48 protein-coding genes and 2 riboswitches are annotated in these 53,292 nt (G+C 69.1%); of the genes, 16 read left to right on the forward strand and 32 right to left on the reverse strand.

All coding sequences use genetic code 11. The features are described from left to right. Positions 1 to 264 precede the first annotated feature (264 nt). From Msi02_RS38475 to Msi02_RS38485, 3 genes are all read right to left on the reverse strand, one after another. Positions 265 to 609, reverse strand: a complete 345-nt coding sequence (locus Msi02_RS38475; protein WP_079319595.1) for a histone-like nucleoid-structuring protein Lsr2 — start codon at positions 607 to 609, stop codon at positions 265 to 267. Between the two features lie 1,289 nt (positions 610 to 1,898). Further along, positions 1,899 to 3,254 (reverse strand): RDD family protein, encoded by a 1,356-nt coding sequence (locus Msi02_RS38480; protein WP_204052692.1) that lies wholly within the window; start codon positions 3,252 to 3,254, stop codon positions 1,899 to 1,901. 147 nt (positions 3,255 to 3,401) lie between these two features. Further along, entirely contained in the window at positions 3,402 to 3,953 is a 552-nt protein-coding gene (locus Msi02_RS38485) for an amino-acid N-acetyltransferase (RefSeq protein WP_204052719.1), read from the reverse strand. Positions 3,954 to 4,346: 393 nt separating this feature from the next. Then, positions 4,347 to 4,500: riboswitch (cyclic di-AMP (ydaO/yuaA leader) on the forward strand. Positions 4,501 to 4,649: 149 nt separating this feature from the next. On the opposite strand from Msi02_RS38485, the gene Msi02_RS38490 reads away from it, so the two are divergent. Then, positions 4,650 to 5,609, forward strand: a complete 960-nt coding sequence (locus tag Msi02_RS38490; RefSeq protein WP_239109153.1) for a C40 family peptidase — start codon at positions 4,650 to 4,652, stop codon at positions 5,607 to 5,609. A gap of 32 nt (positions 5,610 to 5,641) precedes the next feature. On the opposite strand, the gene Msi02_RS38495 is transcribed toward Msi02_RS38490, so the two are convergent. Beyond that, positions 5,642 to 5,890, reverse strand: coding sequence for a helix-turn-helix domain-containing protein (locus Msi02_RS38495; RefSeq protein ID WP_179155467.1), 249 nt, complete (start codon positions 5,888 to 5,890; stop codon positions 5,642 to 5,644). Between the two features lie 249 nt (positions 5,891 to 6,139). Here Msi02_RS38495 and Msi02_RS38500 point away from each other — a divergent pair, with 249 nt between their 5' ends. Then, positions 6,140 to 7,063, forward strand: a complete 924-nt coding sequence (locus tag Msi02_RS38500; RefSeq protein WP_204052693.1) for a zinc-binding dehydrogenase — start codon at positions 6,140 to 6,142, stop codon at positions 7,061 to 7,063. A 91-nt stretch (positions 7,064 to 7,154) separates the two neighbouring features. On the opposite strand, the gene lysS is transcribed toward Msi02_RS38500, so the two are convergent. The 4 genes from lysS to Msi02_RS38520 all read right to left on the reverse strand — a co-directional run bounded on the left by lysS (position 7,155) and on the right by Msi02_RS38520 (position 12,947). Further along, positions 7,155 to 8,840, reverse strand: a complete 1,686-nt coding sequence (gene lysS, locus Msi02_RS38505) for a lysine--tRNA ligase (RefSeq protein WP_239109155.1) — start codon at positions 8,838 to 8,840, stop codon at positions 7,155 to 7,157. Between the two features lie 59 nt (positions 8,841 to 8,899). Further along, the gene (locus Msi02_RS38510) at positions 8,900 to 9,682 is read right to left on the reverse strand and encodes a type III pantothenate kinase (RefSeq protein WP_079319601.1); all 783 of its coding nucleotides are present in this window, start codon (positions 9,680 to 9,682) and stop codon (positions 8,900 to 8,902) included. A 7-nt stretch (positions 9,683 to 9,689) separates the two neighbouring features. Continuing rightward, entirely contained in the window at positions 9,690 to 12,194 is a 2,505-nt protein-coding gene (locus Msi02_RS38515; protein ID WP_204052694.1) for an L-aspartate oxidase, read from the reverse strand. Positions 12,195 to 12,260: 66 nt separating this feature from the next. Beyond that, positions 12,261 to 12,947, reverse strand: coding sequence for a TetR/AcrR family transcriptional regulator (locus tag Msi02_RS38520; RefSeq protein WP_204052695.1), 687 nt, complete (start codon positions 12,945 to 12,947; stop codon positions 12,261 to 12,263). 62 nt (positions 12,948 to 13,009) lie between these two features. Here Msi02_RS38520 and Msi02_RS38525 point away from each other — a divergent pair, with 62 nt between their 5' ends. Continuing rightward, on the forward strand, positions 13,010 to 13,639 hold the full coding sequence (locus tag Msi02_RS38525) for a class I SAM-dependent methyltransferase (RefSeq protein ID WP_204052696.1): 630 nt from the start codon (positions 13,010 to 13,012) through the stop codon (positions 13,637 to 13,639). 5 nt (positions 13,640 to 13,644) lie between these two features. On the opposite strand, the gene panC is transcribed toward Msi02_RS38525, so the two are convergent. Both panC and Msi02_RS38535 read right to left on the reverse strand, forming a co-directional pair. After that, positions 13,645 to 14,499: a pantoate--beta-alanine ligase gene (gene panC / locus Msi02_RS38530; RefSeq protein ID WP_079319605.1), complete on the reverse strand. Its 855-nt coding sequence runs from the start codon at positions 14,497 to 14,499 to the stop codon at positions 13,645 to 13,647. Further along, positions 14,490 to 15,380, reverse strand: a complete 891-nt coding sequence (locus tag Msi02_RS38535; protein WP_193208953.1) for a Rossmann-like and DUF2520 domain-containing protein — start codon at positions 15,378 to 15,380, stop codon at positions 14,490 to 14,492. Before Msi02_RS38535 ends, panC begins: the two co-directional genes overlap by 10 nt. Before the next feature lie 161 nt (positions 15,381 to 15,541). Between Msi02_RS38535 and Msi02_RS38540 the strand changes: the two genes are divergently transcribed. Next, positions 15,542 to 16,510: an SAM-dependent methyltransferase gene (locus Msi02_RS38540; protein WP_239109157.1), complete on the forward strand. Its 969-nt coding sequence runs from the start codon at positions 15,542 to 15,544 to the stop codon at positions 16,508 to 16,510. Here Msi02_RS38540 and Msi02_RS38545 read toward each other — a convergent pair. Further along, positions 16,500 to 17,699: a cytochrome P450 gene (locus tag Msi02_RS38545; RefSeq protein WP_204052697.1), complete on the reverse strand. Its 1,200-nt coding sequence runs from the start codon at positions 17,697 to 17,699 to the stop codon at positions 16,500 to 16,502. The genes Msi02_RS38540 and Msi02_RS38545 overlap by 11 nt on opposite strands. A gap of 76 nt (positions 17,700 to 17,775) precedes the next feature. On the opposite strand from Msi02_RS38545, the gene Msi02_RS38550 reads away from it, so the two are divergent. Next, entirely contained in the window at positions 17,776 to 18,453 is a 678-nt protein-coding gene (locus tag Msi02_RS38550) for a pentapeptide repeat-containing protein (protein WP_204052698.1), read from the forward strand. 60 nt (positions 18,454 to 18,513) lie between these two features. Beyond that, positions 18,514 to 18,629: riboswitch (SAM riboswitch) on the forward strand. Between the two features lie 51 nt (positions 18,630 to 18,680). Continuing rightward, complete coding sequence (locus Msi02_RS38555; protein WP_204052699.1) at positions 18,681 to 19,952, forward strand: aminotransferase class V-fold PLP-dependent enzyme; 1,272 nt, start codon at positions 18,681 to 18,683, stop codon at positions 19,950 to 19,952. A gap of 43 nt (positions 19,953 to 19,995) precedes the next feature. Here Msi02_RS38555 and Msi02_RS38560 read toward each other — a convergent pair whose 3' ends face one another. Both Msi02_RS38560 and Msi02_RS38565 read right to left on the reverse strand, forming a co-directional pair. Next, on the reverse strand, positions 19,996 to 20,343 hold the full coding sequence (locus Msi02_RS38560) for a helix-turn-helix domain-containing protein (protein WP_079319608.1): 348 nt from the start codon (positions 20,341 to 20,343) through the stop codon (positions 19,996 to 19,998). 2 nt (positions 20,344 to 20,345) lie between these two features. Continuing rightward, complete coding sequence (locus tag Msi02_RS38565) at positions 20,346 to 20,621, reverse strand: hypothetical protein (RefSeq protein WP_204052727.1); 276 nt, start codon at positions 20,619 to 20,621, stop codon at positions 20,346 to 20,348. Between Msi02_RS38565 and Msi02_RS38570 the strand changes: the two genes are divergently transcribed. After that, positions 20,620 to 21,813: an NADH-quinone oxidoreductase subunit D gene (locus Msi02_RS38570; protein WP_373308350.1), complete on the forward strand. Its 1,194-nt coding sequence runs from the start codon at positions 20,620 to 20,622 to the stop codon at positions 21,811 to 21,813. The two genes, Msi02_RS38565 and Msi02_RS38570, sit on opposite strands and share 2 nt — an antisense overlap. Positions 21,814 to 21,828: 15 nt before the next feature. Here Msi02_RS38570 and Msi02_RS38575 read toward each other — a convergent pair whose 3' ends face one another. The 7 genes from Msi02_RS38575 to ftsH form a co-directional block, all read right to left on the reverse strand. Then, entirely contained in the window at positions 21,829 to 22,278 is a 450-nt protein-coding gene (locus tag Msi02_RS38575; RefSeq protein WP_204052700.1) for a DUF3180 domain-containing protein, read from the reverse strand. A gap of 18 nt (positions 22,279 to 22,296) precedes the next feature. Beyond that, a complete protein-coding gene (gene folK, locus Msi02_RS38580; RefSeq protein ID WP_079319611.1) occupies positions 22,297 to 22,797 on the reverse strand; it encodes a 2-amino-4-hydroxy-6-hydroxymethyldihydropteridine diphosphokinase in 501 nt (166 codons plus the stop codon). Then, positions 22,794 to 23,177 (reverse strand): dihydroneopterin aldolase, encoded by a 384-nt coding sequence (gene folB, locus Msi02_RS38585; RefSeq protein ID WP_204052701.1) that lies wholly within the window; start codon positions 23,175 to 23,177, stop codon positions 22,794 to 22,796. The genes folK and folB overlap by 4 nt, the downstream gene beginning before the upstream one ends. Then, positions 23,174 to 23,599 carry a nuclear transport factor 2 family protein gene (locus Msi02_RS38590; protein ID WP_193208960.1) on the reverse strand — a complete coding sequence of 142 codons (426 nt, stop codon included), beginning with the start codon at positions 23,597 to 23,599 and terminating at the stop codon, positions 23,174 to 23,176. Before Msi02_RS38590 ends, folB begins: the two co-directional genes overlap by 4 nt. 22 nt (positions 23,600 to 23,621) lie before the next feature. Continuing rightward, entirely contained in the window at positions 23,622 to 24,494 is an 873-nt protein-coding gene (gene folP, locus Msi02_RS38595) for a dihydropteroate synthase (RefSeq protein ID WP_239109158.1), read from the reverse strand. A gap of 74 nt (positions 24,495 to 24,568) precedes the next feature. Further along, positions 24,569 to 25,165, reverse strand: a complete 597-nt coding sequence (gene folE / locus Msi02_RS38600) for a GTP cyclohydrolase I FolE (protein ID WP_079319614.1) — start codon at positions 25,163 to 25,165, stop codon at positions 24,569 to 24,571. 2 nt (positions 25,166 to 25,167) lie between these two features. Beyond that, positions 25,168 to 27,177, reverse strand: coding sequence for an ATP-dependent zinc metalloprotease FtsH (gene ftsH / locus Msi02_RS38605; RefSeq protein ID WP_079319615.1), 2,010 nt, complete (start codon positions 27,175 to 27,177; stop codon positions 25,168 to 25,170). A 405-nt stretch (positions 27,178 to 27,582) separates the two neighbouring features. Between ftsH and Msi02_RS38610 the strand changes: the two genes are divergently transcribed. Then, a complete protein-coding gene (locus tag Msi02_RS38610; RefSeq protein WP_204052702.1) occupies positions 27,583 to 28,452 on the forward strand; it encodes an RNA-guided endonuclease InsQ/TnpB family protein in 870 nt (289 codons plus the stop codon). 13 nt (positions 28,453 to 28,465) lie between these two features. Here Msi02_RS38610 and hpt read toward each other — a convergent pair whose 3' ends face one another. From hpt to dacB, 4 genes are all read right to left on the reverse strand, one after another. Next, a complete protein-coding gene (hpt, locus tag Msi02_RS38615; RefSeq protein ID WP_239109159.1) occupies positions 28,466 to 29,023 on the reverse strand; it encodes a hypoxanthine phosphoribosyltransferase in 558 nt (185 codons plus the stop codon). Between the two features lie 12 nt (positions 29,024 to 29,035). Further along, entirely contained in the window at positions 29,036 to 30,055 is a 1,020-nt protein-coding gene (gene tilS, locus Msi02_RS38620) for a tRNA lysidine(34) synthetase TilS (RefSeq protein ID WP_204052703.1), read from the reverse strand. 72 nt (positions 30,056 to 30,127) lie between these two features. Next, positions 30,128 to 31,177 (reverse strand): Rv3626c family coenzyme F420 biosynthesis-associated protein, encoded by a 1,050-nt coding sequence (locus tag Msi02_RS38625; protein ID WP_204052704.1) that lies wholly within the window; start codon positions 31,175 to 31,177, stop codon positions 30,128 to 30,130. 56 nt (positions 31,178 to 31,233) lie between these two features. After that, positions 31,234 to 32,619 (reverse strand): D-alanyl-D-alanine carboxypeptidase/D-alanyl-D-alanine endopeptidase, encoded by a 1,386-nt coding sequence (gene dacB / locus Msi02_RS38630; RefSeq protein ID WP_239109161.1) that lies wholly within the window; start codon positions 32,617 to 32,619, stop codon positions 31,234 to 31,236. Between the two features lie 86 nt (positions 32,620 to 32,705). Here dacB and Msi02_RS38635 point away from each other — a divergent pair, with 86 nt between their 5' ends. After that, positions 32,706 to 33,209, forward strand: a complete 504-nt coding sequence (locus tag Msi02_RS38635; RefSeq protein WP_204052705.1) for an inorganic diphosphatase — start codon at positions 32,706 to 32,708, stop codon at positions 33,207 to 33,209. Position 33,210: 1 nt separating this feature from the next. On the opposite strand, the gene Msi02_RS38640 is transcribed toward Msi02_RS38635, so the two are convergent. The 5 genes from Msi02_RS38640 to Msi02_RS38660 form a co-directional block, all read right to left on the reverse strand. Further along, on the reverse strand, positions 33,211 to 34,365 hold the full coding sequence (locus tag Msi02_RS38640) for a C40 family peptidase (protein ID WP_204052706.1): 1,155 nt from the start codon (positions 34,363 to 34,365) through the stop codon (positions 33,211 to 33,213). 103 nt (positions 34,366 to 34,468) lie between these two features. Beyond that, entirely contained in the window at positions 34,469 to 36,397 is a 1,929-nt protein-coding gene (locus tag Msi02_RS38645; RefSeq protein ID WP_204052707.1) for a sigma-70 family RNA polymerase sigma factor, read from the reverse strand. A 176-nt stretch (positions 36,398 to 36,573) separates the two neighbouring features. After that, positions 36,574 to 37,671, reverse strand: a complete 1,098-nt coding sequence (locus tag Msi02_RS38650; protein ID WP_204052708.1) for a saccharopine dehydrogenase family protein — start codon at positions 37,669 to 37,671, stop codon at positions 36,574 to 36,576. Positions 37,672 to 37,718: 47 nt separating this feature from the next. Beyond that, positions 37,719 to 38,492 carry an FxLYD domain-containing protein gene (locus Msi02_RS38655; protein ID WP_204052709.1) on the reverse strand — a complete coding sequence of 258 codons (774 nt, stop codon included), beginning with the start codon at positions 38,490 to 38,492 and terminating at the stop codon, positions 37,719 to 37,721. Positions 38,493 to 38,584: 92 nt separating this feature from the next. Next, positions 38,585 to 40,144 (reverse strand): ABC-F family ATP-binding cassette domain-containing protein, encoded by a 1,560-nt coding sequence (locus Msi02_RS38660; protein WP_373308352.1) that lies wholly within the window; start codon positions 40,142 to 40,144, stop codon positions 38,585 to 38,587. A 101-nt stretch (positions 40,145 to 40,245) separates the two neighbouring features. On the opposite strand from Msi02_RS38660, the gene Msi02_RS38665 reads away from it, so the two are divergent. Beyond that, a complete protein-coding gene (locus Msi02_RS38665) occupies positions 40,246 to 41,727 on the forward strand; it encodes a recombinase family protein (RefSeq protein ID WP_204052711.1) in 1,482 nt (493 codons plus the stop codon). Positions 41,728 to 42,197: 470 nt separating this feature from the next. Here Msi02_RS38665 and Msi02_RS38670 read toward each other — a convergent pair whose 3' ends face one another. The 3 genes from Msi02_RS38670 to Msi02_RS38680 all read right to left on the reverse strand — a co-directional run bounded on the left by Msi02_RS38670 (position 42,198) and on the right by Msi02_RS38680 (position 45,955). Next, positions 42,198 to 43,832, reverse strand: a complete 1,635-nt coding sequence (locus Msi02_RS38670) for a replication initiator (RefSeq protein WP_204052725.1) — start codon at positions 43,830 to 43,832, stop codon at positions 42,198 to 42,200. Between the two features lie 181 nt (positions 43,833 to 44,013). Beyond that, the gene (locus Msi02_RS38675; protein WP_204052712.1) at positions 44,014 to 45,441 is read right to left on the reverse strand and encodes an FtsK/SpoIIIE domain-containing protein; all 1,428 of its coding nucleotides are present in this window, start codon (positions 45,439 to 45,441) and stop codon (positions 44,014 to 44,016) included. Between the two features lie 85 nt (positions 45,442 to 45,526). Then, entirely contained in the window at positions 45,527 to 45,955 is a 429-nt protein-coding gene (locus Msi02_RS38680) for a plasmid replication, integration and excision activator (protein ID WP_239109162.1), read from the reverse strand. Between the two features lie 127 nt (positions 45,956 to 46,082). On the opposite strand from Msi02_RS38680, the gene Msi02_RS38685 reads away from it, so the two are divergent. The 6 genes from Msi02_RS38685 to Msi02_RS38710 form a co-directional block, all read left to right on the forward strand. Beyond that, positions 46,083 to 46,826 carry a GntR family transcriptional regulator gene (locus Msi02_RS38685; protein WP_204052713.1) on the forward strand — a complete coding sequence of 248 codons (744 nt, stop codon included), beginning with the start codon at positions 46,083 to 46,085 and terminating at the stop codon, positions 46,824 to 46,826. Further along, complete coding sequence (locus tag Msi02_RS38690; protein ID WP_204052714.1) at positions 46,823 to 47,671, forward strand: SAM-dependent methyltransferase; 849 nt, start codon at positions 46,823 to 46,825, stop codon at positions 47,669 to 47,671. Before Msi02_RS38685 ends, Msi02_RS38690 begins: the two co-directional genes overlap by 4 nt. Positions 47,672 to 48,077: 406 nt before the next feature. Next, positions 48,078 to 48,461, forward strand: a complete 384-nt coding sequence (locus tag Msi02_RS38695) for a hypothetical protein (RefSeq protein WP_204052715.1) — start codon at positions 48,078 to 48,080, stop codon at positions 48,459 to 48,461. Between the two features lie 364 nt (positions 48,462 to 48,825). After that, positions 48,826 to 49,110 (forward strand): hypothetical protein, encoded by a 285-nt coding sequence (locus tag Msi02_RS38700; RefSeq protein ID WP_204052716.1) that lies wholly within the window; start codon positions 48,826 to 48,828, stop codon positions 49,108 to 49,110. A 99-nt stretch (positions 49,111 to 49,209) separates the two neighbouring features. Continuing rightward, positions 49,210 to 51,216, forward strand: coding sequence for a TOPRIM nucleotidyl transferase/hydrolase domain-containing protein (locus tag Msi02_RS38705; RefSeq protein ID WP_239109164.1), 2,007 nt, complete (start codon positions 49,210 to 49,212; stop codon positions 51,214 to 51,216). A 444-nt stretch (positions 51,217 to 51,660) separates the two neighbouring features. Further along, on the forward strand, positions 51,661 to 53,292 hold a 1,632-nt coding region (locus Msi02_RS38710; protein ID WP_204052718.1), incomplete at its 3' end, for a hypothetical protein.

Raw genomic sequence — 53,292 nt, forward strand, 5'->3', positions numbered from 1 at the left:
CGTCGCTCCTCACAGAGCGGTCAGGCGAGCACGGGAGATCCGGCCCGTCGTTCCGCATGGTAGCCCCGACCCAGCGACCCGCTCCTTGGCAGAAGGGTTCCCCAAGCGCAGGGCGTTCATGCTCTATCCAACCCCCTGCTGGGGGTGACATGTTCCCGATACGCCGCAAGCGAACGAGGTTTTAAGGGAGCGCAAACACAATCGCGCGGTTATGCGATCGTCAGGTCCTCCGACGACCACCATAACCGCGCGATCAAGGTTGAGTTAGTGCGCGTCCTCGTACGCTTGGACGATCGAGGCGGCAATGCGACCGCGCTCGCTCACGGGGTGTCCGTGTGCCTTCGCCCAGGCGCGGATCTCCGCGCTCTTCTCGCGGGTCATGGCTCGCTGGCCCCCGCCGCCCGCACCACGACGGCGCCCACGGGCCTGCCCGCTGTCCGCGCGCCGCGCGCTGCTGACGAAAGGCGACAGGGCCTCGCGAAGCCGCTTCGCGTTGCCGTCGCTCAGGTCAATCTCATATGACGTGCCGTCAATCGCGAAGGTGACCGTCTCATTGGCCTCGCCGCCATCGAGATCGTCGATGAGAATCACCTGCGTGTGCTTGGCCATCCGGCAATCCTTTCGCAGCCCATAGTTTGATTCGTCAGCCAAACATATACCCGGTTTCCCCTGGCTGACAATTCATGATTGCGGATTCTCAGGAACCTCTGAGTCCGGTGACTTCTCGCGTGGCTCCCGTGCCGTGCGGAGGCCCGCCGCGTCGGAACGTACCAACTTTACGATGCCGTAGACGGCCGCGCCGGCGACGACCGCGGAAGGTATCAAGGCGGACAATACCTCTGTCATTCTGCCTCGCTCGTGCCGGGGGTGTCATTAGGTGCACCCGAGGAAATTCCGAGGACGTGGCAAGGCCGCCGGCCTCTTGCCGGGCCGGGCGCCCTGATACGACCATAGCGCCGGGAGGGACCAGGCGTGCCTTCCGGGGTGCCCCTGGAGGGCCGGGGTAATCCCTCGTCTCTCCAGCGGCCTTACCGGATGCACTCGAAATCGTACCCAGAATGCCGACCCCACCGGTCACCGATCCTGGGCCGTCCCGCCGTTTCAGCCGCTTGCGCACTTCCCGGGCGGCGGGGCCGCACGCCCCCGGGTTCCCCCTAGTCCAGGCCGTAGCCGCTGGTGAGCGGCTTGCCGACCAGGACGAACAGGCACGGACGGACAAGTGCGAAGGGGCAAACACGTCCCGCGGAAAAGGCCGGACCGAGGACGTACGCCGTTGAAGAGCCCGGGTGAAACGAGGAGCCCGCGTCACGGCGGCCGGATCTTCACAAGGGGGCCCGGCACCCTTCTCGTACGGCGCGCACGGCTCGCGGGATATACGCGCAAGCAGATCGGCACAGCCCGGAAGCCTCGTAAAAAGAGAGGACCGGCCGGTTCCATCAAGATCGACGGGCGGGAGGTCTGAAGATCGAAAAAAGGAGCGAGGGCACAATCACGTGGACGGCCCGGACGGTCGTGGCGTCAGAGTTTCCCACGGCCAAACGATCCCCGCATTCCGCGGACGTCGCCTGCGGCCGGGTAGAGCGGGTGGGGATCCGGGAGCGCCATAAGGGCCTGTGCGGCTCCATGCGGCCCCATAAGCGCCCCTGACGGTTCCTTAAGCCGCCCGTGGGCGGATATGGCCCGGGCGGGACGGCGGGGGCGACTCTTAAGGATTGACGCCGGGGGCGGCCTCGCGGTCATTGGGCACCTCTCGGGACGGTGAACCCAAGCATGGCATGCCCGGGAGGCTCCGCAAGGTTTTTCCGTCACAGCGGGGTGAACGGGCTGTGCGGACGGACCATAGCCACTCATAGAAAAACGGGGCCGATGGTCCGTTCCATCGGCCCCGTCTGTCGTCGTTACTTGACCTTGACCACCACGGTGTTGGCGACCTTGTCATGCAGCGCCTGATGCAGCGGCTTGTCCCACAACAGCCACAGCACGTTCAGAAGGGAGGCGAGGCTCGCGAGGTAGCTGATAACGGGAATCCACTGCAGGAACTCGAAAACGTAGAGCACGCCGGCGCGCTTGAGCGCCGCATCCTGGGGAAGCCCGCCCGCGTCGAGAGTGCCTCCGACCGGAACGACCTTGATTCCCATGACTTTCTTGCCGAGCGTCTGCCCCTGCGCCCGCAGCATGAGGAATTCGTAGGCGACCATGACGAGGCCGCCCAGGATCGCCGTGAGCAGTGACGCGAGGAAGTAACCGCTTCCGGTGGTGAACACCCCCGTCGTCGGGTCGATGCTCGCGTTGGTGACGACGATCCCCGTGATCACGAGCGTGATGATCCCGAAGGGGATGCCGACGATCACGCCGTCGATGATGCGGGCGACGAGGCGCTGCCACCACTCCGCGAGCGGGGCCGGGGCACCAGGGGGAATCGGCCCCGAGGCCGCGTACGGCTGGCCGAAGCCGGGCTGCCCATAGCCCTGCTGGCCGTACTGCTGCTGCCCGTAACCGGGCTGCTGGCCGTAGCCCTGCTGGGGGGACGACTGGGCGTACTGCTGCTGGCCGTACTGCTCCTGGCCGTACTGCTGCTGCCCATAGCCCTGCTGGCCGTACTGCTGCTGCCCGTAACCGGGCTGCTGGCCGTAGCCCTGCTGAGCGCCGTAGCCCTGCTGCTGGCTCTGCTGGGCGCCGTACCCCTGCTGCTGGCCGTAGTCCTGGGAGGCGGCCTGCTGGCCGTAGCCGCCCTGGGACGGCTGGCCGTACTGCTGCTGGCCCTGCTGGGCGCCGTAGCCCTGCTGGCCGTACTGCTGGCCGTAGCCCTGCTGCGGGCCGGTCTGGCCATACCCCTGCTGGCCGTAACCCTGCTGCGGGCCGGTCTGGCCGTACCCCTGCTGGCCGTACTGCTGCTGCCCATAACCGGGCTGCTGGCCGTAGCCCTGCTGCTGGGCGGCCTCCTGGCCGTAGCCCTGCTGCGGGCCGGTCTGGCCATACCCCTGCTGGCCGTACTGCTGCTGCCCGTAACCGGGCTGCTGGCCCTGCTGGGCGCCGTAGCCCTGCTGCTGCCCCTGCTGCTGGCCGTAGCCGCCCTGGGCGGGGTCGTAGCCGGGCGGCTGCTGCGGGCCCGTGTGTTGCCCGCGATAGCTGACGACCGTGACGTCGGGGTCGTAGTCCTGGGGTTGTCTGTCCGTGTTGTACCCGGGGTTCGATGACGGCGGTGGCGTTCCGTCCGACTCGTCCTGGGGGTACGGCGGCTGTCCGGTGCTCACCGTGTCACCTCGTTTCGAAGACGCATGCGCCGCACGTCTGTAGCACACGCTGATATTGCCAAAAGTAGCGACAGGTGTATCAACAGTCACCTTTGCAGCCGCCGACAACCCCCGTCAAGATCGGTGATCAATGCCCATCAATGGCGATCAATGACGGTCGAGGTGCAGCAACATCCGGGTGTTCCCCAGCGTGTTCGGCTTGACGTGCTCCAGGTCGAGGAACTCGGCGACGCCCTCGTCGTACGACGCGAGCAGTTCCGCGTACACCTCCTGGGAGACCGGGGTGCCCTGGATGGGTGTGAAGCCGTGCCTGGCGAAGAACTCCACCGCGAAGGTGAGACAGAAGACCCTCCGCACACCGAGGTCCCTGGCGGTCTCGATGAGCGCGGCGACGATCCGGTGGCCGATGCCCCCGCCGCGTGCCGCGGGGTCCACCGCGACGGTCCTGATCTCGGCCAGGTCCTCCCACAGCACGTGCAGCGCGCCACAGCCGACGACCTGCCCGCCCGTCTCGGCCACCCAGAACTCCTGGACGTCCTCGTACAGCGTGACCGTGCTCTTCTTGAGCAGGCGGGGACCGACGCCCGAATACGCGTCGACGAGGCGCCGGATCGCCCGGACGTCCGGCGTCCTGGCCCGGCGCACCGTCACGGCCGTGGCACCCGACTCACTGGATGTCTGCGCGGCGACCTGCTCCATGACCGGCCAGCCTAGCCGGACCGCGGCCGATCCCACGCGGTCGGTACGGATCGCGCCGCTACGGATAACGGTCATGTCCAAACACGACACCCGACACGATGCTTGACCCTGCGTAGCCATCAGGATACGGACGGATGCACGGCCCCGCCCTGAGGTGACTGTTCCGGTTCGTCCCACTTTTTTCATCCGCCCGAGCTGCACGGCCAATGCCTCAGATCGCTCTAAACCCAGGTGAACGCGGACGCATCACTACCGTTCCCGTGACCCGACCGTGATCGTTTGGTTGTCAAACGTAGACGGGTTTCGGAGTTCTGGTTGAGCAAGAACTCGCCGTGCACTATCGTCCAGCGACGATGCCGGTCATCGTGAGCGCTCACGGCGACCGGGCGCCGAATCTTCGAAGCACCGAGTGCGAAGGGGAACCGGGGACCCAACTGCAGGATCAGGATCGGTTCGATCTCGGATCGTCAAGGGGTGAATCCGCAAAGGTAGGGCTACTCCGGCCCGAACCCGTCAGCTAACCCGGTAGGCGCTCAGAGGTGCCCCGCCGTACGGCCCCGTCTCGACGACGGGCCCGCCGCGGGCACATGTGGGAGAGGAGCTCGGTTGCGCATGCGTGGAGGACGGCCGGCGGGCAGGCACGCCCGCGGCCGAGGGTCCGGATCCGGCACGGCCGGTCCGGGTGCCGTCCGCCGCTTGGCGTTCGTCGGCGTCGCGATCACCGCGATCACGTTCGGCGCCCCGGTGGTCCGCGCCACCGCCGACCCCAAGCCGAGCCTCAAGGAGCTCACCGCGCAGGTCGAGAGCCTCTACACCGAGATCGAGACCCTCACCGAGCAGTACAACGGCGAGCGCGTGCGCCTGAAGGCGGCCGAGCGGTCCGCCGACCTCGCCAAGAAGAACCTCGCCAAGAGCGAGGCCGAACTCGAGGTCCGTCGGCAGAAGGCGAGCGCCCTCGCGCAGCACTCCTACATGACCAACGGGCTCGGCAACGCGCTCGTGCTCATCGACAGCGACGCCGACCCGCGGCGATACCTGGACCAGGCCTCCACGACGTACGCGCTGGAGCTGCAGGAGAGCCAGGAGGTCGCCGAGGTTACCAAGGCCATGGACGCCGCCGCGCGGGCCAGGGAGAGCGCCTCCGCCCGGCAGGCCGAGGTCAAGAAGCTCCTCAGCGGCCTCGACTCACGGCGCGACAAGATCACCAAGCTGATCAAGAAGACCGAGAGCAACCTCTACCGGCAGGTCTCCCGGACGGTCGGCGCCGAGACGCGCAGCAGGATGTCGTTCCCCATCGTGGGCGACGGCAAGGCCGCCCAGGCGGCGCGCTGGGCCCTCAAGCAGCAGCTCAAGCCGTACGTGTGGGGCGCCGAGGGGCCCGGCTCCTTCGACTGCTCGGGCCTGGTCATGGCGGCCTACCAGTCCGTCGGCATCAGCCTGCCTCACTACACGGGCGACCAGTGGACGGCCGGCACGCACATCTCCCGCGACCAGCTCCGCCCCGGCGACCTGGTGTTCTTCTACCCCGACCTGCACCACGTGGGCATCTACATCGGCGGCGGCTACATGATCCACGCGCCGCGCACGGGAGACGTCATCCACATCGCGAAGATCGCCGGGCGGCCGTTCGCGGGAGCGGTGCGCGTCGCCGACTGAGCCCTTCTCGCCGGAGGGCGTCGCGGACGCGGTCAGATGAGGCGGCGGCGCGCCGCCCAGGCGACGGCCTCGATCGCGGTGGCGACGCCGATCCGGTCGCAGATGCACCGCAGCCGGCGCCGCACGGTGCGCCCGCTGACGTCGAGACTGCGGCCCACCCGGTCGGCGGTCACGCCCTTGGCCAGCTCCGCGAGGAGAAGCAGATCCTCTTCGGTGAGACCGGCACGCTCAAGGTCCGAGGCGAGATTGTCACCTCGGTAGACGACCTCGGGAACACCCATCGTCCGCCCTCCCCCACGACGATGCTTCGTCGGCCCACCCTTCAGGGACGGTAAACGCCTGCCATGAAGGTCGTCAAGGTTCGGAGTCGAGCCTCCGGCCGTACGCAGCCTCTGTAGCGGAGCGGGCCGTGGGCCATCGCCTTTCCTCCGCCTCCCTTACGCACTTCCAGGTGCCTTCTTACCGAAAGAGAGCAGCTCTCCTTACGCTCCTTGCCACGCCGGAAGGACACGCCGGAAGGAGAGGAACTCATGAGAGCACTGGTGGCACGGGATGGGGCCGTACGGGTCGTCGAGGTGGCAGAGCCCGAGCCGGGGCCTGGGCAGGTGCGGATCAGGGTCGAGGCGGCGGCCGTGAACCCCGTCGACCTGTTCACGGCCGCGGGCGCCCTCGCCGACAGCGGGCTCATGGCGCACCTGGAGACGTACGCACTCGGCTGGGACGTGGCGGGCGTGGTCGATGGGACCGGACCGGGAGTGACGGGCGTACGCCCGGGCGAGCGGGTCATCGGGCTGTCGGACCGGCTGACGGAGCCGCTCAAGACCCAGGCGGACCTGGTCGTGCTGGACGAGACGGCCGTCGCGCCCGCGCCCGCCGGGGTGGCCGCGCCCGAGGCGTCGACGCTGCCGCTGAACGCGCTCACCGCCGTCCAGGCGCTCGATCTCGCCGGGCTCGCCGAGGGTGAGACCCTGCTCGTCACGGGAGCGGCCGGTGGCGTCGGCGGCTATCTCGTGGAGCTGGCCGCAGCACGGGGGCTCAGGGTCGCCGCGGTCGCCGCGCCCGGCGACGAGGCACTCGTCCGGGGCTTCGGCGCGGAATGGTTCGTCCCGAGGGGCGCCGACCTGGCCGCGGCCGTCAGAGCCGTCGTCCCCGGCGGCGTGCACGGCCTGGTGGACGCGGCGGTCGTCGGCCTGCCCGCGCTGGACGCCGTGCGCAACGGGGGCGCGTTCGTCGCCGTCGTCGCGGGGCAGGCCCCCGTCCCGCTGCGCGGCATCCGGGTCTCGACGGTGTTCGTCCGCGCCGACGCGGCCCAGCTCCGGGACGTCGCGAAGCTCGCCGAGGCGGGACGGCTGAGCATGCGGGTCGCCGGCACCTATCCGCTTGAGCGGGCGGCCGAGGCGCACGAACGCCTGCGGAGAGGCGGCCTGCGCGGCCGGCTGGTCCTGCTGCCCTGATTCGCCTACGCCGCTACGCCTGTCTCGGCGCACGGCTGCGGGCCGGACGGTCATACCGTCCGGCCCACCCCCAGGAGATTAGGCGCCGGGATCAGGCGCGGCCGAGCAGCTCGCGCACCCGGTCGCGGCCCACGGCCAGCAGCAGCGTGGGCAGCCGCGGGCCGGTGTCGCGGCCGACGAGCAGCCGGTAGAGCAGGGCGAAGAAGGCGCGCTGGGCGGCCTTCAGCTCGGGCGTGGCCGCCTTGGCGTCCATGTCGAGCCCGGCCTGCACCTTCGGCACGCCGTACACGAGCGTGGTCAGCCCGTCGAGCGACCAGTGCTCGTCGAGGCCCTCCACCAGCAGGCGCAGCGACTCCCGGTCCTGCTCGCCGAGCGTGTCGAGCAGCTCCTTGTCGGGCGTCTCGCGCACCTGCGTGCGCTCCTCCGCGGGCACGTACGTGTTCACCCAGTGCTGGGCCCGGTCGAGCCGCGGCCGCAGCTCGTCCAGCCCGGTGATCTCCGGGTCGAACGCGCGCAGGATGCGCAGCGTCTGCTCCTCGTGCCCGGTGGTGATGTCCACGACCGAGGCGAGGGTCCGGTAGGGCAGCCGCCGCGGCGTCTCCGGCAGGACCCGGGATGCGGTGCTCGACGCGCGGCGGTAGGCCGCCTGGTCGGCCGGCAGCGCCGTGCCGTCCTGCACCTTCCTGGTCAGCGTGTCCCACTCGTCGTACATGCGCTGGATCTCCTGGTCGAAGGAGACCTTGAACGACTGGTTGGGACGGCGGCGGGCGTACAGCCAGCGCAGCAGCGCGGGCTCCATGATCGACAGAGCGTCGGCCGGGGTCGGCACGCCACCCTTGGAGCTGCTCATCTTGGCCATGCCGCTGATGCCGACGAAGGCGTACATCGGCCCGATCGGCTGCGGGGCGTCGAACACCTCGCGGACGATCTGGCCGCCGACGACGAACGAAGAGCCCGGCGAGCTGTGGTCCACACCCGACGGCTCGAAGACCACGCCCTCGTAGGCCCAGCGCATCGGCCAGTCGACCTTCCACACCAGCTTGCCGCGGGTGTGCTCGGACAGCAGGACGGTCTCACCGTGGCCGCACACGCAGGTGTAGGACATCGCGGTGGTCTCGTCGTCGTACGACGTGACCGTGGTCAGGTCGCGGTCGCAGACCGAGCAGTAGGGCTTGTAGGGGTAGTAGCCCCCGGCGCCGGAGCCGTCGTCCTCGCTCGCGGCCCCCGAGCCCTCCAGGGCGGCGGCCTCGTCGGCGTCCGTGACCTCCTTGGCCTTGGCCTTCTTGGTGCGGTACTGGTCGAGGATCGCGTCGATCCTCCGCCGCTCGCGCATGGCGAGCAGCACCTGCTCCCGGTACGCGCCGGAGGTGTACATCTGCGTCTGACTGATGCCGTGGAACTCCACGCCGAGCTCGTTCAACGCGGCGATCATCGGCGCCTTGAAGTGCTCGGCCCAGTTCGGGTACTCGCTGCCGGGCGGGGCCGGGACGGTGGTCAGCGGCTTGCCGATGTGCTCGTTCCAGGCGGGGTCGATTCCCACCGGAACCTTGCGGAAGCGGTCGAAGTCGTCCCACGAGATGATGTGCACGCACTCGTGGCCGCGACGCCTGATCTCGTCGGCCACCAGGTGCGGGGTCATGACCTCGCGCAGGTTGCCCAGGTGGATCGGGCCGGACGGGCTGAGGCCGGACGCGCAGACGACGGGTTTGCCCGGTGCGCGCCGTTCAGCCTCGGCGATGACCTCATCGGCGAAACGCGCCACCCAGTCGGCGTCCATCACGTCAGTCCTCTCTGAACGGGATCCTGCCTTCTATGGTCCCGTACGCGAGGGAGTCGTCAGGACGCGTTACGGGCGTAGACCAGCCGCAGGCCGATCAGCGTGAGCCAGGGCTCGTGCACGTCGATCGTACGGGCCTCGCCGATGACGAGCGGCGCACCGGTGCCCGTGGCGACCACGGTGACGTCGTCGGGGTCGGAGGCCAGCTCGGCCGTCATGCGGTCCACGATCCCGTCGACCAGGCCGGCGAAACCGTAGATGATGCCCGACTGGAGCGCCTCCACCGTGTTCTTGGCGATCACCGACCGCGGCCGGACCAGCTCGACCTTGTGGAGCTGGGCCCCGGCCGTGGCCAGCGCGTCCACCGAGATCTCCAGGCCGGGCGCGGTCACCGCGCCGACGTACTCGCCCCGGGCCGAGACGGCGTCGAACGAGGTGGCCGTGCCGAAGTCCACGATCACGCACGGCCCGCCGTACAGGGTGGTGGCGGCGAGCGCGTTCACGATGCGGTCGCTGCCGACCTCCTTGGGGTTGTCCATCCGGACCGGGACGCCGGTGCGCACGCCGGGCTCGACGACCACCGCAGTGACGTCGCCGTAGTAGCGCCGGGACATCTCCCGCATCTCGTTGAGCACCGACGGGACCGTGGAGCAGATCGCGATGCCGCTGATGTCGGCGTCCTTGAGCAGCGGCGACTGCCCGAGCAGACCCTGGAGCACCACCGCGATCTCGTCCGCCGTACGGCGGGGGTCGGTGGCGATCCGCCAGTGCTCGATCACCTCTTCACCCTCGAACAGGCCCAGCACCGTGTGGGTATTGCTGACGTCGATGGTGAGCAGCATTCCCTGATTATGCCTCACGAAGATCCAGGCCCAGATCGAGTGCCGGGGCCGAGTGGGTGAGCGCGCCGACGGCCAGGTAGTCGACCCCGGTCTCGGCCACCGCGCGCGCCGCGTCCAGGGTCAGGCCGCCGCTCGACTCCAGCCGCGCCCGCCCGGCCACGAGCCGTACGGCCTCGGCGAGCTGGTCCACGGTGAAGTTGTCGAGCAGGATCTCGTCGGCGCCCTCGGCCAGGACCGGCTCGATCTGGTCGATGCGGTCCACCTCGACCTCGATCGGCAGGCCGGGGAAGGCCTGCCGTACGGCCCGGAACGCCTCGGCGACGCCTCCGGCGGCGACGACGTGGTTGTCCTTGATCAGGGCGGCGTCGTGCAGGCCCATCCGGTGGTTGACCCCGCCGCCGGCCCGTACGGCGTACTTCTCCAGGGCGCGCAGCCCTGGCAGGGTCTTGCGGCTGTCGCGGATGCGGGCGCCGGTGCCCTCGACGGCGTCCACCCAGCGGCGGGTCTGGGTCGCGATGCCGGACAGGTGGGTGAGGAAGTTGAGCGCGGTGCGCTCCATCGTGAGCAGGTCCCTGGTCGCGCCCCGCACGGTCATCACCACGTCGCCGGGGCGCACCCGGTCGCCGTCGGCGGCGTGCCGCTCGACCTCGACCTGCCCGGTGGCCTGCCGGAAGACGGTCTCGGCCACGGCCAGACCCGCGACCACGCCCTCCTTGCGGGCCACCACGTCGGCGACGGCCCGCTGGTCGGCGGGGATGGTCGCGACCGAGGTCACGTCCTGTCCCCCGGCCAGGTCCTCCTCCAGCGCGGCGCGGACGAGACCGAGCACGGCGTCCGGGTCGAGTCCGGCCTTGTCCAGCTCGGTCCGCAGTTCCTCGTGAGGCGTGTACGTCAAGGTCAGTCCCTCCGCCGTCAGGGCGATGTCGATGTGCGCCCGCCAGTGGGCGTCGTCGCGGTCGGGGTGGTCCTCCCGCCAGTGCGAGCCGCGGGTCTCCTCGCGCACGGCCGCCGCGGCGACCAGTGCGGAGGCCACCGTGAGGAGGTTGGTGGCCTCCCACGACTCGGTGCAGGGCTCGACCGCGACCGGCGTCCAGCGGGCGTCGGACAGCGCGCGGGCGACCTGCGCGAGACTCCGGTCGCTGCGCAGCACCCCGGCGCCCCGGCTCATGTGGCTCTGGATCCTCGGCCGCGTACGCGGGTCCACCAGGCCCTCGGGGCGTTCGTCGGCCGGGGCGGGCTCGCGCGGGGTGAGCTTCTTCGCGGCCAGGTCGGCGGCGATGCGCTCGCCGTAGACGAGCCCCTCCAGCAGGGAGTTGGAGGCCAGCCGGTTGGCGCCGTGCACGCCCGTGCAGGCCACCTCTCCGCAGGCGTACAGGCCGGGCACGCTGGTCCTGCCGTACAGGTCGGTGCGCACGCCGCCGCTCGCGTAGTGGGCGGCCGGGGCGACGGGGATGGGCTCGGTGACGGGGTCGATGCCGTGCTCCCGGCAGACGGCGAGGATCGTGGGGAACCTGGAGCGCCACTTCTCCTCGCCGAAGTGGGTGGCGTCGAGGTAGACGTGGTCGGCGCCGGTCCGCGCCATCTGGCGCATGATCGCCTTGGCGACCACGTCGCGGGGCGCGAGGTCGGCCAGCTCGTGGACACCCTGCATGAAGCGCTCGCCGGTCGCGTCGATCAGCACGGCGCCCTCGCCGCGCACGGCCTCGGAGACGAGGGGCTGCTGGCCGGTCGAGCCCTCCCCCAGCCACAGGACCGTGGGGTGGAACTGCACGAACTCGATGTCCCTTACCACCGCGCCGGCCCGCAAAGCGAGCGCCACGCCGTCCCCGGTGGACACGACGGGGTTGGTGGTGGCCGCGTAGACCTGGCCCATGCCGCCGCTGGCCAGCACCACGGCCCCGGCCCGTACGGCGCCGACGCCGTCGCGCGCGCCCTCCCCCATCACGTGGAGCGTGACCCCGCAGGCGTGGCCCTCGGCGTCGAGGAGGAGGTCGAGGGCGAGGGCGTGCTCGATGACCTCGATGCGGGGCTCGGCCAGCACCGCCTCGGCCAGGGCCCGCTGCACCTCGGCGCCCGTGGCGTCGCCGCCCGCGTGGACGATCCGGTTGCGGTGGTGGCCGCCCTCGCGGGTGAGCTGGAGCTCGCCGTCGGTGTCGCGGTCGAACTCCGCGCCGTGGCTCATCAGCCGCTTCAGCGCGTCGGGGCCCTCGGTGACCAGGACGCGTACGGCCTCCTCGTCGCACAGGCCGACCCCGGCGACGAGCGTGTCCCTCAGGTGCTCGTCGGGGGTGTCCTCGGGGTCGAGGACGGCGGCGATGCCGCCCTGGGCCCACCGGGTCGACCCGGCCGACAAGACGTCCTTGGTGACCACGAGCACCCGCGCCACGGGGTCGAGTTCGACGTGGCGCAGCGCCACGGTGAGGCCGGCGATGCCGGACCCGATCACGACCACGTCGGCCTCGACGGTCCAGCCGGGTGCGGGGGCGGTGAGTCTGCGTGCGAGCGCCACCATGAGGGGATCCCCTTTCGTCATAATGACGATAACGCCCCCCTGGCGATGGTGACGCCCCGCCCCCTCCTACAGCCCCGGCCCCACCTCGGGCCCCGGCCCCTCCTGCGAGGGGCCCGCTGCGGCGTCGGTGCAGAGCTGGGCGGTCAGAGTGGCGTAGGCCCATTCCTCCCACCTGTCCTGCGACCAGCCACGGTCCTGCACGAAGAGCAGATACAGCTGCGGGCTGAGCAGGCAGAACAGCAGGTCCGCCGCCATCGCGACGGAGACGTCCGGGCGGGCGCCGGGTTTGCCGGCCAGCGCTTGCGCCGCGGCGTGCTGCACGACGTAGCGCGGATCGGGGCCGTCGGGCCATTGCGCGGCGATCTGCGGGTCGGTGGCCCCGGCGGACGCGATCATCGGCATGAGCGGGGCGACCCGGCCGAGGATCTCACTCGTGCCGCGCACGTGCGCGCGCAACTGGCCGGCCGCCGTGGGCTCCGCGCACGCGGCGCGGAACCATTCACGGTCCATGACGGCCACCGGCTCGGTGTCGCCGGCGATGGACGTGTCGACGACGTCCTTGAACAGCGTGCGCTTGTTGCCGAAGACGAAGTAGACCGTCTGGACGGCCACGCCCGCCCGGTCGGCGACCTCCTGCAGGCTCGTCGCCCCATAGCCCTGCGCGACGAAAAGCTCCCGCGCCGCCTGGATGACCTTCTCCCGGGTGCGGCGTGAGCGCTCGGCCCGTTTGTCCGGCCGCTTGACGGTGTCCATGGCGCGAGTATATCTCTAGAGTTGGTCACTAGAGTTTGACTCTAAAGAGATGGAGCGGAGCCATGGACAAGCCGAACGAGACCGAACGGGACCAGGAGGAGGCCGTACGCCGGGCACTGGAGAGGTACTACCGCGCCGGGAAGCCGCCCTGGGACACCGGTGTGACGCCGCCCGAGCTGGTCGCACTGATCGAGGGGCACGGGGAGAGGCGAGACGCGCTGCCGCCAGGCCGCGCCCTGGAGCTCGGCTGCGGCACCGGAACCAACGCCGTATACCTGGCCCGGCACGGGTGGGAGGTCGTGGCCGTCGACCTCGTCGACCGCGCGATCGAGCAGGCCCGGGAGAAGGCCGCCGCCGCGGGAGCGGCCGTACGGCTGCTGCACGGGGACGCCACCCGGCTCGACGAACTGGACGCCCCCGGCCCCTACGACCTGTTCTTCGACCTGAGCTGCTACTGCGGCATCCCGCCGCACCGCCGTGACGCCTACGCCGCCGGGCTCACCCGCCGCGCCGCTCCCGGTGCACGGCTGCTGATGTTCGGGTACGGCCCGGGAACGCTCGACGACAAGTTCTCCGGCGTCACCGCCGACGAGCTGCGGGCCAGGTTCGCCGGCTGGGAGCTGGTCGACGTCACCCCCGGGACGAACCCGTTCCCCACCTTCTGGTTCACACTGCGCGCCGGGGCGGCCTGAGCCCCCTACAGGGTCAGGACCACGTTGTCGATGAGGCGGGTGGTGCCCACCTTGGCGGCCACGGCCAGGATCGCCTCGCCGCGGTGGTCGTCGCCGACCGGCGCGAACGTCGCGGGGTCGGCCAGGATCAGGTAGTCGAGCAGCAGCGGCGGGTCGAAGCGGGCGGCCTCCTCCAGCACGGCCCGCGCGGCGTCGAGGATCCCGGCCGGTCCGGCGGTCCGGGCCCGCGCCTCGCCCGCCCGCAGCGCCCGCGACAGCGCGAGCGCGGTGCGGCGGTCGGCCTCGGACAGATACCTGTTGCGGCTCGACAGCGCGAGGCCGTCCGGCTCCCGCACGGTCGGGGCGCCGACGATCGACACCGGGACGTCGAGGTCGGCCACCATCCGCCGGATCAGCGCGAGCTGCTGGGCGTCCTTCTGCCCGAAGACCGCGACGTCCGGCCGCACCAGGTTGAACAGCTTGAGCACCACGGTCAGCACGCCGTCGAAGTGGCCGGGCCGGAAGGCGCCCTCGACCACCCCGCCCATGCCGCCGGCCGAGACCTCCACCTGGCGGTCCGGCAGGTACATGTCCTCTGCCGAGGGCGCGAAGACCACGCCCACGCCCTCCTCCTCGCACACCCGGAGGTCGGCGTCGAACGTACGGGGATAGCGGGAGAAGTCCTCGTTGGGGCCGAACTGCAGGGGATTGACGAACACGCTCACCACCACGTGGTCGGCGTGCTCGCGCGCCAGCCGCATCAGCGACCGGTGACCCTCGTGGAGCGCCCCCATCGTGGGGACCAGGGCGATCCTTCCGGGGCCGAGTGCGTCCCTCGCCTTGTCGAGGGCGGCGCGGTCCGCGGCGACGGTCAGGTCCATATGTTCCCTCCCAGGGCATCCAGCAGGCGTTCGGCCGCCTCGGGCTTGAGCAGGCCCGCCGCGAGCGCCCGGTCGGCGGTGAGCCTCGCGAGGGCGACGTACGCGTCCGCGGCCTCGGGGGCGGCCAGGATGAGCGCGTCGACGTGCTTGCGCACCGTGCCCGCGTCGCCGCGGACCACGGGCCCGGTGAGCCCGCTGATGCCGAGGCGCAGCACGTTGTCGAGCGCCGCGCTCAGCAGGGGGCCGAGCATCCGGCCGGGATGCTCCACGCCGATCTTGGCGAGCAGTTCCTGCGACTCGGCGACGAGCGTCACCATGTGGTTCGCGGCGCCGGCCAGGGCGGCGTGGTAGAGCGGCCGGTCCTGGTCGGCGATCCACACGGGCTCGCCGCCCATCTCGATCACCAGCGCCTCTGCCACCGGCCGCAGCAGGTCGGGCGCGGTGACGCCGAAGGAGCAGCCGTTGAGCCGGGTCAGGTCGTCGCTCCTGCCGGTGAACGTCATCACGGGGTGCAGCGCGAGCGGCAGCGCCCCGGCCTCGGCCGCGGGGTCGAGCACGCCCAGGCCGTACGCGCCGCTGGCGTGCACGAGCAGCTTGCCGCGGAGGTCGGCCCCGGTGGCGGCGAGGCCGGAGACGAGGCCGGGCAGCACGTCGTCCGGCACGGTCAGCAGCACGAGCTCGGACCGCGCGATCACCTCGTCGGGCCTGCTGAGCTTCAGGCCGAGGCGGTCGGCGGCCCGCCGCGCCGACGCGTCGGACACGCCGCTGGCCGCCACCACCCGATGACCCGCGAGCATGAGCGCGGCTCCGAGCACGGAACCGACCCGTCCCGCGCCGAGCACTCCCACGGCGAGCCGCGCCGGGCGGTCACTTGTGTCCATGACGCCTCCCCTCGGTTCAGCGTAGCGGCGGCGCTCCCGCCGGCCCGGGCGTGGCCCAACGGTCGGATTTTGTCCCGTTTCTCACGGGCCTATGTTGAGCCATAAGTACGAAAGTGACTACTTTTCGTTACGCCCTCGGCGTGTCGGTAACCTAAAGCGCCGTGGAGGTCACCTGGCGGGAGGCCATGCGGCGGGCGCTCTACGGCGCGGAGGGCTTCTACCTGCGGGAGCGCCCCGACCGGCATTTCCGCACGTCGGTGCATGTCTCTCCGGTCTTCGCCGAGGCCGTGCTGCGCCTGCTCCTGCGGGTCGACGCCGCCCTCGGCCGACCCGATCCGGTCGATCTCGTGGACATGGGCAGCGGCAACGGCCTGCTGGCCGCCCGGGTGCGGGCCGCCGCGCCGCCGGACCTCGCGGAGCGGTTGCGGGTCACCGCCGTCGACCTGTCCCCCCGGCCCGGCGATCTCGACCCCCGCGTCGCCTGGGAGGCGGAGGCGCCGTACGGGGTCACCGGCCTGGTGATCGCCAACGAGTGGCTGGACAACGTGCCGCTCGACATCGCCGAGATGACGCCGGACGGTCCTCGCCTGGTGCTCGTGGACACCTCGACCGGCGAAGAACGGCTGGGGCCCGCTCCCGGCCCCGAGGACCTGGCCTGGCTGGAGCGGTGGTGGCCGCTGCGCGCACCGGGGGAACGCGCCGAGATCGGCCACCCCCGCGACGAGGCGTGGGCATCGCTGATCACCCGGCTTGCGCGGGGCACGGCGGTCGCCGTGGACTACGCCCATCCGGCCGGGCGGCGGCCCCCGCTCGGCACGGTCGCCGGATATCGCGAGGGCTCGGTGGTGCCGCCCATACCGGACGGGTCGTGCGACATCACCGCACACGTGGCGCTGGACGCCTGCGCGGCGGCCGGCGAGCGGGCGGGGGCGCGGGCGACCACGCTCACCACGCAGCGGGAGGCGCTGCGCGACCTGGGGCTCACCGGCGCCCGGCCGCCGCTCGCGCTGGCGTCGGCCGATCCCGCCGGATACGTGCGCGCGCTCGGCCGGGCCTCCCAGGAGGCCGAGCTGATCGACCCGGCCGGTCTCGGCGGCTTCGGCTGGCTCAGCCAGGTGGTCAGACGGTGACCTTGAGGGACTCCAGGCCGCGCATGATGTAGCTGGGCTTCCAGGTGGGCTCCTCGGCGAGCTCGAGCCTGGGCGCCAGCCGCAGCAGGGCGCCGAACGACTCCGCCATCTCGACCCGGGCGAGCGGCGCGCCGAGGCAGAAGTGGATGCCGGCGCCGAACGAGATGTGCGGGTTGTCCGCCCGGCCGAGGTCGAGACGGTCCGGGTCGGCGAAGACCTCGGGATCCCGGTTGGCGGAGCCGAACAGCAGCGCGATCTCCACACCCCGGGGGATCGTCACCCCGCCGACCTCGATGTCCTCCAGCACCCACCGCTCGAACATCTGCGCCGGGGTGTCGTAGCGCAGCAGTTCCTCGACCGCCGTCGGCATCAGGCCGGGGTCGGCGCGCAGCCGCTCCAGCTCACCGGGGTTGCGGAACAGCGCCCACCACCCGCTGCCGGTGGCGTTGACCGTGGCCTCGTGCCCGGCGTTGAGGAGCAGCACGCAGGTGCCGATCAGCTCGTCCTCGGTCAGCCGGTCCCCGTCGTCCACCACCTGGGCCAGCGCCGAGATCATGTCGTCGCCCGGCCGCTCCCTGCGCGCCCTGGCCAGCTCGCGCAGATAGCCGGCGAACTCCGTCGCCGCGCGTACGGCGGTGTGTTGCACCTCCAGGGAGGGGTTCAGCTCGTACATTCCGCAGATGTCGGCCGACCAGGGGCGCAGCAGGTGGCGGTCGGCCTCGGGCACGCCCAGCATCTCGGCGATCACGGTGACCGGCAGCGGCTCGGCCACCTCGGCCAGCAGGTCGCCGCCGCCGCGCTCGACCAGTCCCTCGGTCAGCTCGGTCGCGATCTTCCGTACGCGGGGGCGCAGCGACTCGACCATGCGGGGCGTGAACGCCTTGGACACCAGGCGGCGCAGCCGCGTGTGGACCGGCGGCTCGACGTCGAGCATGCCGGCCCGGATCACCCGCCAGAACGGTTCCTGGAACTCCGGCTCGGGCTCACGGCCGAACGCCTCGTGCGTCGCCACATGCAGGTAGGACCGGCCGAGGCGCCGGTCGCGCAGCAGAGCGTTCACATCCGCGTGGCGGGCGATCAGCCACTGCCCCGTCGGCTCGAAGAAGCTGACCGGCTCGTTGTCGCGCAGGTCACGGTAGGCGTCGTAGGGGTACGCGATGAACTCGGCATTCCAGGGATCAAACTTCACAATGGACAACAATACGGATGAAAGACCTCGCCTGGGAGTACGGGCGTGCGGGTCCGTCATGGCGTAGGTTGGGGCGATGCCGAAGCGCCGCGAACAGCACCGCAGAGAACCCCGCGAGCTCGGCGAGTTGCCCTACGCCGACCACCTCGAACCGTTCGAGGGCCGGCTCGCTCAGGGCGGCGACTACGACACGGTCCTGTTCGACGGTCAGGAGTTCGAGGACGCCGACGCGTCCAACGCCCGGTTCATGGAGTCGGCGTTCACCTCGGTGACGTTCCTCGGCGGCCGGTATCGGCGCGCCCGGTTCTCGGACGTGTGGCTGAACAGCGTGCGCTGGGTGGGCGGCGACCTCACCGAGTCCACCTGGGCGGACGCCGAGATCATCATGAGCGCCCCGGCCGGCACGGCGCTGCCCGGCGCCGAGATGAACCATGTGACCTTCCACCGCTGCAAGCTCGACTCGGTCAACCTCCGCGCGGCCGACCTGCGGGAGGTCTCGTTCGTCGAGTGCACACTGCGCGACGTGGACTTCGCCGGCGCCATGCTGACCGGCGTCGCCTTCCCCGGCTCCACGCTCGAACGGGTGCGTTTCGACAAGGCGCGCATGTCCCGGGTCGACCTGCGCGGCGCCGTGTCCCTGGGCATCTCCGACGGCTACGACGCGCTGCGCGGCGCGACCATCAGCGGCGTCCAGTTGATGGAACTCGCGCCGATGTTCGCCCACATCCTGGGTGTCACGGTCGACAACGGCTGAAGTCGCTCGCACCCACGGCACTTGCGGCCGGGGGGCCGTATCGGGTTATAGTGCCGTCCAGGTCATGAGTGCCAGCGTCAAGCCCCGGCTTGCTGGCCGGCAACCCTCGCGCTCGCGGCGGGGTGCCCCGGGTGAGGACCGGGTCCGGCACGAGGTGTGCCGGGCAAGCGCGGGCTCCGCCGTTCCAACGCCATGGCCGGGGTCCCCGACCCCGAGGAGGCTTGGCGTTGTCCGCACTCACCTTCGTCCAGCAGGCCGTCAACCGCATCTCCGAGCCCGTGCGCCTGCCGGCTGTCGTGGGCGCCGACCTTGAGGTGCCCGTCAGGGGCGGCAGGCTCGTGCCGTACGCGAACCTCGACTACGCGGCGAGCGCGCCCTGTCTCGAGCCGGTGAACGCCGCCGTCGCGGCGGCGCTGCCGGCCTACTCCAGCGTGCACCGGGGCGCGGGCTACGCCTCGCAGCTCACGACGGCCAGGTACGAGCAGGCCAGGCACACCGTGCGGGCCTTCGTCGGCGCCCGCCCCGGCGACGCGCTGGTCTTCGTGCGCAACACGACCGACGCCATGAACCTGCTGGCCCGCAGCCTCCCCGAGGGCACCACCGTCGTCGTGTTCGAGACCGAGCACCACGCCTCGCTGCTGCCCTGGCCGAACGCCGTACGGCTCGCGCCCCCCGCCTTCCCCGGCGAGGCGATCCGGGCGGCCGACGAGGCGCTGGCCGCGATCGAGGGCCCGGCCCTGCTCGTCGTGACCGCCGCCTCCAACGTGACGGGCGAGCTGTGGCCGATCGCCGGGCTGGCCCACATCGCCCACCGGCACGGCGCGCGGATCGCCGTGGACGCCGCCCAGTTCGTCCCCCACCGCGGGCTCAACCTCTCCGCGCTCGACCTCGACTACGTGGCCTTCTCGGGGCACAAGCTCTACGCCCCGTTCGGCGCCGGGGTGCTCGTGGGCCGCCCCGACTGGCTCGCCGACGCCGATCCGTACCTGCGCGGCGGCGGAGCCGTACAGGCGGTGGGCGAGACCACCGAGTGGAGCGACGACCCCGAGACGCGGCACGAGGCGGGCACCCCCAACGTGCTGGGCGCGATCGCGCTCGCCGCCGCCTGCGACGCGCTGACCGCGACCGGCTGGACCGCGCTGGTGCGGGAGGAGGAGCGGCTGCTCGCCCGTCTGCGCGCCGGGCTCGCCACGATCCCCGGCGTACGCGAGTTGTCGCTGTGGGGTCAGGACCACCCGCGTGTCGGCATCGTGTCGTTCACCGTCGCCGGCCGTACGTCCCGCGAGGTCGCCGAGGCACTGTCGGCCGACTGGGGCATCGGCGTCAGGGACGGCAAGTTCTGCGCCCACCCGTTCGTCCGCCACCTCCTCGGCGGCGGTGAGGACGGCGGCTGCGCGGACGGCACGTTCAGCGCCGTACGCGCCTCGGTCGGCATCGGCACGACCACCGAGCACGTCGACCGCCTCATCGAAGCGCTACGCGAGATCGCCGCCGCCTGACGACGGAAGGTCAGGTTGGGGGTCTCGCCTGAGAGGCCCCCAATCAAGCGGCATCCGTCGACTTCTCGCTGACAGGCAAGCGCAGCGTCCGATCACCGAAGTCGACGACCAGATCCAAGCGGGCCCCGAGCGCCTCCACATAGCGAGCGATGACCTCGAGGGATGTGACCTCTCCATGCTCGATCTGTGAGACCCGGGCAACACTCAGACCCATGACAGCCGCGACGTCCTTTTGGCCGAGCCCAAGTTGCTTTCGCGCCTCGGCGAGCTGATGACCGCGCACCTCGGCGAGAAGCTTTCTGGCGCCCTGCTCGATCACGGAAGGGGAGACGCCGGCCTCGTGCAGTTCCCGCTCGAGGTCGGCCCAGTCCCCCGGCACTCTCTGCGGCATGTTCACTCCTCTTCGTCGCTGGTGTAGTCGAGGTAAAGCTGTATGGCCAGGGGGATGTTCTCCTTGTACCACCGGTTCCGGTCAAGATCCTCCTTGAGGAGCGTCCTGAACCAGGCGGCATACTCATCTGTGACCTTCATCGTCCATGCCAAGAGCGCCTCCGGAATCAAGGCTAGCCTTAAGTCGGACAGCAGGCTACTGCCGTCGACAGGAGACGGTGGTCGAGTTCGTCTGATGCCTTCGCCGTCTTCGCTCCTCCATGGCGAGCGTGAAAGCATGGACGGCATGACGACCGAGCAGGAGGGCGCGCGCCGGGAACGCATCGTGGGGATCGGCGCGGGTGCCGACGCCGTGCAGGCGAGGGAGCTGGCCACCGAGGACATGATCCTCAACATCGGCCCGCAGCATCCGTCCACCCACGGCGTGCTGCGGCTGCGGCTCGTCCTCGACGGCGAGCGCATCACGGCCGCCGAGCCGATCGTCGGCTACATGCACCGCGGCGCGGAGAAGCTGTTCGAGGTGCGCGACTACCGGCAGATCATCGTGCTCGCCAACCGGCACGACTGGCTGTCGGCGTTCGCCAACGAGCTGGGCGTCGTGCTCGCGGTCGAGCGCATGCTGGGCATGCAGCCCCCGCCCAGGGCGGTGTGGGCGAGGACGCTGCTGGCCGAGCTCAACCGGGTGCTCAGCCACCTGATGTTCCTCGGCAGCTATCCCCTGGAACTCGGCGCGATCACGCCGGTCTTCTACGCCTTCCGCGAGCGGGAGACCCTGCAGCACGTCATGGAGGAGATCTCCGGCGGCCGCATGCACTACATGTTCAACCGGGTGGGCGGGCTGAAGGAGGAGCTGCCCCTGGGCTGGCTCGACCGCGTCACCGCCGCCGTCGCGGCCGTGCGGCGGCGGCTGCCCGACATCGAGGAGCTGATCGCCGGCAACGAGATCTTCCTGGCCCGCACCCGCGGCGTCGGCGTGCTCGACCGCGAGACGATCATGCAGTACGGCGTGAGCGGCCCCATCGCGCGGGCCTCGGGCGTCGACTTCGACCTGCGGCGCGACGAGCCCTACCTCGCGTACGGCGAGCTGCCGGTGAAGGTCGTGACCCGGTCGGCCGGGGACTGCCACGCCCGGTTCCAGGTGCTGCTCGAACAGGTCAAGGTCTCCCTCGACCTGGCCGACGCCTGCGTCGAGCGCCTGCGGCATCTGCCGCCGGGACCGATCAACCAGCGGCTGCCGAAGGTGCTGAAGGCGCCCGAGGGCCACACGTACGCCTGGACGGAGAACCCGCTCGGCCTCAACGGCTACTACCTCGTGTCGCGGGGCGAGAAGACGCCGTGGCGGCTCAAGCTGCGCAGCGCCTCCTACAACAACATCCAGGTGCTGCGGGAGATGCTGCCGGGCAACCTGGTCGCCGACATGATCGCGATCCTCGGCTCGATGTTCTTCGTGGTCGGCGACATCGACAAATAGATCGACACGTCGCGGTCAGGTCTCCCCGGAAGGCTTGCCGGGCACCCGGCAGCAGTGTTCGAGGAACAGCGCCGCGCAGATCAGGATCACGCAGGCCACGAACGATCCGCCGCCGACGAGCGCGTCCTGGCGGGGCTTGTCCAGGTCGAGCAGGTCGAGCACGCGCACCACGAACCCGGCGAAGATGCCGCCGAACGCCGCCCCGACGTACGCCGTGGCCTTGGCGAGCGCCGCCAGGCGGGCGACGGCCAGCGGCTCGACCGGCTTGGTGTTCGGGCGGCGCAGGATCCTCGCCCGGGTCAGCCAGCCCGTGTACGCCTCGCCGACGGCCAGCAGCAGCGTGGTGGGGATCGCGGTCCACGGCAGGGTCGGCACCACGGAGTAGAACTGCCGCAGCAGCCCCCAGGTGAGCAGGGCGAACACGACCACGAGACCGACGAGCACGCCGGGATTGCTGGGCTTCACGCGGGGACTCCTCGTCGATCAGGCCGGGGGTTCGATCACGAGGTCGGGCCGCAGCCGCACCCCGCTCTGGTCCATGTCGGCCAGCAGGGCCGCCACCGACCCGCGCCCGGGCAGCACCGCAGCGGGATCGGCCTGCGCCCACGGCACCAGCACGAACGCCCGCTCGTGCGCCCGGGGGTGCGGGAGTGTGAGCTCGGGGTCGTCCGACATGAGGTTCCCGACCGTGATGAGGTCCACGTCGAGCGTCCGAGGGCCCCACCGCTCCCTGCGCTCGCGGCCGAACGCGTTCTCGACGCTCTGGGCGCGGTCGAGCAGCGTACGGGGGTCGAGCATGCTCTCGGCGATCACGACCGCGTTGAGGTATGCGCCCTGCTCGGGGCCGCCGACCGGATCGGTCTCGTAAACCGGGGACACCGCCACGAACGTGAGCCCGGGGGCGTCGAACAGCGAATCGACGGCGCCCTGGAGATTCTCGATGCGGCGGCCGAGGTTGCTGCCGAGCGCGATCACGACCCTCATGCGCGACCCCTTCTGATCGTCACCACCACGTCGCCGAACGGCAGCGGGATGGGCGCCGCCGGTTTGTGCACGCTGACCTCCGCCTCCTCGACCAGCTCGTGGGCCAGGCAGGCCGCCGCCAGCCGCTCGGCGAGGGTCTCGATGAGGTTGACCGGCTCGCCCTCCACGATGCGGACGAGTTCCCCCGCCAACGCCCCGTAGTCCACGGTGAGCGTCAGGTCGTCGGCCACCGCCGCCGGGGCGGTGTCGAACCACAGGGCCACGTCGATCACGAACTCCTGGCCCAGCTCGCGCTCGGCGGGCAGGCAGCCGTGCCTGCCGCGGGCCCGCAGACCCGTCAACCGCACGCTGTCACGACTGGTCGCCGGCCGCGCCGTCACTGCTCCTGATCCTCCTCGTCGTCGTCGCTCTGCAGAACCGGTGAGCCGTGGTAGAGCCACAACCGCCAGCCGGTCCCGGTCCGCACGTAGGTGCTGGAGGCGACGACCCGGCCGGCCGCGAAGCCCGGCTCGTCGGTGTCGGCGGCCGTGAGGATGTTCTCCGCGCAGGTGACCACGGCGACGTCCCCGAGCACGGTCGTCTGCACGTCGGTCAGCACGAACTGGATGTACGGCGTGTTTGCCATGATGAGCGCCCACGAGCGCAGCACCTCCGACCGGCCGGTCAGCATGGGCCAGCCGGGGTGGACGCACATGGCCGGACGTCCCGGGACGTCCTCGATCCAGATCTCCGACATCTTGTCGAGGTCGCCGCTCTCGATGGCGTTGTAGAACGCCTGGTTGAGCTCCTCGATGTCCTTCATGGGCGTCCCTGTCGGCATGTCGTCACCGGCCCTCGTCAGCGTGTCGTACGGCTGCTGCCCTCCACGCGGCGGCCACACGCACCGCGTCGGCGTTCGCCGCCACCCGGTGCACCCGCACGCACCACGCGCCGGCCCGCGCCGCGAGCGCGGTGACGGCCAGTGTGGCGTCGTCGCTGCCGTCGAACGGCCGGGGCTCGCCGTCCGGCCCCGCCAGCAGGCGGCCGAGGAAGCGTTTCCTCGACGCTCCGATCAGCAACGGGCGGCCGAGGCGGTTCAGCTCGCCGATGCCGGCCAGCAGTGCCCAGTTGTGCTCGGCGTTCTTGGAGAACCCGAGGCCGGGATCGAGCACGATCTGCTCCTCCCGCACGCCCTCGGCCAGCACGGAGTCGACCCGCTTGCGCAGCTCCTCCGCCACCTCGGTCACGACGTCGCCATAGATGGCCCGGCTGTCCATGTCGCGGCTGTGCCCGCGCCAGTGCATCACGACGTACGGCACGCCGGTCGCGGCCACCACTCGCGGCATCGCCGGGTCGGCCAGCCCGCCGCTCACGTCGTTGACGAGCTTCGCCCCGGCCGCGACGGCCGCCTCGGCCACCTCCGCGCGCATGGTGTCGACGCTGACCGTCACGCCCTCCTGGCTGAGCGCGCGGATCACCGGCTCGACGCGGCGCAGTTCCTCCTCAAGGGAGACCCGCGCCGCGCCCGGACGGGTGGACTCGCCGCCCACGTCGACGATGTCGGCGCCCTCGGCCACCAGGGCGAGGCCGTGCCCGATCGCGACGTCGGCGTCGAACCACTGCCCGCCGTCCGAGAAGGAGTCGGGGGTCACGTTGACCACGCCCATGACCAGGCAGCGCCCGAACTCGGGCATACCGGGCACACTCGCTGCGGTCATGGGGTCAAGAGTAGTGCCCCAAGGGTCGATGCCTGTCGGGCAGGAGCGGTGTCCCAATCGGCCGTCGCCCGCGCTCAGCCGCGCAGGATCAGCGACATGGCCTCGGCCCTGGTCGCCTCACTGGAACGGAAGTCGCCCCGGACGGCCGACGTGATCGTCTTGGCGCCGGGCTTGCGCACGCCGCGCATGGTCATGCACATGTGCTCGGCCTCGATGACCACGATCACTCCGCGCGGCTCCAGCACCTGCATCAGACCGTCGGCGATCTGTGAGGTCATCCGCTCCTGGACCTGCGGCCTGCGGGCGTAGACGTCCACCAGCCTGGCCAGCTTGGACAGGCCGGTGATGCGTCCCTTGTCGTTCGGGGTGTAGCCGATGTGGGCCACGCCGTGGAACGGGAGCAGATGGTGCTCGCAGGTGGACATCACCTCGATGTCCTTGACGAGCACCATCTCGTCGTGGTCCGCGTCGAACATCGTGGTCAGCGCGTCCTCGGGCCGCTGGCCCAGGCCGGCGAACTGCTCGGCGAACGCGCGGGCCACCCGGGCCGGGGTGTCCCGGAGCCCGTCGCGATCGGGGTCCTCCCCGATCGCGAACAGGATCTCCCGGACCGCCTTCTCGATCCGGTCGTGGTCGAAGCCAGGGGGCGGCCCCACCATGGGTTCGGCCATGGTCAGGCCTCGTCCCGCTGCGCCGACTGGTCGTTGACCCACGGGGTGGAGCCGGTGCCGCCGGCGGGCAGCGCCGAGCCGTTGCCGTTCGCGCGCTCCTTGGGCGTGATGACCGGAGGACGGTCGGACGGCAGGCGCTTGCCGTATCCGGCGTAGGAGGGACGCTTCTCCTTGGGCACGACGGGCGAGAAGATCTCGAGGACCTGCTCCCGGGAGAGCGTCTCCTTCTCCATCAGTTCGAGCACGAGGTTGTCGAGCACGTCGCGGTACTGGACGAGGATCTCCCACGCCTGGTCGTGCGCGCTCTCGATGAGGCGGCGGACCTCCTCGTCGATCGCCGAGGCGATCTGCTCGGAGTAGTCGCGCTCGTGGCCCATCTCACGGCCGAGGAAGACCTCGCCGTTGCCGCTGCCGAACTTGCGGGCGCCGAGCCGCTCGCTCATGCCGTACTCGGTGACCATGCGGCGGGCGATCGAGGTCGCCTTCTCGATGTCGTTGGACGCGCCGGTGGTGGGCTCGTGGAAGACGAGCTCCTCCGCGGTGCGGCCGCCGAGCAGCATGGCGAGCTGGTCCATCATCTCGGACCGGGTCGCGAGGAACTTGTCCTCCATCGGCAGCGTCATCGTGTAACCGAGGGCGCGGCCGCGCGACAGGATCGTGATCTTGTGGACCGGGTCGGAGTTGGGCAGCGCGTGGGCCACCAGGGCGTGGCCGCCCTCGTGGTAGGCGATGATCTTCTTCTCCTGGTCCGACATGACCCGGGACTTGCGCTCGGGACCGGCCATCACGCGGTCGATCGACTCCTCGAGAGTCGACATCGTGATGAGCTTCTGGTCCTGGCGGGCGGTCAGCAGGGCCGCCTCGTTGATCACGTTCGCGAGGTCGGCGCCGGTGAAGCCGGGGGTCCTGCGGGCGATCACGTCGAGGTCGACGTCCTGCGCGAACGGCTTGCCGCGGCCGTGGACGCGCAGGATGCCCTTGCGGCCCTCCAGGTCGGGCCGGTCGATGACGACCTGCCGGTCGAAACGGCCGGGACGCAGCAGCGCGGGGTCGAGGATGTCGGGGCGGTTGGTCGCGGCGATGAGGATCACGCCGCCCTTGACGTCGAAGCCGTCCATCTCGACGAGGAGCTGGTTCAGCGTCTGCTCGCGCTCGTCGTGGCCGCCGCCGAGACCCGCGCCGCGGTGCCGGCCGACGGCGTCGATCTCGTCGATGAAGATGATCGCCGGGGCGTTCGCCTTGGCCTGCTCGAACAGGTCGCGGACGCGGGAGGCGCCGACGCCGACGAACATCTCGACGAAGTCGGAACCGGAGATCGAGTAGAACGGCACGCCCGCCTCACCCGCGACGGCGCGGGCGAGCAGGGTCTTGCCGGTGCCGGGCGGGCCGTACAGCAGCACGCCCTTGGGGATCTTGGCGCCGATCGCCTGGAACTTGGCCGGGGCCTGGAGGAACTCCTTGATCTCCTGGAGCTCCTCGATGGCCTCGTCGGCCCCCGCGACATCGGCGAACGTCGTCTTCGGGGTGTCCTTGGTGATCAGCTTCGCCCGCGACTTACCGAAGTTCATGACCCGGGAGCCGCCGCCCTGCATCTGGTTCATGATGAACAGGAAGATCAGGACGATGATGATGATCGGCAGGAAGCTGACCAGCAGGCTGACGAGGAAGTTCTCCTTCGGCACCTCGACGGTCCAGCCCCCGGAGGGCTTGGCCTGGTCGAGCGCCTGCGTGAGCTGGACGCCCTGGCCCTCGACCCAGGGGGCCTGGATGCGGGTGACCCCCTGCTTGCCGCCGGCGTCGATCGGCTTGTTCAGCGTCAGTTCGACACGCTGGTCCTTGTCGACGACCACCGCGTTCTTGACATTGCCCTGCTGGATCTGCTGGACGACCGTCGAGGTGTCAGCGGTGGTGTAGTTACCGTCTCCGCCGAACATCGTGGTGACGAGCAGGAGAAGCAATACGATGCCCAGGATCCACAGCAGTGGGCCACGTGTAAATCGCTTGAGATCCATCCGTTGCGGAACCCCGGCGGGCCCGTCCCTTCCTGACCAAGGCCTGCCCCGGGAAACCCCGGGGTCGCGGCATCCCTTACCGCTCCTTCTGGCTACCGCGGGCCGGCCGAGCGGCCGCCCACGGATATCCGAAGGTACACCCGGCAGCCGCGGCGGGTAACTGCCCGAGCGGCTCCGGCTTTGCCTTTCCAACGTACGTCAGCCAACCCCGTGTTCCCCGACCTGGCGCCCAATAACGCACGATTCGAGGGTCACTTCGCTAAGGGCTTACTCCCCTGCGTGGCCGGGAGGAATCCGGACCCCGTAAAAGTTGGCCCGGCGAAGCCGGGACAGCCCAGAGCGGCAAGCGCTCACGACTTTGCTCCTTCCGCTGACCGTCAGGCAAAGCACTCGTAAAATGCGAACATGCGTACGGCATATAAGGTGCGGGTCTACCCCACCGCCGAACAGGCCGCGGTGCTGAACCGCACGTTCGGCTGCGTACGCCTGGTCTGGAACAGCGTCCTGGCCTGGCGGCAGGCCCGCTACCGTGCCGAGGGCGTGACGACCTCCTATGCGCAGACCGACCGGTATCTGACCGAGCTGAAACGCGACGGCGGCCACGACTTCCTGTACGAGGTCTCCAGCGTCCCGCTGCAGCAGACGTTGCGGCACCAGCACACGGCGTTCGCCCCAACCCGCGCCCATCTGGAGCGCAAGGCGCGGAACCTGGCCCGCTACCAGCGGCGCATGGCCCGTAAACAGCGCGGATCGAACAACCGGGCCAAGGCCAAGGCGAAGGTCGCCGGCGCCCACACCAAGGTCCGCGACGCCCGCGCCGACTTCCTGCACCGCACCTCCACCCGGCTGGTCCGCGACCGCGACCTGATCGTGATCGAAGACCTCAACGTCAAAGGCATGGTCCGCAACCGCCGCCTGGCGCGGGCCATCTCCGATGCCGGGTGGGGCGAGTTCCGCCGCCAGCTGGAGTACAAGACCGCGCGTGCCGGGCGGCGCCTGGTCGTGATCGACCGCTGGTATCCCAGCTCGAAGACGTGCAGCGCGTGCGGGCACCTGCCCACCGCACTCTCCCTGTCCACCCGGCACTGGACGTGCCCGGGATGCGGCACCCGGCACGACCGGGACGTCAACGCCGCCAAGAACATCCTGGCCGCTGGTCGAGCGGTGTCTGCCTGTGGAGCTGACGTGAGTCCGCAAGGGTCCTCCCTTCGGCGGTCGGCGGTGAAGCAGGAAGCCCAGCCCGTGAGGGCGGGAATCCCGGTCCTTCAGCTTTAGGGCCGGGAGGAAGTCAATCCCCTCCGTACACATGAGGCGCAAGAGTCCCGATGAACGGCAGGTTGCGATACCGCTCGGCGTAATCGAGCCCGTACCCGATGACGAACTCGTTGGGGATGTCAAAACCGACGTAACGGACGTCCAACTCCACCTTCACCGCGTCCGGCTTGCGCAGCAGAGTGCAGATCTCCACGGACGCCGGGTTGCGCGACTTCAAGTTGTTCATCAGCCACGAGAGGGTCAGCCCGGAGTCGATGATGTCCTCGACCACGAGCACGTGCCGGCCGGCGATGTCGGTGTCGAGGTCCTTCAGGACCCGCACGACGCCGGACGAAATGGTCCCCGCACCGTACGAGGAAACGGCCATCCAGTCCATCTGCACGGGCACGTGCAGCGCGCGGGCGAGGTCGGCCATGACCATGACCGCTCCCTTGAGCACGCCGACGATCAACAGTTCCCTGCCGGCGTAGTCGGCGTCGATCTGGCCCGCCAGTTCTCTGATCTTCTCCTGTAGCTCCTGCTCCGAGATGAGGACTCTGGAGAGATCCTTGCCCATGTCGGCTGCGTCCACCTGGGGTTTTCCTTACGCGAGCGAGAGGTTGTCCACGGCGAAGACAAGGGTGCCACAGCGCCTGACCACCCCTACCCCCCCGGGTAGGTCCACTCCCTTCTGTCCGTGCCAGCCGGTCACCAGCCGCTCGACGGCCTCGATGTGCACCGCCGCGAGCGCGGCGGCGTGCGCCCCGGCCTCCACGGCCGCCCGCTGGATGACCCTCCGCCGCACCGCCCCCGGCACGTCCGCCAGCACGGACACGTCCAGTTCCCCGCCGGGACCGCGCGACTTCGCGTGGACGGCGTCCGCCCACTCGTCCAGGGCGTCGGCGTCGTCCCTGCACAGCCGCGCCGTACGGGCCAGCGCCTCGGCGATCCCCGGTCCCAGCGCGGTCTCCAGCGCCGGGAGGGCGTCGCGCCGCACCCGGACCCTGGTGTACGCGGGATCGTCGTTGTGCGGGTCGTCCCAGGGCCGCAGGCCGAGGGCGTCACAGGCCTGCCTGGTCCGCTCCCGGCCGAGTCCCAGCAGGGGGCGCCGGTAGATCCCGGAGACCTCCGCCATACCGGAAAGCGACCGCGTGCCGCTGCCGCGGGCCAGGCGCAGCAGCACGGTCTCCGCCTGGTCGTCTCGGGTGTGGCCGAGCAGGACCGCGGCGGCGCCCAGCCGCTCGGCCGCGGCGGTCAGCGCGGCGTAGCGGGCCTCCCGCGCCGCGGCCTCGGGGCCCCCGGCCGTGCCGACCGTGACGGTCAGCGCCTCGGCCGGGCCGAGACCGAGCGAGGACGCGAGCCGTACGACGTCGCGGGCCCGGCCGGCCGAGCCCTCCTGCAGGCCGTGGTCGACGGTCAGCAGCCCGGCGCGCAGGCCGAGGCGCGGGGCCGCGAAGCCGGTGGCCGCCGCCAGCGCCAGCGAGTCGGCGCCGCCGCTGCAGGCCACGAGGACGAGCGCGCCGGACGACCCCCGCGCCCCCCGCGCCCCTCCGGGGGCGGCGAGGTCCGCGAGCGACAGCCGTACGGCACGGCGGACGTCGGCGACGGCGGGATGCGGGCCCATGCGGCCATTCTGGCCGCCCGGGGCGGGTGTGGGGAAACGGGCGTCCGACGGGTCCGGGGAGGTGGGCGGGAATCAGGCGGAGGCCAGGACCCGGGACATCCAGGCGTGCGGGTCGGCGATCTCCCCGCGGTCGGGCAGGGTCTCCGGCGAGGTCCAGACCTTGTTGAACGACTCCATGCCGGCCTCGTCCACGATCGTGCGGACGAAGTGGGAGCCCTCGGCGTACTGCTTCATCTTCAGCTCGATGCCGAGCAGCCGGCGGACGAGCTGGTCGAAGCGCGAGCCGCCCTCGCGGCGGCGCTGGAACTTGGCGCGGATCTCGGCGACCGACGGCACGACGGACGGGCCCACGGCGTCCATGACGTAGTCGCCGTGCCCCTCCACCAGCGTCATCACGGCCGTCACGCGGTCGAGCACGGCCTTCTGCTCGGGCGTCTGGATGGCTTCGATGAGGTTGCCCTCGCCACCCCTGAAGGCGTCGGCCACGGCGTCGGAGGCGGCGCGCAGGCGCTCCAGCAGGGTCGCCAGGTCCATCTCGGACGCGAGGAGGAACTCGGTCATCTGGCTGCGGACGTATTCGCGGAGCCAGGGGACGCCGGTGAACTGCACCCGGTGGGTCTCCTCGTGCAGGCACACCCACAGGCGGAAGTCACGGGGATCGACGCCCAGCTCGCGCTCGGCGTGCACGATGTTGGGCGCCACCAGCGTCAGACGGCCGGTCGGAGCGTGACCCGAGGGGTCGGGCGGCAGGAACAGCTCGTACTGCCCGAGCACCCGGGAGGCGAGGAAGGCCAGCACGGCGCCGACTTCGAGCCCGGTGATGCGCGAGCCGACCGCGCCGACGACCGCCGGCATGTTCGACATCTTCTGCGTCAGCGGCTCGAGCACCACGCGGAAGCCGTCCACGTTGGCGCGGATCCACCCGGGACGGTCGACCACGGTCGCCGCCTCGGGCGTCGCCGAGTCGATGCGGGTGAACTCCCGCACGTGCCCCTCGGCGTCCCGCGACAGCCGCCGCAGTTCGAGGACCGCCTGCCTGGCCTCCTCGCGGCTCACCTGAGGGCCGGGCCGCACGAGGCGCACCCCGGTCGCGACGGCCAGATCCCAGTCGATCACCTGCATACCCACCACCGTACGTTCTCCGACTTCTCGCCGCGCATGCAGGCGCGAGGGGATCACTAGCTCTGGGAGACGATCGTGGCCATTTTGTCGAGGGCGGCGATCGCCTCCGGCGGGTTGGCCACCTGGTCGGCCATGAACGCGAAGGTCAGCAACCGGCCCTCGGATGTGTACGCGATGCCCGCCAGGGTGTTCACCCCGTTCAGAGTGCCCGTCTTCGCGCGTACCAATCCGGCGCCGGCCCTGGAATCGGACTTCCCGTAACGATTATGCAGAGTCCCGGTGAAATGCGCGACCGGCAGCCCGCTGATCAGCGAGTGCAGCTCCGGATGGGCGGAGGACGAGGCCACGGCCAGGATGTGGGCGAGGGCCGTCGGCGTGATCCGGTTCTTGGTGGACAGCCCGCTGCCGTCGTGGACCTCCACCCCGCCGGCCACGCCGAGGCGGGTGAGCACGCGCCCGACCGCCGTGGGCACGCCCTGGAAGGTGTGCGGGAGGCCCTCCTTGATGGCGGCCTGACGGGCGAGCGCCTCGGCGAGGTCGTTGTCACTGTGCGTGAGCATCCGCTCCACGAGCGCGTAGATCGGGCCGGACTCCACCCGGGCCAGTTCCTGCGCGGTGGGCGCGGCCTTGGCCGAGTCGACCCCCTTGCCCACCTTGATGCCGTTCTTCCTGAGCAGCGTGGCGAACGCGTCGGCGGTGGCCTGCGCCGGGTCCGGGTAGCGGGCGCCGTTGGCCGCCCGGCCCTCGTCCATCATGAGCGCGGACACCGGGGCGACGCTGCCCTCCGGGATGTACGTCGGCTTCCAGCCCGGCGCCGTCCGCGGCCCGCCGAACAGGGAGGCGTCGTACGACAGGTCCACCGAGGTGAGCTTCGCCGCCTTGAGCGCCTTGGCCGTGCTCGCGGCGAGCCGGGCGAGCGACGCGGGCCGCGGGTAGATCTCCTCCTGCTCGGCGGCGCTCGTCCGCGGGCCGGCCAGGGTCGGGTCGCCGCCGCCGACCAGGACGATCGACCCGGCCGAGGACCCCCGCACGACCCGGGTGGCCAGGCGGGCGTCCGGCCCCACCGTGGCCAGCACCGTCAGCGCGGTGACGACCTTGGTGGTCGAGGCCGGGGTGATGGCCGTGCCCGAGCGGCCGTCGAATATCGGCGTTCCCGTCACGGCGTCGAGCACGATCCCGGCCACGCTGCCGCCGAGGGCGGGGTCACCCATCGCAGCGGTGAGCCGGGTGGTCAAAGTACCCTTGGCGGGGAGAGCCCCGTCCCCCGCCGCGGCCAGAACCGGACCCGCGGTCACCAGGGGGATCGGGGTCGGCTTCGGAGACGCGACCGGAGCCGGGGTCCTGTCGGCGTCATGGGTGATCAAATAAGTGCCCGCGAGGACGACGAAGATCTGCAGCAGGGCGAGGGTGGCCACCACCATCCACCGCTCACGTCGCACCACTACACCCTCATTTCGCGCCGACCTTGACCACGCCTACGAGACATTAACGCCAGCCCGGGAGACCGGGGACTCATGCGGAGGAACGAGTGGAGTTCGACGTTGTCGTTGAGATCCCCAAGGGACAACGGAACAAGTACGAGGTTGACCACAAGACCGGCCGCATACGTCTGGACCGCCTGCTTTTCACGTCTACCCAGTACCCCGCCGACTACGGGTTCATCGAGAACACTCTCGGCGAGGACGGAGACCCGCTCGACGCACTGGTCCTGCTCCAGGAGCCGACTTTTCCCGGTTGCCTGATCCGCTGCCGCGCCGTCGGGATGTTCCGGATGACCGACGAGAAGGGCGGCGACGACAAGGTCCTGTGCGTTCCGGCGACCGATCCGCGGATGGAGCACATCCGCGACATCCACCACGTCGCCGAGTTCGACCGGCTGGAGATCCAGCACTTCTTCGAGGTCTACAAGGACCTGGAACCCGGCAAGTCGGTCGAGGGCGCCAACTGGGTCGGCCGCGTTGAGGCCGAGGCCGAGATCCTCGCCAGCATCGAGCGCTTCCAGGAGACCGAGCACCACGACGAGGAGCACTGAGTCAGCCGGGCCGGGTGGCGCCGACCAGATCGTGGCGCCAGATGGGCGAGATGCGCACCACGTCCCCCGTCTGGGGGGCGTGGACCATCATGCCGCGCCCGATGTAGATGCCCACATGATGGATGGTGCCGGGATTCCGGCTCAACCGGCCGTAGAAGATGAGGTCGCCGGTGCGCAGTTCCCTGAGCGGGACGTGCCGTCCCGAGGTCCACTGCGTGCCGGTCCAGTGATCGAGTGACACCCCGGCCCGCTGCCAGGCCCGCATCGTCAGCCCCGAGCAGTCGAACCCCGACGGGCCTGCGGCGGCCCACACGTACGGCTTGCCGATCTGTTTGAGCGCCCACTGGGCGGCCATCTCGCCGGGTCCCGACCCGAGCCGCCCGGTCCAGGCCGGCACCGCCAGACTCCGGCGCGCGGGGAGGGCCGCCTGCCGGGCCTTGCTCCTCGCCTGTTTCAGTTCGTCGACGCGGTCGCGGGCGGCCTCCAGCCGTTTGGAGATCTCCGCTTTCTCCTGCTCGATCCGTTTGGTCTGTTCGAGCTGTTCCTCGACGGCCCGCTGTGCCGCGTCCTTCGCCTGTCGCACCTCGTCGGCGCTGCGCGACTGCTCGGAGTAGGCACGGGCCGCCTGTTCTCGGAGGATCTCGAAGACCTGTTGTGCGTCTTTCAGCCGTTGCAGCGAGGCGGTCTGTTCGTCGCCGAGTTGCGTCAGCACGCTGGCTCTTCGCAGGAAGCCGTGCACGTCGCCGAGACCGCCGAGCATGGCCGCGGCGGACGGTGACAGCCGCACCCCGCCGTACCCCTCGGCCACTCTCGCCGCCACCTCGCCACGCAGCTCCTCGACCTGGCCGGCCGCCTGGCGGACCCGCCGCGCCGACTGCTCGTACGCGGAACGCGCCTGCTCAAGCTGGACGAGTTGCCCGTTGTACGCCTCCACGAGTCGCTCGGCCTCGGTGTTCAGCGCCTCCCGGCGGGCCTGCGCGGCCGCGAGCTCGGCCTCGGCCTTGCCCAGTTCCCGTACGCGCTCCTGCACCTGCTGGCGTGCCTTGGCGACGTCCTTGGCGGACGGCTTCGGATCGGCTCCCGCCGGGGCTCCGAAGGTCAGGACGAGACTTGACCCGAGCCCGGCGACCAGCCCCGATGCTCTGAGGAGTGGCAATTCCTTCCCCTTCCCTGCTCCACTCCCCTCAGTTCCCGGCGACTACTCTCCGTACACATCTAAGCTACGTCCAGTAATCAACCTATGTGGTAGGTCGTCCCGTTTAGGCGGGGAAAGAACCTCCCGGCCCGCCGGAGCTTCCGGCCGCGGGGTCGCCGGACGTGCCACGGCGCTCCGGCCCGCGTTCGGAGCCGCCGTCCCGCGTTCCCCCGGGTACGCCCGGCAGGGAGCCGTCCCGGCCGTTTCGGTCCGGGCGCTCGGGGCGGTCGGGGCGGCCGGGTCCAGGACCGTCGCGGCGCGAGCGGTCACGACCGTCGCGGTCGGGGCCGCCGATGCCGTTGGGGCCACCGGGCCGGACGTGCCGCTGCGGGCCGCCGTCTCCGGCGCCCTGCCTCCCGCCGTGTCCGCCGCGCCCGGGCGGTACGGCCCAGGGCCCGCCGTGATCGCCGGAGGGCCTGGGGGAGGGCGCGGGAGTCGGCGGGCATTCCCGATGCGGACGGGGATGGTGCTGGTGGTCGCGCCACGGCGGACGGTGGCCCGGCCAGTGGGCCGGCGGCGGTCCGCCCCGGGGCGGCCAGCCCGAGCCGGGGCGGCCGGGCCAGTGCCCACCGGAACCTGGCCCACCGGAACCGGGTCCACCGGAACCTGGCCCATCGGAGCCGGACCCGCCGGGGCTGGGCTCCTCGCCCGGCTCGGTACCTGGGGTTCCAGGAGTTCCGGGGGTTCCGGGGGTGATGGTCGGCGTCGGAGTCGGGCCGGACGGCGAGGCGCCCGGGCCCTGCGAGGACGACCCGCCCGTGGGGTGCTCGGACGGCTTCCCGTGCGGCGCGGGATGGTGCGGCCGGCCGGCGGTGGGCGGCACGGGAGCGGGCAGGGGCGCGGGGCGCGGCAGGGCCACCGGCCTCGCGGGAACCACGGGCTCGACCGGCTCGGCCAGATCCCGGGAGACCGGAGGCACGGGCGAGCGCCCGCCGACCCCGTCGGCCTCGTCCTGGGACCCCTCGGGGGAGGCGGCGCCGCCGGACGCGCCGGCCGGAGCCTCGGCCGTGGGAAGCCGTCGCGGGGCGAACGTGTCGGTGGCCTGCTCGCGCAGGTCCCCGGCGAACTGGGCGAAGACGAGCGCGATCGTCGCCACCGCCGCCAGGGCGGCCACGGCGCCCGCCACCGCCTGCGCCAGCCTGCCCTCACGACGGCCCGCCCTCGGGAAGCCCGCCGTGTTGAGCCCGCCCACGCGCTTGGCGACGTACCGCCGATAGGGGACGAGTTCGGGGTCGATGAAGCTGCTGAGCACCCGCACTCGCAGCGTCTCCGGCAGGGCGATCTGCGGGAGCAGGCCGAAGACCTTGGCCGGCGAGACCTGCCGGACGCGCTGGCGCCCACAGGTCTCGCACCGCGCGAGGTGCCGCGTGAGCTGGGCCCGCGTCTGCGGGGTGAGCTCTCCCGTGAAGCCCGCGAGGATGGCGGACGCCCGCTCGCAGTCATGGGTGGCACGCCTGGCCAGGATCTCGACGGTCACCGTCTCACGCAGGCGCTCCGTGGCCGCGTCGAGGAGCGCCTCGGCGTACCGCTCGCCCGTGCCGAGCACGGAGGCCAGGTCCTGGCCGGTGATCCCGTGCCGGGTCGCCAGTTCGAGCACCTCCCGATCCTCGGCCGACAGCGCCCCCACGGCGCTGCTCGCGACGAGGCGCAGGTCGGCCTCGGCGCCTTCGGCCGTGACGCCGGGGAAGGGCACGGTCGCGACGGGGACCGGACCGGTCTCCGGCCCGTCCTCCTCCCCCGGCGTGCGGCGGCGCATGCACTCGCCACGGGCCAGGGCGTACAGCCAGGGACGGAACCTGTCCGGGTCGGCCAGCGAGCCGACGAGGGCCTCCGCGGCGATCAGCGTGTCGCGCAGCGCGACCTGAGCGGCGTCGGGCCCGGCCAGCAACGTGCGGCAGTATCGGTAAAGACTGCCCGCATATGTGTCATAAAGGGCGGCCAGCGCTCCCGGATCCCGGGCCCGCAATGCCTCGACCAGGACGCCATCATTCATATAACTGAGAGTAAATGCTCAGTAACTCCCCGCTCCACCCATTCAGGCGAAGTCACGTCCTACATCGACGGCTTTTACACTCCGCCATCCAGGTAATTTGCCGGAATTTTCCACTAAATTACGCGACTAATCGTGAAAAACCCGGCCCCCGATACACGACGCCGTGTGGACGTCCGTCACTCCCTCGCGGTCATTCCCACCTCGGCGCAGCCCCGCGTGAGCGCGTCGAGGCCGAAGGCGTCCACGGGTCCCAGGGCACCGGTGCCGTGCACCCCCTCGGCCAGCGCCGTCGTCGCCGCCCAGGCCAGCACGCCGGCTGTGAACTCGTACGGGTCGCCTCCGGCGAGGTGGACGGCGGCCAGGCGGCGGCCCTCCGCGTCGTACGCCTCGGCGACGATGCGCGACGACACGCCCGCCGTGGCCGGCGCGCCGCCCCCGCCCGTACGGAGCACCCGGTCGGCCAGCGCCTCGGTCGCCCGCCGGATCCCCGGCAGCGCGGCGATGGTGGGGGTCGCCTTGGCCAGCACGCCCGCGACCCTCGTCAGCCCGCCCAGCCAGCCGAGGTAGACGTTCACCTCGCGGAGGCCGGGATGCGCGGGCGGCAGCGTGAAGTGCTCTGAGGCGCCGATGGACAGGCCGTGCCGTACGCGGCCGTCCACGAGGAACTTGCGGGTGCGGCCGTGCTCGGGGACGATACGGCCCTCCCGGAAGCCGTACATCGGTTCGAGGATCATTCCCAGCGCCGAGGCGCGGGTCCCGGCGCTCGCGCGCCGCGCCATGCCGCCCTCCACGAAGTAACCGACGTCCACGCGTACGGCCCCCGGCCCGGCCTTGTGCAGGGCCAGTGCCGCGGCGAGGTTGCCGGGCACGTAGTCGTACCCGAAGGCGGTGATCAGGGCAGCGCCCCTGGCCGCCGCGGCGGGGCCGTACCGCTGGAAGATCCGCTTGATGAACGTGGGTTCTCCGGTGCTGTCGAGGTAGACCGCACCCGCCTCGGTAGCGGCGGCGACCGCGGCCTCTCCCCACCTGACGAACGGGCCGACGGTCGAGATCAGCACGTCGCCCGGCCCGACGATCCGCCGTACGGACTCGGGGCGCCCGACGTCGGCGACCGCGGTGGGCAGGTCGCCGCCCAGCGAGTCGGCGAGGGCGGTGAGCCGCGTCTGGTCCCGCCCGGCCAGCAACGGCCGGGCCCCGCGTGCGGCGAGCGCCTCGGCGGTGAGCCTGCCGGTGAAGCCGGTGGCTCCGAACAGCACGATCCTGGGGGTGGCCATCCCGCTACGGTAACCCGCCCGTCCTGTCAAGATCGGCAGTGGGCCGCTCACTGGCGGCGGTCGTTGGGCGGCGGATACCCGCGGTCCTTGGCGAAAGGCTCCGTCGTCGGCGCGACCGTGTGCAGCGGGACGGCCCCGGCCTGGGCCAGATCCTCGTACGCCTTGGCGGTCGAGCCCCAGGTAGTGGCCTGCACGTCCGTCGAGGCGACCGGTCCGCTCACGCCCTCGACGGTGATGACGAACCTGCCCTTGGCCCCCGGCCGTACGTCGTCCACCCACGACGTGGCCCCGCCGACGAGCTTGCCCGCCGCGTCACGCAGCAGGGCCGTGACGGCGAGGCCGGCCGCGGGCTTGCGGAACGGGTCGAGCACGTAGCCGGTGACGAGGTAGGACCCGTTCGTCAGTTTGTCGGTGCGGACGTCCGAGATCGGGAACTTGAGGAACGCCGACGGGACGCGCGGGATGGACCGCCACGAGGCGGGACGATAATCGATCTTCACGCGGACCGGCTGGGCGCGGCTCGGGACCTGGCCGCCGAAGGCCAGCGGGCGGCCGGGCGGCACCGCGTCCAGCGGCTGCTCCAGGTGGACGACCTCCTTGCCTGCGGCGTCCACCGCCGTGATCACGGCGACCGCGTTCTCCCCGAAGTGCCAGCGGTTGGGGTTGTTCAGCACCCCCGCAAAGGTCACCGCGTATCCGGCCCCCGAGCGCACGATCGAGGACACCTGCTCCTTGAGGGCCAGCGGTTGCGGGCCCTCCTGCTTGTTCTCCCTCGCGCACGACGCCATCGCCAATGCGGCGAGGGCGAGTGCGACGGTCATGTGGCAACGTCGCGTCACTTAGCCGTCATAACCGCTGAATGGGACGCCGCCTCCGGGACACGCTCGCTCCCGCCGGTATCTTTACCGGCCGTCTATCGGGGACGGACCACGCGTGTCTCGTCCCAGACCGGCTCGGGCGACTCGTACACCCGTCCGTCGGAGCCGAAGACCAGGTAGCGGTCGAAGTCGGCGGCGAACCAGCGGTCGTGCGTCACCGCGACGACGGTGCCCTCGAAGGCGTCCAGGCCCTGCTGCAGGGCCTCCGCGCTGGCCAGGTCGAGGTTGTCGGTCGGCTCGTCGAGCAGCAGCAGCGTGGCGCCCGACAGTTCGAGCAGCAGGATCTGCAGGCGGGCCTGCTGGCCGCCCGACAGCGTCTCGAACCGCTGCTCGGCGACCCGGCCGGCGAGTTCGTAGCGGGCCAGCGCCTTCATCGCCTCGTTCTTCAGCCGGGCGTGCTCGGTCATGACGATCTCGCAGGGCGTACGGCCGAGCAGTTCGGGCCGGGCGTGGGTCTGGGCGAAATGCCCGGGGACGACCCGCGCGCCGAGCCGCATCGTGCCCGAATGACGCACGTTCTCTCCCGCCAGCAGCCGCAGGAAGTGCGACTTGCCGGAGCCGTTCGAGCCGAGCACGGCGACCCGCTCGCCGTACCAGACCTCCAGGTCGAAGGGCTTCATGAGGCCGGTCAGCTCCAGGCCCTCGCACATCACCGCGCGTTTGCCGGTGCGTCCGCCGCGCAGCCGCATGCTGATGACCTGGTCCTTCGGCGCGAGCTCCGGCGGCCCCGCCTCCTCGAACCGGCGCAGCCGGGTCTGCGCCGCGTGGTAGGCCGGGGCCATGCCGTCGTTGTAGGTGGCCTTCTGCTTGAGCATGACCACCAGGCGCTTGAGTTTGGCGTGCTCCTCGTCCCAGCGCCTGCGCAGCTCGTCGAGCCGCTCGTTGCGCTCCCGCCGCGCCTCGGCGTACGTCGCGAAGCCGCCGCCGTGGATCCAGACGTTGCCGGACTCGACCGTGACGATCCGGTCGGCGGCGTTGGCCAGAAGCTGGCGGTCGTGGGAGACCAGCAGCACGGTCTTGGGCGTCTCGCGCAGTGCCGTCTCCAGCCACACCTTGCCCGGCACGTCGAGGTAGTTGTCGGGCTCGTCGAGCAGCAGCACCTGGTCGGGCCCGCGCAGCAGCGCCTCCAGCACCAGCCTCTTCTGCTCGCCGCCGGACAGCGTGGCGACCTCGCGATACTTCACCCTGTCGTACGGCGTGCCGAGGGCGGCCATCGCGCAGGCGTCCCAGAGCACCTCGATGTCGTAGCCCCCGGCGTCGGTGTAGTCGGTGATCGCCTGGGCGTACCGCATCTGGGTCTTCTCGTCGTCGCGCTCCATCATCGCGAGCTCGGCGGCGTCGAGCCGTTCGGCCGCCGTCCTGACCCGTTCCGGCGCGACGCTGAGCAGCAGGTCCTGGACCGTACGGCCGTCCCGGATGTTGCCGACGAACTGCCGCATCACACCGAGACCGCCCGAATGGGCCACCGTGCCCTCGACCGGCTGGAGATCGCCAGCGATCATCCTGAGCAGGGTCGTCTTGCCCGCGCCGTTCGGCCCGACCAGGGCCGCCTTGACGCCCTCCCCCACCCGGAACGAGACGTCGTTCAGGAGCATCCTGCCGTCCGGCAGCACATGCGTCAGATGGCTGACATTTAGCATATAACCCACATAACCAATTCGACGGAGGTGGACATTTGGCCAGCGTAGGGACGGGAATGAAGGTCTGGCCACTGAATAACGACGACGTCCGGCCGGACGCGCCGCCCATGGTCGCGGGCATCTACTTGCGTATCTCCGACGACGCCGAAGGGCTTGAACTCGGCGTGAAGCGGCAGGAGAAGGACACCATCGCTCTTGCCGTCCGTCATGGCGCTACCGAGGTGCGCCGCTACTGCGACAACGACATAGGCGCATCGACGCGGAGCAGGAAGAAGCGGCCGGAGTTCGAGCAGCTTCTCGCGGACACAGAGTCGGGCGCGATCCAAATGATCGTCTACTACAGCAACTCGCGGCTGACTCGGAGGCCGCTGGAGTACGAGAAGATCATTTCTCTTGTGGAGCGCACGAGGGTTCGGCTTCTCTCCGTCGCTTCAGGCACCGTCGATCTGACCACCGCAGACGGCCGCATGGTGGGACGTGTCCTGGCTGCGGCAGACGCGGCCGAGGCCGAGCGGATAGCCGAGCGAGTAGCCCGCAAGAACCAGGAGCGCCGAGAGAGGAACCTTCCCCACCACGGAGGCCCCCACCTACTCGGCTACCTTCCCCCCGACCCCGACAAGGGCATCGGCGTTCTCACCCACCTCGACCCGGTCGCCTGCAAGTTCATCCGCAAGGGCGCTGAGATGATCCTCGCAGGTCGCGGTCTCACGGCCGTCATGGACTACTGGAACAGGGAAGGCTTCACCCGCCCCAACGGACAGCCCTGGTTGTTCCGTGACGATGTGCGGCGCATCTTGCTACGCCCCAAGGCCGCCGGCCTCGTCGCACATCAGGGCGAGATCATAGGCCAGGGCGATTGGCCCGCAGTGCTCGACCGGGAGACCTGGGAAGCGCTGAATGTCGTGCTCGCCAGGAAGATCAAGGCCAAGCCCGAGCAGCGCGTACGCAAGTACCACCTGAGCGGCCTCATTCGGTGCGGTCTGTGCGGCGCAGCCCTTCGGATTCGCTTTCCCGGTCAGAACCGCGCGGCCCAGTACTCATGTCTGAAGGGCAGCGGAGGGTGCGGCAAGCTCAGTCGCAACAAGCAGTGGATCGAGGACATGGTGAGCGCCTACGTGCTCGACCGGATCGAGATCGAGTACGAGACCAGCACCGGCGACGAGCAGGACCCCGACGAGGGGAACCAGGTAGAGGAGCAGATCAAGCAGCTTGAGGGCCGCATCAGAGAAGCACGCCAGCAAGCAGCGGCCGGTACCCTCCCGATGGCCGACGCCGGAGCGATCATGTCGGCCATTCGCGACCAGATCGACGAGCTCAAGCGCCAGAAGGCGAGGATTCTCACGACCCAGCGCCAGGCCGACACCAGCAAGGAAGACCTCATCCGGACGTGGCTGAGCGACGAGCCGAGTCTTGCCGAGGCGAGGAGGACCATCGCAGCCAAGTACGTTTCGCGGGTACTCATCCACCCGCTTCCGCACGGTGGCCGGTGGCTTCCCCACATGTACCCCGCCGATTCCATCAGCATCCTTCCAGCGTGAGCAGCCATAGCCCCCGGTGATCAGCCGGGGGCTACGGTGCCCATCAGGCCGCGCCTACGCTTCCCGTCCGGAGCGAGCGAGCCAGCGCGAGGAGTTGTTGATTCCGGCGACGGCGATCTTCCGGCGTCGAGGCCAGGGCATCACGGCGAGCCTGTTCCCGGACAGCCCGCAAGGCTTCCGGCGACGGCGACGGCGACGGCGACGAGGAGCGTTCAGACATTGGCCCCTTGCGCTGCCTCTGGCCGCTTGGCGTCGCCGCGGTGTCCCCGTGCCCACTTCCGGTGACACTGTGGTTGCCCTGCGACTCCTCTTGCGAGCCCGCCCACCCGCCCTCGGGTCCGTCGTGGCTGACGTCCCATCGAGAGCACTTACGACGTGCGCGGGGTTGAGGAGCCGCATGGGAAGGTGCCTTCGGCCCGTCCTTTCTATATGCGCCCCTCACCGTACTCATCCCGGTCCGTTGCGCAGGCTCATAGCTGGCCACATGGCCGCCCGTCGATTGCCGAGAGAGTATCGGCCGGTCGTCCCTCCGCTCTGGCCTGTAGTTCCACCAGGTGCCTACGCCACCTCTGTCTCTGGGCAACCAGATGCAGCAAGCGCACATCCAGCGGGGGAAGCCCAGGGTCACCCTCCGGGACACGTCGCCAGACATAGCGGTGCGCGTCCCCTCGGTTCCGATCGTCCGCGATCCCAAGGACCTGGAGAACCCACGCGCGCCTATCCTGCCCGTGCTCGGCCAGGGTCTTGTTCGACCACTTGCGAGACACGAGCACACGCCGGCCTCCGTAGCCCAGATGTTCCGGCTTGTGCGCTCTGCCCTTGCAACGCCCCGGGCTCATCCCGGCTCTGGCGTTCTTGGGCTGCACGCCGTACCGGAGCCAGTTGGGACACATCGGCGAGCACGGTTCGTAACGCAGGGCCTCCACCAGCCGGGCCGCGTGGTCCCGTCTCCTACGATCCTCGCTCTCGATCGTCCCGCCGATGCTCTTCGTGAGGTACTTCGAGAGATACCGAATGCACTGGTCGGCGTCCCGAGTCCCCGCAAGAACTCCTTGCACGTCTATCTGAGACCCGAAACGGACCACGTGAAGAGGTTCCGCATCCTCGTCATCGCCGAGCCGGTCAAGCGCCTCCTCCCAGGTAGGGAGAACCTCACCGCTGACGGGATCGACGTAGTCTCCCGTCTGCTTGTCCTGATCGCCGCCGGACTGCTGCGGACGCTCCACCCAGACGGGCAGGTTGTCACCGTCGAAGCGCACGACGTCACACGACGGCCACCACACTTGGTGATAGGTCGCGGCGACGACGGCCCTGATATCAGCCCGCGTCAGCGTCCCCCTTATCGCCATGTGCAGATGCGGGGCGAGGCGCTTTTGCGGCTCCACGCTCGCGAAATACTGCACGTCGTATCCCGCCACCCGTCGAAGGTTCTGCACGAACCGATCAACGAGCTTCGAGAAGTGAAGAGCATCCCGAGCGGCGCGTGAGTAGTCGTACGAGGCCGGATCCACCGGAGCCCCGTCCCTCACCCGCCCATAGGACGGCAGGGTGAGGGTGATGAACATCGAGGGCCGATACCTCTTGCCGTCAGGGGACGTGTAGACCCGGCCCAGAGTCGTGTTCGCCATCTTCCGTCTCGGCAGGTCGGGCGCGTCCTGTCGCCTTCGCGTCGATCGCTTGCGCTTGCCCGCCGTTGCCCTGACTACCTGTCCCCGCGTCCCTGCCGCTCGGATTTCGGCGTCCAGTTCTGCCAAACCAAGGTCAAGGTCTTCGGTCGGCTGACCGGCGCGTTCGGCGTCTTCCCTCATGACCTGAAAGTCCGCACGCAGTTCGAGGAGATAGCGCTGGTAGTTGTCCGGCTCATCCGTCTCCGCCACTGGCTCTGATTCCAGGTGCCAGCCCTCCCGGCACTGCGCCATGCGAAGGTGCCGGTTGCGCTTCGCACATGCCGGACACCTGCTCTCCAAGGTGGCGTTGCAGGGGAGGTAGACGGTCTGGCTCTTGCCCGTCTCGGTGTCGATCACCCTCATGGGGATCGACCGGATGCAGACTCCGTTTTCGATAGCTACTGCCTTGGCGACCTCGCGAGCCAGCGGCATCCTCATGCGCTCGGCCCGAGAAAGCGCTTCGGTCACTCAGCCTCCCGGAATTCGCTGATCTCCGGCGTCAGCGGCGTTCGTTCTCCGCACTCTCGGCACTCGATGAGGTTCCACTCGTAGTCTGCCCAGAGGCGATCTTCCGAGCCGCAGGCCACGCACTGGAGGCCGTAGAGCAGGTGTCCGAGCCTCATACGGCCTCACCCGCCCCCGAGTACCGGATGACCATGTGACGGATGTCCTCATCGGAGACGTAGGCCGCCCGCACCCGTACCGGGTCAGGGGAAGTCTCCAGCCGCACGTAGCCGACGCCCGCACCCAGCTCAGGAACCGGTGAGATGTGGTCGGCCAGCGCGCCCCGGTCGCGTGCCCCGTCGCCGAGGACCATGTCCACCTGCTCCGACTCGTCCAACCGGAGGGCGATCTTGTCGGGGAACAGATTCCGGATGCTCATGACCTCCTTGCGCGGGTCCTGCAAAGCCGCCATGACCCCCACGCCCACCGCACGTCCCTGAGTGGTCAGAGTCGCCAGAGCCGCCGTGGCGCGCTGGCGAAGCTGCTTGTCCGACTGGTAGGCCGTCAGGAAGGCCACCTCATCGACGATCACGAGGACGAACGGGTCATCGACGGTCGGCGTGTGCGACCGCTGGAGGCCGGCGAACCGGTCGGCCCGCTCCTGCATCACCGAGACCGCTGCTTCCAGCAGGTCGGCGCACTGTTCGGGAGTGGCCGCGTATCGGGCACCGAACAACGCCCGACCGAAGGACAGTTCCATCCGCTTGGGGTCGAGCGCCCAGATCTGCACCAGGCCCGCCCGCATCGCGGGGAGCAGACCGCGGATGGTCGACCACAGCCAGGAGCCCTTTCCCGCGCCAGTCGCGCCCGCAATCAGGACATGCGTACCGTGCACCTTGAGCCGGTACGGCGAGCCATCCTCACACTGGCCGACCTCCACCGAATGAACCGCAGGCTCCGCCGGAATCGGGCGGGCGTGCAGCGGCACGGCGAGCGGGTCACGCCGAGGAAAGGTCAGGACGACGCGGCCAGCGCGCTCCACCTCCACGCGGCAGGAGACGGCGCCGAACCCATGCGCCAGGTTTGCGGTCCGATCGGCCCAGTCCTCGTCGGACTGTCCATGGAGAAGCTTGACCGTGACCCGGTCGGCCCAGCCGTCGCACGTGACTTTGATCAGGCGGGGCATGTAGTCCCGTCCCTTGATCTGACGTCCGAGGCCCGCGACCGTCATGACCGGCATCCAGTGTCGCCGATAGACCCAGAACCACCGGCCGAACGCCAGCAGCGGCCAGGCCACCGATCGCATGAAGGAGCTGTAGCCGAGCGCGGCCCAGGCCGAGAGGAGCGAGCAGACGAGTCCGGTGGCCACCACCGCGACGCGCCAGCCGAACAGCGAGACGATCCCCGAGGGGAGTGCGACGAGTGCGACGGCGACGGGATGCCGAACCACAGTCATCACCAGGCCGGCGAGCACCCGCCAGAGGAAGATGACGATGGTGATGATTGCGGGAGTCCGTACGACTGCGGGGCGGAACACGACCGCTGTGTCCGGGGTCGTGGAGACCAGTCCCCTGACTTCCTCCCCAGGGAGTTTGCGCAGCATAAACTGACTTCCTCTTCTGAGATGGGTATCGGAGGAGATCAGGGGCCGCTAGAAGTGCCAGCTTCCAGCGGCCCCACTTGCGTTGTCAGAGCGCCGACTGTCCAGCGTTGGGCGCGGATCTCCGCTCCGTGGGAGCGGCGGAGTCCTTGCCGCTGGCGTGACTCGCTCTGGGCGCGGCGGATCGAGGAGCCCGCATCGCTCGGGCCTTGATCGAGTAGGCGAGCCGCCCGGACCCGTTCACCCAGGGCGTGACAGACATCCCGTCGAACTCGACGGGAGTGAACGGGAGACCCGGCATCGGAGCCGGAGGGACCGGTTCGACCGGCGAGACGATCTTTACGGTGACGGTCTTGCTCGCGGCACTCACCGTGGGGTCTCCATCCATGACGGGGACCTGCCACACGAGTTCTCCCGTGGCCTTGTCCCGCATCGGGACGTGGCGGCCCTTCGTGGATGCCTCGAAGTCCTTGACCTGCTTCACCTCCCCCACCACGTAGCAGCCGTGCGGGAACACTTGCTCGAATGAGACGGGGATGGGGCCTTGAAGTGCGATGACTACCTCCGCTGTCTTGTTGTACTTATTACAACAACCTGATAACTACACTGTGCCTAAGATGAGTTCCCCGAGGAGGTGAAGTGTGATGCCAATCACACAACCGCTCTATGCGCGGGTCGCCGACGTGCTGAGACGCCGGATCGTCACCGGCGAACTACAGCCCGGCGATCAGGTCCCCACAGAGCGCGAGATCAGGGCCGAGTTCCAGGTGTCTCAGCCTGTGGCCCGCCAGGCTCTAGCACTGCTGCGCTCCGAAGGTCTCGTGATCAGCCAGCAGGGCAAGGGCAGCTTCGTCAGAGAGCGGAAGGAACTCTTCCGCAACACAGGGAACCGCTACAGCCGGAAGCAAAAGCCCAACCTCCAAGAGGCGAACGACGGAGGATGGAGCGCCGATGTAACCGCGGACTACCGCCAGGTGCAGGCAACCCAAGTCATCGCCGATCGCCTACAGATCAACCTCGGCGACATGGTCAGCGAAGTCGTCTACCGCTGGTTTGTCGAAGGCGAGTGCGTCCAGATCAGCACGCAATGGGAGCCGTTGGCGCTCACGCGAGGAACACCCATTGAGACGCCGGCCAGTGGCGTCGTCAATGCCCCCGACGTGATCGAGCGGTTCGACTCCATCGGCATCTATGTGGATGAGGTCAAGGAAGACATCCGCACCCGTATGCCGACGCCGGACGAGTCACATGAAATGAAGATCGCCCCCGGTGTCCCCGTGTTCGAGATCGAGCGCACGCACTACGCGCACGTCCCGGTAGAGACGGCCAACATCGTTCTTCGCGGAGACCGCTTCGTCATCTCCAACATCCAGGAGGTGCCGACATGAGCGCGAGCGCTGCCCCCAAGCCCCATGATGCGCGCGATTTAGGTGACCAGAAGAAACGGTCCGCTACCCCCTTGATCGACACCGCTACCCCCAACGTCGCGCGGATGTATGACTACTACCTCGGGGGCAAGGACAACTTTGCCGCCGACAGGGAGGCCGCCGAACGAGTCATGGCGGTTGCTCCGATCACGCGGGAGATCGCGCGGGCGAACCGGGCGTTCCTTGGGCGTGCGGTGCGGTTCCTTGCGGGTGATGCTGGGATCTGCCAGTTCCTCGGTATCGGGGCCGGGTTACCGACGAAGGCCAACGTTCACCAGGTCGCGCAGGATGCCACCCCCGGGGCGCTGGTGGTGTACGTCGATAACGATCCGGTGGTGCTGTCGCATGCGCGGGCGCTCCTGGCGACGGATGCGCAGACACGGGTCCTTTTCGGGGACGTACGCAAGCCGGGTGAGATCCTGACCGATCCGGACGCGCGCGCCCTGTTAGACCTGTCGAGGCCCGTGGCGGTGTTGCTGGTCGCGGTGCTGCACTTCGTTCCCGACCACGAGGACCCGTACGGGGCAGTCCGGACGCTGGTGGATGCGATGGCCCCAGGATCGTTCCTGGTGGTCTCGCACGTGGAGCATCGGCCGGAACTGTCCGGGGCGGCCAAGCCCTACGAGCGGGCGAACGCTCCGGCCGTGGGTCGCACGTTCGATGAGGTTGCGCGGTTCTTCAACGGGCTGGATCTGGTGTCCCCCGGTCTGGTGCCGGTACGGCGGTGGCGGCCCGATGCACCTGTTCTGACGGCACAGCTTGAGCCTGACGTGCCGTTCTTCGCAGGAGTGGGGGTGAAGCGATGACCAGGAACGGCGCTGTGCCTCTGATGGCCTCCCCCGCTGCTGAGGACCCGGCGTCTCCTGCTGTCGCACTGGCGGGACGGCTACAGGAAGAACTAAGCCACACCGGAATCACGGCAACAGTCGGTTCGGGATACGGACTGGCGATAGTGACGGCGGCCAACCGGGTGAACGTGTGGGTGGAGGCCGGGCCGCAGGGATGGCAGTTCCGGTGGTGGACGGGCCGTGTCTGCGAACAGACAGGGAGATGGAACTACACGTCGTGTCCTGCTTCGGCGGTGGAGACGGCGGCCCGGAGAGTCGGGGGCCGGGTGCGTCAGGTGCGCCGGGAAGCGTTGAGCGTAGCGAGGGTCGGCCGGGCTGGGGACCAGGCGAGGGCGAATCTTCCGGTACCGACAGGGAGCAGCTCGTGACGGCAAACGGTCCCCGTAGCGTTGGCGTATATGAGGGGCTGGAGGTGGAGTATCAGCCCCGCGGACACGTGGTGTACGTCCGCGATCCCATCGACGCCTCGCACGGATTCGTCCGCCTCAGTCTGGGCCGGTGGTCCCGGTTCGTAGGCGCGGTTAAGGCGGGCCGGTTCATCCCGCAACGGGAAGGCGAGGAAGTAACGGTCACGATCGGCGACCTATGGAATGCCGGGATCGTCACCTCCTCGCCGTTCCTAGTCACCAGCGAAGACACCTGGGACATCTTCATCAAGGCAGTCAATGCGGGCGCGTTCGATGTGATCAGCGACGCCACGCAGACCGGGACGGACAAGGCTCCCCGACCGGCTGATCTCGAAATGTGATCACCCAAGAGCTGCGCGGCGGCGTGGTGAGGGTCCCGTGCCCATCCGGGTGGGCAGGGTCGTCCTGCTCGTCCCGCGTCGCCGCGCTCACGACGGTACGGGAAATCGGCTACCCGTACCGGTGACCCTCCCCCGCTCTGGGCGAAGGGTGCCTGCTCATCTGGCCTGATCTGTGACGGATCGTGGTGCCTGCGTCCACGGTCCTCCGCTCCCCCACACCCAGACCCTGGGAGCCGCCAGAGATCAGAGCCACGACAACCAGGCATCGGAGCGGGGGACGGGCCATCCATTCCCACCCTGACGCGGTGCAGGGGACGCGGTAGGCCGGCGGCGAGAGGCAGATTCTTGGCGAGAGGGACAGGTCGTGGTTTTCTACTTCGGAATGCCAAGCTTCAAGGACGCACCGGAACTGACGACACATGAGATCGAAGCCATGCGTGACACTCTCGTCCGGGTGCATGAGGCCCTGGCCGTGATCGTCTCCCGCGAGCGTGCCCGCCGTGAGGGGCTTATGGATGGCGGACGCCTGACCCGTCACGGCCTGGACACGGCGACGGAACTGATGGGGATGCCGCCGGTCACCGATGAAGAGTGGGGGGAACTTGGCGGCGACGCAAACAGAGAGGCAACCGAAGACACCTTCTTTTAGAATGCCTTAGAGTTGCTGGCCTCAGCAGTCATCAAGTCCCCGCTACCTGGGATCACTGCGAGGCAAGTGCTCGTCGGCCACACAGAAGAGAGCATTCCCATGTTATTGACTAGGATACGAGCAGAAAACTTCTTGTCCCTTAGACATCTCGACCTTTCTCTCGATTCTCCCTTAACTTTTATCACAGGGCCGAACGGGGTGGGTAAGACTAACATTGCACGGTGCTTGGATGTCGTCACTACCGTCCTAAATCATCACACAGGCAGGCCGGATATAGATAGACTAGTGCTATATGAATCCGCCGCCCGCGACGAAGCGACTTCCTACAGCATTGAACTCACTTTAGAATTCGATCAGGATTGGGAGAAGCAGTTACTAACCTCCTACGTGCAAGCAGCCTTTATTGCGGGCGAAGCCTATTCGTTCTCAAGTATGCGACTAGAGGCTGCGGCGCAAAATATAGATCAGGCAACTCTCCAACCCCTACTATCGGGCAGCCTCAAGCTGAATTTTGACAGTTCTCGGATAGGTGGCCTCTGGTGGGCCGCCTACGAATTCACTCACCTCAACAATCAATGGCACATCCCCCTGATCGGGGGGACATCCCTAATCGAACCTGGACCAGCTACACCTTTCCTGCCGATCGGGGGTGCACAGCTAAGTTTCACACGCCTAATGTTAGGTATCGACAACCCTGGCCCCAGCGATTTAGAGCGGTCGATAAAGGAACTAGCGAACGGCGTTGACCTTCGCACTGCGCTAGTAAAAATGCCAGATCAGCGCGCGAGCTTTGAAATCTCCCCAGCATTTAATACATCAGGCCGCATTCCCCAGAGCCTTAAAGAGCTAGCTTCAGCCCTGCAAATCAAGCAAATCATCAACCATACAGTCACATTCGCCCAGCTTCTAGCCGTGATATTTCGACGCACGATTGTACTCACCGACAACCGGCGCGTCCCACTCAAGCGTCATTACGACTCCACTGAGTTGGAAGCGCCGCTCGATTTGAGGTCCGGAAGAAATTTGGCAGGGGAGCTTTTTCGACTTAAAAATGGCAAGTCGGCGGATCGCAGTCTCTATGCGGAAGCCAAAAAAACCTTCACTTTTCTCACTGGCCAAACCTTTGGATTGGCTACTACCGTCAGCAGCACAGACCTGCTAATTGAACCGTTGGCCGTAACTACCACCGGAGAAAGACCGATCGAATTCTCCGGCGCCGGCGTCCAGGAGGCCCTCTTACTCAGCACCCTGCTAAGTGGCCCTCCAGGTCGGTTCTTGGTGCTGGACGAGCCTGCTGTTAATCTCGAACCTACGATGCAGCGTCGCCTCATCAGTCAGCTAAGAAAAGCCGGGCGATGTATGGTAGTAACCCATAGCCCAGATATGGTCCCTGTAGAGCGGAAGGAAGATCTGGCTGGAATCGTGAGGCTTTCGCCAGGAGCCCAAGGACCTGTCGTTTGCCGTGTAGGGGATGTTCCAGAGACAGAATGGGCGCGATTCGTCCAGCTGCTAGAGCCTTCACATGTACGGGCCCTATTGTTCGCTTCGTGTGTCATTCTCTGCGAAGGGAGCACTGAAGTTGGCGCGCTCTCTCAGTGGTGGCGGGATACAGCCAGTCTCAACCTTCCTGATCCAGAGGCGGCTAACATTCCGATTATCAGCGTCGATGGAGATAAGAGATTCGGGCCTTATATAGACTACCTCGATGCTTTCGGTATTCCATGGGCCATTATCGCCGATGGTCCAGCCCTTCGGGACAGTAGTCAACTCGCCAAGCATTTGGCTCATCGGTACCCAAACTTCTCGACCCCCTTAAACAATGCGGGCTTTGAGGAATGTCGGGACTACTGGCGCTGCTTTGGAGTCTTTACCTTAGCTGAACAATTCGGGGACGATGGACACAAGCAGGGCGAGTTCGAGGCTTATTTAGAGCGAGTAGACTCGCATGCCCTAGCCATGGCCCGTAGTGAAAGCGGCCGAAGTAAGCCAAGATGTGGCGCGAGCTTTGCTGCTAACGTTTCACGGCCTCAGGAAGTTGCCGATCTTTACCTAGCGATAATGCAGCGCTTCGAATCGATAACCCAACGAGCGTTTGAAATCAGGTAAGAACCAGAGTAATCGCATTCGGCGACAGATGACCCGAGCGTTCAACGACGTAGCGGTAGTGCCCAGCATCCTAGTGGCATATGAGTCGAAGTGAAGCTTGACTTATGCATTCGTCATGATGCGCTGTTGCACTTTACTGTTGGCCCGTCCTGTGCTTTCGATTGACCTGGAGTGGGGTGGACTTTATTCAGGGATAGATATTCACCCTCCTAAATGACCACGCTCCGAAAGCTCTTGACTGCACGCTGCAATAAATGTGATGAACATCACATTTTATGCTCTCTTTACGCCTGATCATCCGAATCGTACAGTGTGATCACTTTGCTGAAGATCTGCTCCGGTGTTGCCGAGCCTTTCTTGAAGTTCGGTTACACGCGAGCGTCCTGCGTGCGGCCTGCTGCGCGCTGACGGAGGTGGGCTGCAGTGCGTCGGAGTCGGTTCGGCATGGGCAAGATCGGTCCGGCGCGGTGGCTTCTTCGCGTCACGACGCTTGTCATAGTGGCGCTTCTACCTGGAACGTTACAAATTCCTGCCTTTCCCGTGGCGGAGTCTGTGCCACTCGTGACGCTGAACCTGCCAAACGTCACGGCCGGCTCGACAGGCGCCCCGCCGGTTCAGCAGGCGGGCTCGGCGCAAGAATTGCCGCATTTGGTCGACACATCGGCCACTGAACCGAGAAATCCGGCGGTGCCGGGCCCGCGTCCGAGCGACGACGGCAGGCGTCCGGAAGGTGGGCTGCCCCTTGAGAAGCGCCACACATCGACTGATGAGCCGGCCGAGGGTGGCCTGAAGTCTCCTCCGCCTTTGCCTGCAGAAATCATGGATGCAAAGCCCGAGAAGCTAACGGGTCCTCCGGAAGTTGCGCGGGCTCAAGGGTTGTCGCTGAGGAATGTAGGTCGTGCCAAGGGTGCTTCCACGTCGTCCGCACTTGGCATTCGGAAGGGGTCTACCGGGAGAACAGTCGGCTTCACGAGCCTGACGTCCGCCACGGCGGGAGACGCCGTTCCTGCGGTGTCATCTTTGTCGGCATTGGGCACCCAGAGCACGGGCGTGTGGACGCTGTCGTCGCTGACGCCGTACTTCCAGGCCAAAATCACCGACCCGCTGTACCGCTCGTCCTACCTGGGCTATGAGGTTGAGCACGATCCGTCGGTGCCGGCCCAGGGCTCGGGTCTCATCTCCTCAGGGACGGGGACGACCTCGGCGTCGTCAGGGTCGTCAACCTCCGTCAGGGTGCCGTCGGGGAAGTTGACCGATGGGTGGCTGGTGCGGTGGCGGGTGCGCGGTGTGACGACGACCGGCGTGGAGGGGCCGTGGTCGGAGTGGCAGTCGGCGAGGATCGATGTTTCGAAGCCTGCGGTGTCGGAGTTGTCGGCGCGGGGCACTCAGGGCGCGGACGGTTGGACGCTGTCGTCCTTAACACCGTACTTCCGCGCAAAGATCACCGATCCAGTCTTTCGCAACTCCTACCTCGGTGCGGAAGTTGAGCACGACCCGTCGGTGCCGGCCCAGGGCTCGGGTCTGATCTGGTCGGGGACGGGCACTACGGCGACCAACCCAGATTCGCCGTATGCGTCTGTGTCGGTGCCGTCGGGGAAGTTGACCGATGGCTGGCTGGTGCGCTGGCGGGTCCGCGGTGTGACGACGACCGGCGTGAATGGGCCGTGGTCGGACTGGCAGACCTCCAAGGTCGACATCACCAAGCCCGTGGTGTCGGCGGTGTCGGCGACGCCAGCAACGCAAAGTGCCGGTTTGTGGACGCTGGCGTCGTTGCAGCCGACTTTCCGGGCGACAATCACCAACGATCTGATGCTCCAGGGCTCGACCATTCAAGGCTCGTATCTGGGCGCGGAGGTCGAGCATGATCCGTCGGTGCCGGAGCAGGGTTCGGGTCTGATCTGGTCGGGCACGGGCACGACCGCGACGAACATCAATGCGTCAACTGCGTCGGTGTCAGTGCCGTCGGGGAAGCTGACCGATGGCTGGCTGGTGCGCTGGCGAGTCCGCGGCGTGTACGCGAACGGTGTGACCGGGCCATGGTCGGACTGGCAGACCTCGAAAGTCGACATCACCAAA

It is taken from the genome of Microbispora siamensis (assembly GCF_016863095.1).
Classification (GTDB): Bacteria; Actinomycetota; Actinomycetes; order Streptosporangiales; family Streptosporangiaceae; genus Microbispora; species Microbispora siamensis.

Bases quoted from the DNA above. Each gene is read 5' to 3' on its own strand.
- Msi02_RS38685 (WP_204052713.1), top strand. From the start codon at position 46,083: ATGCCAATCACACAACCGCTCTATGCGCGGGTCGCCGACGTGCTGAGA.
- folP (WP_239109158.1), bottom strand. From the start codon at position 24,494: ATGACCGCAGCGAGTGTGCCCGGTATGCCCGAGTTCGGGCGCTGCCTG.
- Msi02_RS38565 (WP_204052727.1), bottom strand. From the start codon at position 20,621: ATGCTTTCACGCTCGCCATGGAGGAGCGAAGACGGCGAAGGCATCAGA.
- Msi02_RS38535 (WP_193208953.1), bottom strand. From the start codon at position 15,380: ATGGACACAAGTGACCGCCCGGCGCGGCTCGCCGTGGGAGTGCTCGGC.
- Msi02_RS38500 (WP_204052693.1), top strand. From the start codon at position 6,140: ATGAGAGCACTGGTGGCACGGGATGGGGCCGTACGGGTCGTCGAGGTG.
- Msi02_RS38485 (WP_204052719.1), bottom strand. From the start codon at position 3,953: ATGGAGCAGGTCGCCGCGCAGACATCCAGTGAGTCGGGTGCCACGGCC.
- Msi02_RS38495 (WP_179155467.1), bottom strand. From the start codon at position 5,890: ATGGGTGTTCCCGAGGTCGTCTACCGAGGTGACAATCTCGCCTCGGAC.
- Msi02_RS38665 (WP_204052711.1), top strand. From the start codon at position 40,246: ATGAAGGTCTGGCCACTGAATAACGACGACGTCCGGCCGGACGCGCCG.
- Msi02_RS38520 (WP_204052695.1), bottom strand. From the start codon at position 12,947: ATGGACACCGTCAAGCGGCCGGACAAACGGGCCGAGCGCTCACGCCGC.
- folK (WP_079319611.1), bottom strand. From the start codon at position 22,797: ATGAGGGTCGTGATCGCGCTCGGCAGCAACCTCGGCCGCCGCATCGAG.
- Msi02_RS38610 (WP_204052702.1), top strand. From the start codon at position 27,583: ATGCGTACGGCATATAAGGTGCGGGTCTACCCCACCGCCGAACAGGCC.
- Msi02_RS38590 (WP_193208960.1), bottom strand. From the start codon at position 23,599: ATGAAGGACATCGAGGAGCTCAACCAGGCGTTCTACAACGCCATCGAG.
- Msi02_RS38510 (WP_079319601.1), bottom strand. From the start codon at position 9,682: ATGCTGCTCACCATCGACGTCAGCAATACCCACACGGTGCTGGGCCTG.
- Msi02_RS38670 (WP_204052725.1), bottom strand. From the start codon at position 43,832: ATGAGGATGCCGCTGGCTCGCGAGGTCGCCAAGGCAGTAGCTATCGAA.
- Msi02_RS38655 (WP_204052709.1), bottom strand. From the start codon at position 38,492: ATGACCGTCGCACTCGCCCTCGCCGCATTGGCGATGGCGTCGTGCGCG.
- Msi02_RS38675 (WP_204052712.1), bottom strand. From the start codon at position 45,441: ATGCTGCGCAAACTCCCTGGGGAGGAAGTCAGGGGACTGGTCTCCACG.
- Msi02_RS38625 (WP_204052704.1), bottom strand. From the start codon at position 31,177: ATGCAGGTGATCGACTGGGATCTGGCCGTCGCGACCGGGGTGCGCCTC.
- lysS (WP_239109155.1), bottom strand. From the start codon at position 8,840: ATGGACGCCGACTGGGTGGCGCGTTTCGCCGATGAGGTCATCGCCGAG.
- ftsH (WP_079319615.1), bottom strand. From the start codon at position 27,177: ATGGATCTCAAGCGATTTACACGTGGCCCACTGCTGTGGATCCTGGGC.
- Msi02_RS38560 (WP_079319608.1), bottom strand. From the start codon at position 20,343: ATGCCGCAGAGAGTGCCGGGGGACTGGGCCGACCTCGAGCGGGAACTG.
- Msi02_RS38660 (WP_373308352.1), bottom strand. From the start codon at position 40,144: ATGCTCCTGAACGACGTCTCGTTCCGGGTGGGGGAGGGCGTCAAGGCG.
- Msi02_RS38570 (WP_373308350.1), top strand. From the start codon at position 20,620: ATGGACGGCATGACGACCGAGCAGGAGGGCGCGCGCCGGGAACGCATC.
- panC (WP_079319605.1), bottom strand. From the start codon at position 14,499: ATGGACCTGACCGTCGCCGCGGACCGCGCCGCCCTCGACAAGGCGAGG.
- Msi02_RS38690 (WP_204052714.1), top strand. From the start codon at position 46,823: ATGAGCGCGAGCGCTGCCCCCAAGCCCCATGATGCGCGCGATTTAGGT.
- tilS (WP_204052703.1), bottom strand. From the start codon at position 30,055: ATGGGCCCGCATCCCGCCGTCGCCGACGTCCGCCGTGCCGTACGGCTG.
- Msi02_RS38550 (WP_204052698.1), top strand. From the start codon at position 17,776: ATGCCGAAGCGCCGCGAACAGCACCGCAGAGAACCCCGCGAGCTCGGC.
- Msi02_RS38645 (WP_204052707.1), bottom strand. From the start codon at position 36,397: ATGAATGATGGCGTCCTGGTCGAGGCATTGCGGGCCCGGGATCCGGGA.
- folE (WP_079319614.1), bottom strand. From the start codon at position 25,165: ATGGCCGAACCCATGGTGGGGCCGCCCCCTGGCTTCGACCACGACCGG.
- Msi02_RS38515 (WP_204052694.1), bottom strand. From the start codon at position 12,194: ATGGTGGCGCTCGCACGCAGACTCACCGCCCCCGCACCCGGCTGGACC.
- Msi02_RS38475 (WP_079319595.1), bottom strand. From the start codon at position 609: ATGGCCAAGCACACGCAGGTGATTCTCATCGACGATCTCGATGGCGGC.
- Msi02_RS38525 (WP_204052696.1), top strand. From the start codon at position 13,010: ATGGACAAGCCGAACGAGACCGAACGGGACCAGGAGGAGGCCGTACGC.
- Msi02_RS38650 (WP_204052708.1), bottom strand. From the start codon at position 37,671: ATGGCCACCCCCAGGATCGTGCTGTTCGGAGCCACCGGCTTCACCGGC.
- Msi02_RS38705 (WP_239109164.1), top strand. From the start codon at position 49,210: ATGTTATTGACTAGGATACGAGCAGAAAACTTCTTGTCCCTTAGACAT.